A 43015-nucleotide genomic window follows, 5' to 3' on the forward strand; every position below is an offset into this window, starting at 1 on the left:
CCGAAGCATCGCGGCATTAGCCTATTGGTCGTTGAAGAAGGCATGCCAGGATTTACACGTGGCCGCAAACTGAACAAACTGGGGATGCACGCTCAAGATACGGCAGAATTGTACTTTGAAGATTGCAGAGTGCCGGTGAAAAATCTTCTTGGTGAAGAAGGAAAGGGTTTTACGTATTTGATGGAAAAACTTCAGCAAGAGCGATTAATGGTGGCAATTTCCGCTCAAACAGCTTCTGGAGATATGGTCGAAATGACACTGGATTATGTGAAATCCCGCAAAGCATTTGGCAAACCTATCGCATCGTTTCAAAACACTCAATTCAAACTAGTGGAAATGACCACCGAAGTCGAGCTTGGCCATTCGTTCTTGGAATCGTTAATTGAAGATCATTTAGCAGGAAAAGAAATTGTCTCTAAAGTATCAATGGCTAAATATTGGTTAACCGAGACAGCGAAGAAAATTTCCGGAGAATGCCTGCAGTTACACGGTGGCTACGGTTATATGGAAGAATATAAAATTGCCCGACGTTACCGCGATATTCCAGTCGCGTCAATCTACGCAGGAAGCAATGAAATCATGAAGGTGATCGTCGCGAAGAAAATGGGGTTATAAGTGCGAATTACTTATACCAGGGTTTAGGAAGAAGCGAGGAACATGATGAACTTATTGATTGAACAAGACATTGTGGAAGTTATTTCAAAAGATAAGTGGATGATGGATGTAATTCGACAAACGGCGAAACTTGATTTACCTGATTGGTGGATTTGTGCGGGTTTTATCAGAGCAAAAGTATGGGATGAGTTGCATGAATTTTCCAGAAAAACCATACTACCAGATGTGGATGTTATTTATTTTGACTCGAATCATCTAGACGAACAAAATGAAAAATTATTCGAAATTAAATTAAATCAGGTAGACGCTACAATCCCTTGGTCCGTTAAAAATCAAGCAAGGATGCACACTTTGAATCAGGTAGCACCCTATACGTCATCTATAGATGGAATGTCAAAATTTCCAGAGACCGCCACTGCAATTGGAATCACTTTGGATGAAAAAGGGAAACTTCGGTTATGTGCCCCTTATGGAGTTGAAGATTTAATCGCGATGAAAATTCGTCCAACTCCTTTTTTTGAAGAATCACAAATTTATCATGACAGGATCAAACAAAAAAAGTGGTCAACGACATGGGCAAAAGTAACAGTTGGGTAAGCGACAGAGGTTTTTCTGTCGCTTTTGATTTTTTCTGTTACAACAAAAGAAAGTTTCAAAGAGTCATAAATTGCTGACACTTTAAGACAACGTATTGCAAGGAGATTTACAGCATATCATGATATACTTTCCAAAAACAACGAGGAGGGGCCTTTTATGCCGATCAATATGCCTGCCAGCTTGACGAAAGACTTAGCGCTGACAGTATACAATGATGGGTTTGCTCTAGTTCAAGAAATCCGCTCAATTCCTCCACTTTCAGACGATCACGTCGTTTATTATTTAGACGTTCCACAACTGATTGAAACGAATTCAGTGCAGGTGAAAGGTTTAAAAGTCACGGAGCTTACCTATGAATACGACCTGGCGGATCGATTAAAGTTGCTAGAAAAGTATGTTGGACATGAAATCAGGCTCGTCAATAAGAAAACGGGCGAAGAAAAAGCCTATCTTTTGTTAAGTGCGCAAAATGGGCTGGTTCTCGCAGACATGCAGACACAGGAAATCGTTCTCGACGCAGAAGGTGAGATTCGATTGCCAGATGGCTCGGAAGAAGTAACGTTTAAACCCACACTAGTGTGGCGCGTCAAGGAGCAGACTGCTGAAGACACGCGTGTGACGTATTTAACGCGTGGACTTAGTTGGGATGCAGATTATGTGGCACAAGTCAGAGAAAATGATTTCGATTTGACTGGGTGGGTCTCGTTAACCAACAACTCAGGCATACCGTATCAAGAAGCGAAAGTGAAATTAATGGCGGGTACAGTAAATCGTGCATCAAGTCGCATGCAAAAAACGACGCTATACGAGCAAAATTCAATGGCACCCGAACGACAAGCTTTTGCCGATTATTATTTATATACGCTGCCTGAAAAACTGACACTGAAGAATCGTCAGCAAAAACAAGTTCAACTCTTTTCTGCCTATCAAATCAAATTCCATACGGTCTATGAAGTGGATGCCTATAGCGACCATCCAACGGTGTACTTTACTTTCCGAAACGATGTGGCAAACGGGTTGGGTTTCCCACTTCCTAAAGGAAGATTCAAATTGTACAAAGAAAATCCGAAAGATGGGTCTTCTGAATTTATCGGGGAAGATTTCATTCCACATACAGCAGTGGGTGAATTGGTCCGCATTAAATCAGGTGAAGCGTTTGATATCACGGTGGAAAGTGAAGTCATTACGGAATACAAGAAAGACGGCTATGAATTTGAGGAAGTCGAATACTTGATCCGCAATCAAAAAGATCAGCCGATTGAGCTGATTATCAACCACGGCACAAGTTACGGTATATTTGATGTGGTTGAATCAACGCACCCCTGGAAACGGAAAGATGACGATATACAAATCTTTGTCCCTGTACCAGCAAAATCTGAAGTGAAAGTGGCATTTACCATTCGGTATGACCGAAAGCATGATGTAAAGGTGAATTAAAAACATGAAAAGAATCAGCATAGGCACTTTAATCCTTACAATTTATACACTACTTGTTTATTATTTTGGCTTTAACACGTACCAGTGGCTTCAAACATGGAACTTACCTATTCACCCAGTATTGTTTGGCTTTTTGTGGTTCCTACTGGCATTTGGTTACATCATCGGAAAGTTCAGTCATGGATTGAAATATTTCAGTATGATTGGATCTTATTGGTTTATCGTGATGCAGTACGGTGTGATTTTGTTCCCAATAACTTCAATTATTTATTTGCTTTGGCCATCTCAGCAAACCATATTTATTGTAGGAAATGTGGTGGCCATTGCCTTCTTACTTATTTTTATAGCAGGAACATACATGGCGTTTTCTCCAGTTGTTCGCCATAAAACGATTCATATCAACAAGGATTCTGGTTCCCATCGCGACTTAAAGTTGGTACTAGCTTCTGATTTCCACTTAGGCCTTCTTTCAAACAAAAAGCATTTGCAACGGTTTGTGAATTTGGCCAATAAAGAGAAGCCTGATGTGGTGTTACTTGCAGGGGATTTGGTGGATGATGATCCGATTTGGTTTGTGAGTGATGGGATGTCTTCAGTCATGAGGCAATTGAAAACGACTCACGGCGTTTATGGGGTTGTTGGCAATCATGAGTATTATGGACGGAAAATCCCGCTATTGGTAGATGAAATGAGAGAAGCGGGCGTTCAGATGTTGTTAGATGAAACCATTTGCATTGAAAATGCGTTCTATGTAACGGGTAGGGAAGATGCCACGAATGGCAAGCGAAAGTCTTTGGCTAATTTGAAGCCAGAGAAGAGTGAACTACCTTGGTTCGTAATGGATCATACACCTTTTGATTTAAAGACACCAAGCGAGCTAGGTGTAGATGTGCATGTTTCAGGGCATACGCACCGCGGCCAAATGTGGCCAAATCACTTGTTTACACGTCGTTTATTCGAGCTTGATTACGGGTATAAACTTAAGAGTTTGATGCACGCTTTTGTGTCATCGGGTTTTGGATTTTGGGGGCCACCGCTTCGATTAGGCTCTCGTTCAGAGCTTTGGTCGATTACTGTCACGTTTTCGACGCAATAAACTGGGAAAAGTTGCGTAAGATTGTTACGATAGAACATAGAGAAAATTTTTTGGTTGGAGGCTGGACATGGAAAACTGGATTACCGATATAATGAGCCAGTACGGATACTTAGGTATATTCTTGCTTATTATGCTTGAAAATATTTTCCCACCTATTCCGTCAGAAGTGATTTTGACGTTTGGTGGAGCTATGACGGCAAAAACAGATATGACCGTAATGGGTGTTATTTTGATTTCGACTGCAGGTTCTGTCGCAGGGGCTGTGATTCTTTATGGAATCGGTCGAATGTTGGATGTAAAACGCTTGGAGAAAATCGTGGATCGTTATGGACGTGTTTTACGTTTAACGAGAAAAGACATTTACAAAGCAGATAGCTGGTTTGATAAATATGGCATTTGGACGGTATTATTTTGCCGCTTGATTCCATTGATTCGTAGCTTAATTTCGATTCCTGCCGGAATGGCGAATATGAAGTTTGGATTATTTTTGTTATTTACAACATTAGGAACACTTATTTGGAATACGATTTTAGTAACAGTTGGAGCGGCTGTAGGCGATAACTGGGAATCAATCGTAGGCGTTATGGACGTGTATTCTAATATTGTGTACTTATTGATTGTCATTGCTGGACTTGCCGTGATTTGGTGGTATTTACAATTCCGAAAAAAAAGAGCATAAGGAGATATTATGGAACTATTTGATTTACTGAAAGCGTTAATACTAGGGTTTGTGGAAGGGATGACGGAGTTCGCTCCTGTTTCTTCTACTGGGCATTTAATTATTGTTGATGATATGTGGTTAAAAACTTCTGAGTTTCTTGGGAAATCTTCAGCCAACTCGTTTAAAATTTTTATTCAGCTTGGATCGATTCTTGCAGTTATCGTGGTTTTTTGGAAGCGATTATTTAGTCTTGTTGGACTTTATAAAATTAAAGACGTAACGCCAGGATCCCAGTTGAAACTATCACATGTTATCGTGGGTTTAATTCCAGCGGGTGTGCTAGGTTTATTGTTTGAAGATTTTATCGATGAGAATTTATTCTCTGTTAAAACGGTATTAATTGGCTTAGTTATCGGAGCCTTCTTAATGCTTGCAGCCGATAAATTTGGACCGAAAGTACCGAAAACGCAAACGTTGGATCAAATTACATATAAGCAAGCTTTCACTGTAGGGCTTGTACAATGTTTCTCGTTATGGCCAGGTTTTTCTCGTTCAGGGGCGACCATTTCGGGTGGTGTATTGTTCGGCATGAGTCATCGTACGGCTGCAGATTTTACGTTTATTATGGCCGTGCCAATTATGTTCGGAGCTAGTTTCTTGTCATTATTAAAGAACTGGGGAGACATTAGGCCTGATGATCTATCGTTTTATGTAGTTGGTTTCATAAGTGCTTTTGTTTTCGCACTCATTTCTATTAAGTTCTTCTTGAAGTTAGTTGAACATTTGAAGTTAACGCCATTTGCGATTTATCGTTTGGTATTAGCTGCTGTGCTAGCGGTTATAATTTATTTCTAAGTGATTCGAAGGCGGTCTCAAATTGAGGCCGCTTTTTGTGTGGGAAAAATGTAGTTTTCTATGTTTCGCGAATAGAATAGGGCAAATCGCGGATAGTCGACAAAGAACCGCTCATAGTCGACAAGAAAGCGATCATAGACGACAAAAATCCGCGTGTAGTCGACACAAAACCGCTCATAGAAATGGCAAATCAAAGAAAACGCTCATAGACGACAAAGAACCGCTCATAGTCGACAAGAATCCGCGCGTAGTCGACACAAAACCACTCATAGAAGTGGCAAATCAAAGAAAACGCTCACAGACGACAAAGAACCGCTCATAGTCGACACGAAAGCGATCATAGACGACAAGAATCCTCGCGTAGTTGACACAAAAACGGTCATAGAAAAGGCAAATCAAAGAAACCGCGGATAGACGACAAAGAACCGCTCATAGTCGACACAAAACCGCTCATAGAAGTAAATGTGGTAGCAGGAAGGTAGCTTTTCACTGTCGAATAGGATGATAAAGAAGGTGAGTAAGTGGATATACAATCATATGTGAATGATATTACGACGGTCTTTGTGGATGAATTACATGATGATTTGGTTGGTGTTTATTTACATGGTTCCTTAGCAATGGGGTGTTTTAATCCAGTGACAAGTGATGTTGATATGTTGGTTATTTGTTCAACAGAAATGACTAACGATACGAAAAAAATCATCATTAAAAGGTTGTTGAGTTTAACACAAGGAAATCGGAATCAATTGGAAATGAGTATCGTGTTAGAGAGGAATGTAAAAGATTTTGTTTATCCTACACCCTTTGAGCTGCATTATTTTCATCCTAACTATTTAATAGATGAAAATTATGTTTGCGGTGGTGAAGGATTTTATGACCCGGATTTAGCTGGACATATGGTTGTAACGTATCATCGAGGTGTGACTTTAAGTGGTGGAGAGATAAAAAATGTTTTTACCCCGATAGCTCGGCGGTATTATATTGAATCGATTTTTAATGATATTGAGGACGCCCCAAAACTCATAATTAAAACCCCTGTCTATTTTACGCTTAACCTTTGTAGAGTTTTGTATTTCCTTAAAGAAGGAAAGGTTGCATCGAAAAAAGAAGGTGGAGAATGGGGAATAAGAAATCTACCTGAGGATTTTAAAACAATCGTGGAACAGTGTTTGGCTGTATATAACGGTTCAGCGAAAGATATTTACATAGGTAGTAATGAAATCGTCCACTATGCCACGTGGATGTTGAGCGAATGCAAACAATTGAGAAAAGAAGAAGTAAAAAATGCAAGAGACAATTAGTATTACTCACTCTATAGCCATGCAGTTGTTTAATGAAACATGGGATTTAATCGAGAAAAAAGATCGTACCGGAGATGAAGTTTCACAAATGCTTGAGAAGGCATACGCGTCACTTTATCATTGGCGCCAAGTTGGTACAAGACTCAATTTAGCTAGAGGATATTGGCAAGTCTCTCGTGTGCATGCCATTCTCGGTCAAGGGGATGCAGCTTACTTTTACGGCATTACAGGCGTTGAACTATGTGAAGCTGAAGGATTTGGAGATTTTGATTTAGTTTTCGCTTATGAATTAGTGGCTCGTGCAGAAAAATGCCGAGGAAACACGGAGTCTATGGACACTTGGATCGAACGAGGACAAACAGCAGCGGAAAAGATCTCAAAAGAACAAGACAAAAAATATTTTTCAAGTGAATTAGTGAGTGTTGATAAGGGTTAAGGGAATTCAAAGGCTATTCGTCTATTGAATGAGAAAACACAATATGTTAGATTTATATTTGAATAAAACACAATATATTAGATTTATATTTGAATAAAACACAATATATAGTATGTAAACGAGAAAATGGTACCAGCAATGGTTTAATAGGGAATTCGGTGAAATACCGAAGCTGTCCCCGCAACTGTAAGTGCGAACGACTGTACAAAGTCCACTGTGTAACGACACGGGAAGGCGTATGGAAGGCTGATGCACGAGCCAGGAGACCTGCCATTTTTTCTTAAGCATCACTTTCTTCGGGGGTTGAGGAGTGGAAGCGAGCTATCAGTAGCGGGCGGTATTTCATTTTTCTCGCTAACCACTTTAACTCCTTTCCATTCTAATATCATGAGCGATGGCTCAGCCGAAAAGGCTGATTCATCGTTTTTTTGTGTTTATAAAATTGGGCTTTAGGAAGGGGAAAATACCATATGCAAAAGGTATTATCAAAAAAAGAAAATAACATTGATCAGTTATATACATTGTTTACAAGAGAGCAGTTAGCACCATTATTGCGTGCACAGGACAAGTGGATGAAGAAAAATCCTGATGCCACGGGTGCGCAGTGGTCACAAGCAATGGTGTTAGAATCTCTCAGCCATTTGGACGAGGAGGAGCCATTTTGGACATTCGTAGCAGCACGTATTTATTTAGTACAAGTTTACAGCGAAATGGCCATTTTACGAAGCTGTTCAGTTGATGAAGTTTATGCAGATTTCTATAAACATCTCACTCGTTTAACAGACAAAGGGCTATATGATGCTCGACTTCTTCAAGCTTATACAAAAGAAGAAATCACAACATTAGGTGAAATACTTGAACCAGAGCGTGACTCGCTTTTTACATATATCGGCTTAAAAACGTTAATGGACCGCTACGTGGCAAGAGATTTTGATAAAATGTCAGCTGAGCTTCCTCAAGAACGCTGGCTCATCATCGCCATGACATTAATGCAAAATGAATCAATGAATCGCTTAGAAAAAGTGAAAGAAGCATATTGGGCGATGAGTCATTTATATATGACGGTGGCAACACCAACACTTTCTAATGCAGGCAAGCCGCATGGTCAGTTATCAAGCTGTTTTATTGATACGGTAGATGATAGTTTGCAAGGAATTTATGACTCCAACACGGATGTTGCGACATTATCAAAATATGGCGGTGGTATTGGTATTTACATGGGGAAAGTGCGTAGTCGTGGTTCCTCAATTCGTGGATTTAAAGGTGCTTCAAGTGGTGTCATGCCTTGGATTAAACAATTGAACAATACAGCTGTTAGCGTGGATCAACTCGGTCAGAGACAAGGAGCGATTGCCGTTTATTTAGATGTTTGGCACAAGGATATTTTACCGTTCTTGGATTTGAAATTAAATAACGGGGATGAGAGAATGCGTGCTCATGATATTTTTACAGGTGTAAGCTTGCCAGATATTTTTATGGAGAAAGTACAAGCTCGAGAGGAATGGACCCTATTTGATCCACATGAAGTCCGCACCGTGATGGGTTATTCTCTCGAAGATTCCTACGATGAAAAGCGGGGGAAGGGATCGTTCCGTGATAAATATCAAGCTTGTGTTGATGACAATCGTTTATCTAGAGAAGTTGTCCCGGCAATCGATATCATGAAACGAATCATGCGCAGTCAACTTGAAACGGGTGTACCGTTTATGTTTTACCGTGACGAAGTGAATCGAATGAATACAAATAAACATGAAGGCATGATTTATAGCAGTAACTTATGTACAGAAATTTTTCAAAACATGAGTGCTACGGAATTTGAATCGATTACGATTGAAGATGATGTCATTGTGACACGTCGTAAACCTGGTGATTTTGTCGTCTGTAATTTGTCTTCAATCAACTTAGGGAAAGCAGTGCCAGCTGGCGTCTTAAAGCGTCTGATCGCCGTGCAAGTTCGCATGCTCGACAATGTCATTGATTTGAATATGATTCCTGTCCCGCAAGCTGAACGGACAAACGCGAGATACCGGGGAATCGGTCTTGGCACATTTGGTTGGCATCACTTATTAGCATTAAAATCTATCCGCTGGGAATCAGATGAAGCCGTAGAGTTTGCGGATGAATTATACGAAGAAATAGCGTATTTAACCATCGAAGCATCGATGAATTTATCAAGGGAAAAAGGACCGTATCCATTATTTAAGGGTTCAGGTTTCCAAAATGGTGAGTACTTCGAATCTCGGGCTTACATATCAAAAAAATGGCGTGAACTTCGCTTTGAAGTAGCGATGAATGGGATGCGAAATGGCTACTTAATGGCCGTTGCACCGAATTCATCTACTTCGATTTTAGCAGGAAGCACCGCTAGTATTGACCCTATTTTCCAAAAGAGTTATTCAGAAGAAAAGAAAGACTATAAAATTCCAGTAACCGTGCCGGATTTAAATCAAGATACTACTTGGTTCTACAAATCAGCGTATTTCATCGATCAACACTGGACGTTAAAACAGAACGCTGCTCGTCAACGTCATATTGACCAAGGGGTATCGTTGAATTTATATGTCCAAAATACAATCAAAGCGAAAGAATTGCTTGATTTACATTTAGATGCGTGGGCAAGGGGATTGAAGACAACATACTACGTACGTTCAACATCGATTGAATTAATGGAATGTGAATCTTGCTCAAGCTAAGGGGGAACCATGTATGACGACAATCGAAAAACGAAAACTTATGGATAAAGATGCACCGAATCGATCAACAGGTATCGTCAATGGTACTTCTTCAAATATTTTAAACTGGGATGATGTCCGATTTAGTTGGGCATATCCAAAATACAAAAGAATGCTCGGCAACTTTTGGACACCATTTGAAATCAATATGGGTTCAGACGTAAAACAATTCAGTTCCTTAAATGAACCGGAACGACAAGCATTCTTAAAAATTATCGGCTTATTGGCATTGCTCGACAGTATTCAAACTGACTTTGCTGGAAAAGTGGCAGATTATCTCACTGATTCTAGTTTGAATGCACTGATGATTATTTTGGCACAACAAGAAGTTATTCATAATCATTCGTACTCATATGTACTATCGAGCTTAGTGTCAAAGGATGAACAAGACCGTGTGTTTGATTATTGGCGTACGGAAACCGTTCTTGAAAAGCGAAATGAATTTATCATGAAAGGGTATGAAGAATTTTCCGATAATCCGAATGTGGATTCGTTATTAAAAGCGATTGTCTATGATGTCATTTTGGAAGGGTTATTTTTCTATTCAGGTTTTGCATTCTTTTATCATCTGGCTCGTCATCAAAAGATGGTCGGCACAAGCACGATGATTAACTACATCAACCGAGATGAACAAATTCATGTGGATTTATTCGTGAAAATTTATCAAGAATTGTTACGGGAATATCCTGAGTACGATACGCCAGAAAGAGCACGTGATGTGGAAGCGATTTTCAAAGAAGCAGCGCTGCTCGAGACTGAATGGGCACGTGAAGTCATTGGAGATCGAATCGACGGTCTGGATGTTGAAGATGTGGAAGAATATATTTACTTTTACGCAAATGTTCGCTGTGCCCAACTCGGCTATGAACGTCCATTTCCTGAATATCGTAAGAATCCATTAAAATGGATCAAAGCCTATGAAGAAGTAGACTTAGGTAAAACCGATTTCTTCGAACAAAAGTCGCGGCAATACGTCAAAGTAAATGTCCAAGATAACGGGTTTGATGACTTATGATGATCGATAGGAGTATCTTCTAAAGCGAGATAATGAGAGTGTTAAATGAGTTTGAGCGATAAATTTCATTCTCCATAAAAGTAGGAATAAATAAAAGGTTTTAATAGATTAATGGCGAACCTTATAAACGATATCTATTTTTTATTAAGGGGATGTAAGCAAATGAAACCAGTTACTCCATATTTATCGTTTTACGGGAATGGCAAAGAAGCTGCGGCATTTTATGAAACCACTTTCGGGTTAAAAAACAATGGAATAATGAAGTATAGTGATAGCGATGGAGGTTTTCCTTATCCACCAGAAGCTGCAGACTACATTATGCATTGTTGCTTATCTGATGAAAACTTCAATATCATGCTTGCAGATTCACCTACTCCAGGCGAATCTGGTGCAACAAATGTCGCATTGATGATTGAATGTGAAAGCGAAGAAGAAGTGAATCGCCTATACAATGCTTTGTTAGAAGGCGGTAAGGCTGTTATGGAGCTTCAAGACACGTTCTGGGGAGCAAAATACGCAAAAGTTTGCGATAAGTTTGGCTATACATGGGATTTGAATTTTGAAAAAGGTAAAGTTGAATAAATTTGTGTGAATAAGATTAATGGGGCTGCCGATGGAACTGGCAGCCTTTTTTGTTGGGTGAAATTGGGTGAATGGGAATAACCCATCCGCGAACGGGAATAAATCTCTATCGAACGGGAATAAACCATTCGCGAACGGGAATAAATCTCCATCGAACGGGAATAAAAAAGCGGAGCGTATAAATACACTCTGCTTTTGTCAATCATTCACTTATTCTTCGTCATTTACAATAACATTACGTCCTTTAAGTTTCATAAGTAGTGGAACTACTAGCCAAGCAACCGCTGCGATGATAAAGGCTAGAGACAAAGGTTTGGTCACGAAAATCGAGAAATCTCCATTTGAAATCGTCAATGCACGACGCATATTATTTTCAATCATTGGCCCTAATACAAGTGCCAATACAAGAGGTGCAAGAGGGTAGTCGTTTTTCGCTAACAAATAACCAAGAACACCACATGCAAGTAACAAGTATAAATCGAAAGTTGTATATTGGACGGCATATACGCCGAAAAAGGAAATCGCAACAATAATCGGCAAAAGATATTTTTTCGGCGTTTGAATAATTTTCGCAAACACTTTGACGAGTGGCATGTTCAAAACAAGCAACATCAAGTTTCCGATAAACATACTTGCAATAAGTCCCCAAGCAACCTCTGGATGATCCTCAAATAACAAAGGACCTGGCTGGATGTTGTACATGATAAGGGCGCCCATCAAGATGGCAGTTGTTCCTGAGCCGGGAATACCGAGGGTCAACAATGGAATCATAGCACCACCAGATGCAGCGTTATTTGCTGATTCAGGTCCAGCTACTCCTGCAATTACACCAGTACCGAATTTCTCTGGATGTTTGCTAAACTTTTTCTCAGTCATGTAAGAGAAGAATGATGCTAGGGTTGCACCCGCACCCGGTAGAACTCCAATAAAGAACCCTAACAATGAACCGCGAACGATTGGTACCGCACTATCTTTTAAATCTTTTTTAGTTGGTAAAATACGATTGATTTTTGCAATGGCACCATCTTCTTTATCTCGTTCAAGAATCGTTTTAAAGACTTCACCAAGAGCGAATAACCCAACGGCAATTGTTAAAAATTCGAGACCTGAATAAAGAATAGGTAAGTCGTATGTAAAACGAGCAATTCCTGAAACTGCATCAATTCCGATGGTTGCTAAAAGTAAACCAAATATCGTCATGATTAATGCTTTAGTCATCGATTTTCCAGCTAATCCACTGACCGCACACAGACCGAGAAGCATCAATGAAAAGTACTCTGCTGGACCAAACTTAAGGGCAATTTTTGATAAGGGTTCTGCTAACAATACCAATCCAATTAAGGAAATGATACCTGCTGCAAATGAACCGATAGCAGCAATGGAAAGTGCAGCACCGGCACGGCCTTGTTTGGCCATTTGATACCCATCTAAAGTAGTAACAACGGAAGAAGATTCTCCAGGAGTATTTAACAGAATAGACGTTGTTGAACCTCCATACATGGCTCCGTAATAAACTCCTGCCAGCAAAATAATAGAACTAGCGGCTGCGGCTTCAGTTGGCATTCCAGAAGTTAAAGTAGCGGTAACAGGAATGAGAAGGGCAACCCCACTCATTGGTCCTATACCTGGTAAAACTCCCACGGCTGTTCCGATCAAAACACCAACAAATGCAAACATGATATTTTGCCACTGAAATGCTACAGCAAAACCATTAAATAGAAAATCTAAAGTACTCATACCAAAACTCCTTCCACTTTAAAACTCTGGGAATCCTGGCAATGATCCGCCAAGAAACTCTGCAAAAAAGTAATATACACCAAATGAAAAAGCACCAGCGATGAGAAGTGAACTAATCCATTTCCCACGCTCCATCGTTTGAAATGCAATAAGTAAAAATATAAAGGTCGAAATGACATATCCAAGCGGTTCTAAAACAGCTGCATATACAGCGGCACTTATGAAAATGATTAAGAATTTAACATATTGAACGGACTCTTTTTTTCCTTCAGCACGTTCATATTTCATTGTTTCAAAAAGTAAACGTAGGCTTAATAAAATAAGGATGATTCCTAGTACTGTTGGGAAGATATCCGGTCCTACTGAAGAACCGTACGCACTTTTTGATATCGAACGACTTTCAATGACAAATAAAAGACCAATCAGTAAAAAGGCGATACCTGTGAAACGATCGAACGTTTTACTCATTATCTTTCACACCTCCTTTAGAAAAAGGCGACCGCTACTGCCGTCGCCTTTATTCTTTATTTTTGCATTTCTAATGCAGTTAATAATTCAACAATTACTTTGTCTTGATCTTCTAAATAAGTAGTAAAGTCTGCGGCATTACGATATTCACTTTGCCAACCATTTCTTTCAAGTTCTGATTTCCATTCATCTGTTTTAACTAACTCGTCTAACTTCGAAGTCCAGTAATCATAAGCATCATCAGACATGTCTTTTGGTCCGAACAAACCGCGCCAAATTGTGAATTCTGTATCTATGCCTTCCTCTTTGAAAGTAGGCACATCACTTAGTTCACCTTCTAAGCGTTCTGCAGAACTAACTGCCAGTACTCTTACATCACCTGATTTTACGTACTCGGTAATTGTAGAGGCATCTGTTGCAATAACATCAGCATTTTTCCCGAGAAGTGCAGCAACTGCTTCACCGCCACCATCATAAGAAACGTATTTTACTGATTTAGGATCAATTCCATATTTATAAGCTGGAAGAATTCCAACTAAATGATCCATTGAACCTGGAGCCGATCCACCAGCTAAAGTGATTTTACTTGGATCTGCTTTTATTGCATCTAAAACATCTGTTAACGTTTTGAATTCTGAATCTGCTGGTACAACAATTGCGCCATAATCACGAGTTAATTGTGCTAGTGGTTTTGTATCTTTATATCCATATGCACTGTTACCTTCAGCTTTGTTGTTATTAATTAAAATAGGAGGTGATTTGACCATTAATACATAATCATTTTTCACTTCTTTAGTAGCAAATTCAGCCATGTAAACGACTCCTCCGCCACCAGGTTTATTTTCAACAGTAATCGGTTCTTCCACTAACTTTGTAGCATTCATAGTTTTGGCAATAGAACGAGCTGTTAAATCCCATCCGCCACCAGCCCCAGAAGGTGCCACAATTGTAATCGGTTTTTCAGGATACTTTGATGAAACGCTTGCATCTCCTTCGCTTGAGCACGCTGCTAAACTTAAAGCCAATGAACCTGCTAAAATTACCGTTGATAATTTTTTCCACATAAACGATATCCCCTTTGATTGAATTAGAAAAAGACAGCGCTTTCAATACGCTGTCTTCAATTTATCAGAACTTTTATTCAATTCAATGTTTTGGGTCATAAGGGAGATAAAGGTCATTGTTGTCATTTTGTTCATAAAGTTCACAGGTTTTTTGGAAAGTACCTGCGTTCTGGACGACCGATTGTTCCATATATAAGTTCAGCTCTCGCTTTACTCTCTGAAACAAGAAATTCCAGATATCTTCTTGCGGTAGATCTACTAAGTCCACTAGCAATTCCGAGTTTTTCAGCTGTTATTCCTTGTGTTTGTTGCTTTAATTGAACAACCACTTTATCTATTGTAATAGGATCAATTCCTTTTGGTGTCAGAGGAATGTCAGTTAAATTGGGCGACTTAAATGAGTGCCACAACAATTGGATGGACTCTTCTTGTAATTTTCCAGTGCTTGCAAGTGTTTTTCTTTTTTCTTGGTATTCGTGCAAACTGTCTTGAAAACGATCAAACGTTAACGGTTTTAATATATAGTCGATGACGCCACCTCGGAATGCTTGTTTCACGACACTCACTTCCGCTGCTGCTGTGATAAAGATGATGTCTGTATCTGTACTTTCGGCCTGAATAAAAGTCATCAACTCAGTGCCCATCATATCTGGTAAATAAACATCAAGTAAGATAAGGTCGGGTTTCATTGCTGCAACCCAGTCCTTTGCCTCAGCTCCCGTATGTGCAGATCCAACGACTATAAATCCATCTATTTTGTCAATAAAACGACGGTGAATATCAGCAATTCTTGGATCATCTTCAATGATTAAGACTTCAATTAATTTACTCATACAGAAAACCCTCCTTTTGGAATGGAGATGACGAAAAGTGCGCCTTCTAAATCCCCATTTTCGATCGATACGACTCCATTTAAGTCTCTAATATTCTCTGAAACTTTCACTAAACCGTAGCCACGATCTTGTCCTTCTTTCGTGGAAATGCGCGACTTGAATATGTGTTCTTGTAAATCAGCACTAAGCCCGTCTCCTGAATCTTCAACTTCAATCAAGATTTCTTGTCCATTATCAAGGATAAATAACCGTACAACTCGATTTGATTCTGCTAAGTGTTCAACTGCTTCAAATGCATTGGTTACTAGATTTCCTATAATGGATACAAACAAGCTTTTTTCTAGATGTTTAGGCAGGCTAGTTAAATAACTATCTTCATCTAAAATAAATCGAACTTTTAATTCACGGGCACGATTAAATAAACCAATGACGAGACCACCTAGGTAGGGGTCTTGCAACCTTTTCGTAACAAACTGGATAAGTGATTGATGCTCTTGCTTTTCGTCATGAATGAGATGAAGCGCTTCATCTAGCGAGTTAAGTTGGATGAGCCCACTAATTGTATATAGAAAGTTTTGATATTCGTGTGTTTGTGCTCGGAGCGCTTCCGTATATTGTTTCACTTGAGAAAGTTCTGTTGTTAACTGATCAAAATCCGATTGCAAACGAAAACTAGATACAGCTCCAACGATTTCTGTCCCTATTAAAATCGGGATTCGATTGACAACTGCTTTTTTTCCTCGTATTTCCATTTGTCGGTCAAGTTGTTTTTCTCCATTTAAAAGAACTTGAGGGAGCAATGTATTAGGTAACACCTCTTCAATATGACGCCCGATGAGTGTGACATCCTCTGGTAGAGAAAGAGTTTCATATGCTGCTTTATTCATCATCGAAATATGTGCATCTTGATCGACCATAATAATTCCTTCACGAACAGATTCAATCAGTGTATTTCGTTCAGTGAATAGATGCGCAATTTCAACAGGCTCTAAATTAAATAATAMTTTTTTTATACTTCTCGCCAAAATGGTTGAACCGATAACGCCTAAGATGATAGCCAAGAGTACGATTGTAATAATTGAATCCACATATTCAAAAAAGGTATGGGAGATGTCGGCTTTTAAAAACCCAACTGATATGATGCCCACAATTTCACCTTGTTCATTTTTAACAGGAGTTTTTCCTCGTAAGGCAGGTCCAAGTGTCCCGGTTGCTTCAGAAATATAAGATTCTCCATACATTAACGCGCGTTCATTGTCGTCACCAACCATTTTTTGACCAATACGTTCAGCAACTGGATGTGCATAGCGAATTCCTTCAACGTTGCCAATGACCACATATTGAGCTCCAGTTAGTTTACGGATCGTTTTAGCAATGGGCTGCAAAACAGCGGCTGGGTTTTCATTTTCAAATCCAGCAACCACATCTGGTCGATTTGCCGTAGTCATTGCAATATTTAAAGCGCGATTGCCAATCTGCTGTTCGATACTCTGGGACATCGTGTAATAGAATGAAGCCCCTATGAGAAGAGAAATAGCGGTGACAAATAAAGCGCCATAGACAAAAATTTTGAATTGTAAAGATCGATTCTTCAAGCTATCACTCTTTTCGCATAATTAGTGCTATTATGACGAGTCGTGGGTGAATTGGCAACATAAGGTTTTGAGAAGAAGCGAGGGATAGATGGATTAGGGCAGGTAAGGTACCATATATAGCTGAAAAAATTCTTTGTGAGTTAGTGACAATAGTCAGAATACTATTTATACTAAGTTAAGTTTTAGAAAAGGAGAGATTAATATGAAAAGAATAACACTGACGTCATCAATAAAATTGGGGGACATGTTGGCATAAAATGTGAACTCCGATTTGATTTCATCTAAAATCAATTAACGGAGGAAAATAAAAGTGGCAATACAAAAGTTTTATTATACCGTGACAAGTTCACGTGCGTTTTTCATTCAAATGGTGTTTACTTTGAACGCCATTTATTATGTTACACAAGCAGATTTAAATGCATTACAACTAGTACTAATCGGAACAATTATGGAAGTTTCGGTTCTCTTATTTGAAATGCCAACGGGTCTGTTTGCCGATCATTACGGTCGTAAGAAATCACTTGCTATAGGGACATTAGTGATTGGGTTGGCTCACATATTGGAAGGAAGTATGCCGGATTTTTGGGCGATTGCATTGGCTTCTGCGTTATGGGGAGTCGGCTGGACCTTTATTAGTGGGGCAGAGCAAGCATGGATTGCAGATGAATTAAATGGTGAAAACTTAGAGGAAACCTTTTTACGTGGTTCTCAATTTTCGTCATTCGCACGATTTGTCGCAATTTTAGCGAGTGTGTCAATTGCAGCCATTTGGTCGGTACAGTTTGCCATTTTAGTAGCAGGTATCATGCTCATTATCCTTTCATTATGGGCATTTATTCTGCCGGAAACGAAGTTTGTCAAAGTAACACGTGCAAAAGGGGTATCAGGTGTTACACATATGATGGAAATCATTAAAGTAGGCATGACGCAAATTCGTGGTAACACGATACTCGTCAGTATTGCGGTGGTGACATTATTATGGGGACTCGCGAGTGAGGGGTTTGACCGTTTATACGGTGCTCATTTCATTGCCGACTATGACTTGTCAGAAAGTGAATCCATTTATTGGTTCGGCACATTTTACGCTATAGCTTTTTTGCTTAATATTGTCGTACTAAGATTTGTGGAAAAATATGTGGAAGGTCGCTACGCGGATGTGCTGTTATTAACAAATGCCGTTTTAATAGGGACCATGATTGTCTTCGCATGGACTGGACATTTCTTCATAGCCATTGCAATGTACTGGGTGACAAGTGCACTCAGAAATGTAAACTATCCATTAATGAGTATTATTACAAACAAACGTCTGCAATCAAAAGGTCGGGCCACAACTCTTTCCATGTTCGGTCAACTTGATGCTTTTGGACAAATAGCAGGGGGGCCATTAGTCGGTTTACTTGCCTTGTACACATCTGTTGCAGGAGGCATCACAACTTCTGCGTTACTCATCTTGCCTGTCCTGTATTTCTTGTGGCGAATGAAAGGGAAAATGATCGTCTCATAATTTGACTAAGTGCCTGGTGCGAATGAGCATCGGGCACTTTTTTTGTAGTTACAGAGGTAGAGAAGAGTGGTTTTTGTGGAAGAATATGGGTGAAAGGGAATAAACCGCGTTTGAATGGGAATAACGGGTCCGTGAAAGGGAATAAATCGCGTTTGAACGGGAATAAAGGGTCCATGAAAAGGAATAAACACAAAATGAACGGGAATAAGCAAAAAAACAGTGCACCATACATGGCACACTGTCTTTCAATTTTATTTTCCACCTAATATATCAAATAATCCACCAGCTAAACTACCTTCACCTTTGGAGCCTCCACCTGGAATTTGCGGAGCTGCTGCGAAGACGCGGCTAGCAAGTCGGCTAAACGGCAACGATTGGATCCATACTGTTCCGGGTCCTCTTAGTGTAGCGAAGAACAATCCTTCTCCTCCGAATAATGCTGTTTTTACACCTTTAACCATTTCAATGCTGTAATCGACTTCTTGAGTCATCGCTACTAAACAACCTGTGTCTACGCGCAATACTTCACCTGGTTGTAGATGTTTTTTATGAATGGTACCTCCAGCATGAAGAAACGCAAGTCCATCACCTTCAAGTTTTTGCATGATAAATCCTTCGCCACCAAAGAATCCCGTTCCGAGTTTACGTTGGAATTCAATACCGACCGAAACACCTTTAGCGGCAGCAAGAAACGCATCTTTTTGACAGATGATTTTACCACCCATTTCGCTTAAATCCATCGGGATGATTTTGCCTGGATACGGTGAAGCGAAGTAGACATGTTTTTTTCCTGAACCGGTATTAGTGAAAGTGGTCATAAATAAACTTTCACCAGTAAGCATACGTTTACCTGCGCCCATTAATTTCCCCATTAAACCACTACTAGCAGAACCATTAGAGCCATCTCCGAATATGGTTTCCATCGCGATTCCGTCTTCCATCATCATTAAACTACCAGCTTCTGCAACAACTGTTTCTTTTGGATCAAGTTCCACTTCTACAAACTGCATGTCGTCTCCGTATAATTTGTAATCAATTTCGTGGTTATTCATATGTCTCATTCCTCCAAAAATTAAATTCTACTCATTCATACGCTTTCCACAGCAAAAAGTTTCATCCGAAACTTTAATAAAGAATATTCCGTTTTTTCTGAATTTGGAAAGGTTTAAAAGGTTTCATGTCGAATAAGTTATAGTGAAAACGTTTTCAAAACGAAAGGGGTAAGGTACATGCAATTGAATAATTACATCGGTGGAAAGTGGCAGGATGCGGAAGATGCTAAGTACGTTCCTGTAACGAACCCGGCAAATGGCGAAGAGTTAGCTCAAGTCCGATTATCAACAAAAGAAGACGTAAATCTAGCGGTAGCGGCTGCAAAGGAAGCGCAGAAGAAGTGGGCGCTTGTTCCTGCACCGAAGCGAGCAGATTATTTATATGAAATAGGCCGTATTATGAAAGAAAAGAAAGAGCATTTAGCGCAAGTACTGACGAAAGAAATGGGCAAAGTCATTGAAGAAGGACGCGGAGAAGTGCAAGAAGGAATAGATATGGCATTCTATATGGCTGGAGAAGGTCGCCGTTTATTTGGTGAAACAACGCCATCGGAACTTGCGGATAAGTTTGCGATGAGTGTTCGTGCCCCAATTGGCGTTGTCGGACTTATTACACCATGGAACTTCCCTGTAGCGATTGCAACATGGAAATCGTTCCCGGCAATAGTAGCAGGTAATACATTCTTATGGAAACCAGCAACAGAAACTCCGATGATGGCGTATGAAATGGCGAAAGTTTTTGAAGAAGCGGGAATTCCAGCAGGAGTGGCAAATATAGTTTTTGGATCAGGATCAGAAGTCGGTACAGCTATGATTGAACATCCAGATGTGAAAGTTATTTCATTTACAGGGTCAACAGAAACGGGTCGTTCAGTTGCAGAACGTGGCGGTCGTCATTTGAAAAAAGTGTCGCTTGAAATGGGCGGGAAAAATGCAGTAATTGTTATGGATGATGCAGATCTTGGATTAGCAGTAGAAGGGATTCTTTGGAGTGCCTTTGGAACTGCAGGTCAACGCTGTACTGCATGTAGTCGTGTCATCGTGCATAAAGATGTTAAAGAAGAACTTGAATCACTACTTCTAACTGCAATGGAACAATTAACTATCGGTGATGGTATGGATGAAACCGTGAAAATTGGACCAGTAATTAACAAAAAGGCCTTAGAAAAAATCCATAATTATGTACAAATCGGAAAAGAAGAAGGCGCTACATTACTTGTTGGCGGTGAAATTCTTGCTGAAGGTAATTTAGCTAACGGAAACTATTACGCTCCTACTTTGTTCACGAATGTAGAACGCGATAGCCGAATTGCACAGGAAGAAATTTTTGGTCCAGTTGTATCACTTATCGAAGTTTCGAGTTTAGACGAAGCGATTGAAGTGAATAACAGCGTAACTTTTGGATTATCAAGCAGTATTTTCTCTCGTGATGTCAACACCGTGTTTAAAGCGCAACGCGATTTAGATACAGGGATTGTGTATGTAAATGCAGGTACAACAGGAGCTGAAATTCATTTACCGTTTGGTGGAACAAAAGGGACGGGGAATGGCCACCGTGATTCAGGTGTTGCAGCTTTAGACGTGTATACAGAGTGGAAGAGTATTTATATTGATTTCAGTGGCAAGTTGCAACGAGCTCAAATTGATAACTAATAGCAGATAGACAAAGTTTTACAAAGGGGATGTAAATATGAAGGTTGTCGTATTAGGTGCGGGATTAATGGGCAAGGAAGCAGCACGAGATTTAGTCAAAAGCGAATACGTTGAAAAGGTATTTTTAGCTGACGTTCAAGTAGAACAAGTACAAGCTTTTAAAGATAAAATCCAATCCGAAAAAATTGAAGCAATCCGTTTAGATGCCAATAATGATGTGGAATTAAAAGCAGTAATGAGCAAAGGTGACGTCGTAATTAATGCCTTATTTTATTCGTTTAATGAAAAAGTTGCACGTGCTGCTGTTGAAGTAGGTGTTCATTCAATTGATTTAGGCGGTCACATTGGTGGAGCAACGGAGGCTGTTCTCGGTTTAGCTGATGAAGCAAAAGCGAAAGGAATTACACTCATCCCAGACCTAGGGGTAGCTCCAGGAATGATTAATATATTGTCAGGGTACGGTGCAAGTAAATTAGACGAAGTAAAATCGATAAAACTCTATGTCGGTGGAATTCCAGTAGTGCCAGAAGGTCCATTGAAATACAATATTGTCTTTTCTTTAGATGGTGTATTTGATCATTATACAGACACTTCACATGTAGTGCGAAATGGTGAATTACATGAAGTTCCTTCATTATCAGAAATTGAAGCGATTCATTTTGATGAATTTGGAGAGCTTGAAGCGTTCCATACTTCAGGTGGAACATCGACTTTAACAAAAACATTTCCAAACGTCGAAACACTCGAATACAAAACAATCCGTTATCCAGGACATGCAGAGAAATTTAAAGTATTAGTAGATCTTGGTCTAACAAATAAAGAAACAAAAGTAGTAGTTGATGGAAAATCGATTAGTACGCGTGAAGTGTTAAAAGCAGCTTTAACGCCTGGTTTATTGTTGGGTGACAAACAAGATGCCGTGTTGTTACGTGTCATTGTTTCTGGTGATAAAAATGGAGAAACGGTTACATATGAATACGAACTAGTCACCAAGAAAGATATGACTGATCAAGTAACGGCAATGGCTCGTGCAACAGCAAATACGATTTCAGTCGTTGCGCAAATGATTGGTAATGGAGAAATCACAAAACGCGGCGTTTACCCACCTGAACAAATTGTACCTGGTGATGCATATATTGCAGAAATGAAAAAACGAGGCGTCGAAATTCAAGAAACTATTAAACAATCAACTTCGGTTGGAAACGGATAACAGGGGGCACTCATCATGAACTTCGAATTTTCAGATGAACATCAACTACTTCGTAAGACAGTTCGACAATATGTGGATGACGAAATATTGCCCCATATAGCAGAATGGGACTCCACTGGTGGATTCGATCCCAAAGTGTGGAAACGATTAGCAGAGTTGGGGTTTATGGGAGTCTGCGTGCCTGAAGCATATGGCGGTAGCGGAATGGATTATAATTCCCTAGCTATTGTTTGCGAAGAGTTGGAACGCGGTGATACGGCGTTTCGAACAGCGGTATCTGTTCATATCGGCTTAAACTCCATGACGTTAATGCAATGGGGTACCGAAGAACAAAAGCAAAAATACTTGGTCCCTCAAGCGAAAGGTGAAAAAATCGGTGCTTTTGGATTAACAGAACCAGGCGCAGGTTCAGACGTTGCGGCAATGTCTACAACGGCAACTCGTGACGGTGACGATTACATTTTAAAAGGCCAAAAAACATGGATTTCTCTATGCGATAAAGCAGATAATTTTGTGGTCTTTGCATATACTGATAAATCAAAGAAACATCATGGCATTAGTGCGTTTATCGTTGAGCGGACGATGGAGGGCTTTAGTTCTAAAGCAATTAAAGGCAAATACGGTATTCGTGCAGGAAATACGGGAGAAATTTTCTTCGATGATGTCCGCATTCCTGTTGCAAACCGTATAGGAGAAGAAGGCGAAGGCTTTAAAATCGCAATGGCTGCATTAGATAACGGTCGATTTACAGTAGCTGCAGGTGCGGCAGGATTAATTATGGCTTGTATTGAATCCAGTGCAAAATATTGTAATGAACGCGAAACGTTTGGAAAACCAATCGGCAAGCATCAATTAGTTCAACAAATGGTAGCAAAAATGGAAGCGGGTCTTCAAATGAGTCGTCTTTTGGTCTACCGTGTTGGTGAGTTGAAAAACAAAGGCGTACGCAATACACGCGAAACGTCTTTAGCCAAGTGGCAGTCATGTGATTTTGCCAATCAAAGTGCAGATGACGCTGTACAGATCCACGGTGCCTATGGATATTCAGATGATTATCCAGTGGCAAGATACTTACGTAACTCAAAAGCACCAGTTATTTACGAAGGAACAAGAGAAATTCATACGATTATGCAAGCCGAGTATGTACTTGGCTACCGCGAGGATAAAAAATTATCGAAAATGTTGCCGAAATGGCCATTTGAAATTGATCGAGAAATGTGATAGAATATTCTAAAATCGATGAACGGAGGTGAGGAAAGAATGAAAAACGTTGTGACTGCACATGGATTTATATTGGAATTTTTATCTGTTTCATGTGCGATTACTCATGAAATTGCTGATAACGGGACGGGTCTGTCCATTTTTAGACAATTACATGAACATCACAGCTGATTAGACATTCTTTCCAAACCGTTATTAACGGGAAAAGACTGCTCTCTTCGAGTAGTCTTTTTTTGTGCTTCCAGCTGTGTTCAATTAGAAAGGAAGCGAAAAATCATGATATGTACAATACAAGAAATTAGCAAAATGCTCGGTGGTAATATCATATTTGAAGAACTATCGTTAGCCATAAAAACGGGTGACAAATTAGGTGTTGTTGGACGAAATGGCTCGGGAAAAACCACTTTGTTTACATTGCTTGCAGGAATTGAAACACCTGATTTAGGCAGTATTCATTTTAAAAAAGGCACAAAAATCGGCTACCTAGCTCAAATTCCTTCTTATTCAGAAGCAATAACAGGGCATGATGTGTTGTTGATGGCATTTGAAGAGTTAGTCAATCTTCAGCAAAAAATGACTCTGTTAGAAGAGAAAATGGCACTAGCAAACCCGGGTGAGTTGGAAAGACTTTTGAAACAATATGGGGATATTCAAGAAGAGTTCACGCTTCGGGATGGTTACTCGATGGACTCGGAACTTGATAAGGTAGTGCAAGGGTTGCAGTTAACATCGTTTGTTGGCCGATCATTTACCAGTTTAAGTGGAGGCGAACAAACGAAAATCATGCTCGGTAAATTATTGTTAACAAAACCAGATTTGTTGTTACTCGATGAACCAACAAATCATTTGGATTTATTTGCAGTTGAATGGCTTGAGCAATACTTGGCTGATTATGAAGGAACGGTCGTCATTATTTCGCATGACCGTTATTTTTTGGATCAAGTCGTTACGAAAGTAGCGGATCTTGAAGAAGGTGAATTGACGCTTTATCATGGCAATTATTCTTCTTTTGCCATACAAAAAGAAGAGCGCCTTATGCGTGAATTCCAAGAATTCGAAGAACAACAGAAAAAAATAAAGAAAATGAAAGAAGCGATTAAACGATTGCGACTTTGGGCAAATGAAGCGGTTCCACCAAATCCAGGCTTGCATAGACGTGCGCGTAATATGGAACGGGCATTAGAACGCATGGAAAAAGTGCGAAAACCTCTAGTAGACCCGAAAAAAATGACGTTAGCATTTGATGCTGCACCAAGGAGCGGGAAAGAAGTCGTCGTTATGGAAAATGTCTCAAAATCCTTCGGTGACAATTTGTTACTTCGTAATGCAAACTTTAATGTGTACTGGAAAGATCGAGTGGCAGTAGTCGGTCGTAATGGGACAGGGAAATCGACGATTTTGAAACTGTTGCGAGGCGAAGTGGCAGTGGACGAAGGTATAGCAAGATTAGGCAGCAATGTTCGGGTAGGATTTTTATCACAGCATTTTGAAATATCGAATCCGAAAGCACGATTAATCGACGCTTTTCGTGAAGAAGTATCCATGTTTGAAGGGGAAGCACGACATGTATTGGCACGTTTTATGTTTTATGGACCCGATGTATTTAAACGAGTGAGCGACTTAAGTGGTGGCGAGCGCATGCGTTTAAGGTTAGCTCAACTCATGTATCAAGACGTCAATTTGTTAATGCTTGATGAACCGACGAACCATTTAGACATTGATTCACGAGAAGTATTGGAAGAAGCGTTGGAAGACTTCCAAGGTACGATTTTAGCTGTATCTCATGATCGCTATTTTTTAAATAAATTATTCCCGCGAACGGCTTGGCTTGATCGAGGAGAATTGACCACATTCGAAGGTCCTTACGAATGGGCTCGAGGCAAATGGGATGAACTACAAGCTCGACATCAAGTGGAAGAAGTGAAGAGCGCTAAGCTTGTAGAAAAGGTTAAACCCCTACGTGTGAAGGAGATATTATCTCGACCAATCGAAGTAGAAATGGCAGATCTAGAAAATGCAATTTTAGAAATAACGAACCGCATAGAAAAAGAAGAGGATTGGGAAGTCTACGAACAGTTAGTTTGTGAAAAAGGGGAGCTAGACGAAAGACTTGAAGGATTGCTCGAACGATGGCTGGAGAGTTCATAATATTGGTAATGGTACGCAAGAGAAAACTCTTGCGTACTTTTTTTTTTGCAAAGTAAAGTTCACACGGAATTTATCTACATTAGGATGATTGTTAGCGATTCCAACTTGGACCACGATTTTTCCAACTTGGGGTTCAAATATTCCAACTTGACTCTGATTTTTTCCAACTTGGGCGTCAAGTATTCCAACTGAGCAACCGCTCACCAAGAAGTAACCCTTTTTTAAAAGGAAAAGCTATGCATTTTATAAAAATATTCGAAATGAATAAATAATTAGTGAATTGATGAAACAAAAATGTTTGTAGTCGGTCTAATGAAGTAACGAAGCAGTTGATGAAGGGGAGAGGGTAAGATGAGAAAGAGAAGTGTGTGGCTAATTATAGCAGCGGTGGTAGCTATGATTGTTTTATCTTTTGCATTTTTAATTGATAAAGTAACGGTAAGTGCCTCATCGATTGCACTGTCAGATCAGGGATGGAAGGCAAATTTCTCCGTTCCGGTAAAAGAATCTGCCATAGTAGACGGAACGATTTATTTGGTTGATCAGCAAGGAAACAAAATGAATGCTCGTTTAGAACTTACGAAAAACGGACGCTCTGTTGAAGTATCTGACCTTAAACCTGGTTCATATACTTTGCATATCGACCGGGATGCAATTCAAGGTGGATTTTTCAAATCGATGTCGACAAGTAAGTTATCTTTTACAGTTCACAAAGATTTGCAAACTGTAAAATCAAAAAAAGAACTAACAGATTACTTCAAAAAGTTACAGCAGCTAACGGCCACTAATTCTTTAGGTAGGGGAGATATTGCGACAGAAGAAAGTGTATCGTCTATGGATTCAAGTAGCAAATCTTCAGGATCTGGTAGTGGAGGAGAGGTAGCTTATTCGGAGACAAACAATCAAGTAGAAGGAGTAGACGAATCAGATATTGTGAAAATGGATGGCGAATTCATTTATGCAATAGTGAATGGTCGAGTCATCATAACAGATATCCGAAAACCTTCTGCAATGACAAAAATGGCAGAGCTTCCTTTTGAAGCAACATTTTATCCGTTACAGTTGTTTTTAACTGAAGACACATTAATAGTTTTGGGTGATAAACAAATTCCAAATGACTATTCTGACACAGCTGAAGAAGTTTCAAGTAAAATGATGATGCCTTATAACAGCTCGACAAATGTGCGATTTTACGATGTGAAAGATAAAAAGAATCCTAAACTAGTGCGAGAAATTGGTGCAGAAGGGTACTTAAATGGTGCTCGTAAAACGGACGACATATTGTATTTCGTAACTAATGTAATGCCAAACTATTGGGCGATGCAAGAGGATGGAGATGTAGAGCTTCGACCGTACACATTTGATAGTCAAAAAGATGATAAAGCTTCACCGATGTCTTACTCCGATTTAGCTATTCTTCCAGGCACATTAGAAGGAACATATAGTGTAATCACTGCCATGGATCTTAACAATCCAAAGGAGTCACAAGTTGTAACGAAAGGATTCCTTGGAGGAAGTAATGCCATGTACATGTCAAAAGAAGCATTGTATTTAACAGCACCGATTTATATACCTTCAAGTAAAAAAGACAAACAAACCTCTATCGACAGAATGTGGAGTCCACAAGAAACGAACACAGAAATCTTTAAATTCGGTTTGGATGGTACTGCGGTTAACTTTATTTCATCTGGCGAAGTGACAGGCATGCTACTTAATCAGTTCTCGATGGATGAACACAATGGTTACTTCAGAGTCGTGACCACCAAGGGAATTGCATGGGATAATGAAACGCCTTCTGAAAATAATTTATATATTATGGATGAAGGAATGAAACAAGTCGGCTCAATTGAAGGACTAGCGAAAGGTGAGCGAATTTACTCCGCCCGTTTTATGGGTGACAAAGCTTATATGGTCACGTTCAGAGAGACTGACCCGCTGTTCGTCATGGATGTGTCGAATCCCCAAAAGCCAAAAGTGTTAGGTGAATTGAAAATTCCAGGATTCAGTAATTACTTACATCCTCTTGATGAAAATCATTTAATTGGATTTGGATATGATACCAAATCAGTTCCAAATGAAAATGGAGGCGAACCAACAATTATGACTGGTGGCATGAAAATTTCCTTATTTGATGTCACTGACTTTGCTAATCCTATTGAAAAAGATGTGGAGATTATTGGAGGTCAAGGCACTTATAGTTCACTGCAACATGACCACAAAGCTTTATTCCAGTATCGTGAAAAAGGATTATTTGGTTTTCCAGTTACGATGTACGAAGGGACTAATAAAGAGGGCAATGGGAATTATGCTGGCGAAGGTGCCATGATGTATGAAATAACAGCTGGAAAAGGAATTCGACAAGTTGCAAACTTAATTAAGCAACCAAGCTCGGGCCAACTCTATGAGAATTGGGAACAATTAGTTCAGCGGATGGTATATGCAGACGATACCCTTTATACCATTTCAATGAAAGAAATGAAGAGTTATGATTTAACTACGTTTAAAGAGATTGGTGTTGTGGCATATTAAAAAGAAGGCAGAGCACTGTAGCGAATCGCTTAGTGGTCTGCTTTTTCGTGTGCTTCAATTGAAATGTGTTGGAAGGTTGTAACGTCAAACAACCCAGTATCGGTTAATTTAAGTGAAGGAATGACAGGTAAACTGAGAAAAGATAAGGTTAAAAATAAATGAAAATCGAGAGTTGGGTGAATACTATGCAACGCTTCATGCAACTCGAAAAGGGACTGAACAGCTTCATCTAAGGGCACTTGCGTCATCAAACCAGCAACGGGTAGAGGCAGTGACGCCAGTAAACGGCCTTCGTTTACAACGACTAATCCACCTTGGATATCTTGCAATGCTTGTATAGCTATCATCATATCCAAATCGTTTGTACCTAGAACAATTGCGTTATGTGAATCATGCGCAATAGTGGTGGCAACTGCACCTTGTTTTAGTCCAAAACCTTTCACAATGCCAAGGCCAATCGAGTGTATATGATGATGCCTTTCAATGACCGCTAATTTTAGTTGATCCAATTCTAAATTGGGAATGAATACACCATCCACTACATCAACGTCTTCTATCAATTTATTTGTAACTAGTTGATTTGGAATGATTTCAATAATTGTTGCTTTCGAACCTTTCGAAAATGGTATAGCTAAGTCATTTTTAGTTATCGTGGGCAAATGAACGGACTGGCTTATGCGAATTGAACATTTTTCTTGAGTAGGTGTAGTGTTCAACATAACACCTTGTTCAGCCACTTTGACACCTTTTTTCCATACAGCCGCTACATTAAAAGTTTCAAGGTCATCCAAAATAATAAAGTCTGCTTGAAAACCAGCTGCTAATGCACCTTTTCCTGATAGTCCGTAACATTCAGCGGCATTTAAGGTAGCTAATTGAATCGCTTGAAGTGGTTCCATACCTGCAGCGATAGCAAGGCGAATTGCGTGGTCAATGCTGCCTTCATCTACTAATTCATCTAAATGCTTATCATCTGTACAAAATAAGAATCTTCGCGCATTGTGTGAAGTAACTGCAGGAAGTAAGTCGATCAAATTTTTTGCTGCGGAGCCTTCTCGTATGAGTACATACATGCCTTGAGAGATACGGTCTCTAGCTTCATTAGCCGTTACACACTCATGGTCGGTTTGTATTCCTGCTGCACGATATCCACGAATCTGTTCCTTTTGTAAACCTGCACCATGACCATCAATTCGCAAGCCAGATTCTTGAGTCATTGCAATTTTTGTAAGCATCTTTTCATCTCCGCTTAGGACGGAGGGATAATCCATTACTTCAGCAAGTCCGAGGACACTTGGGTGTGATAAAAGTGGTTTCAAATCCATTGCTTCAAGCTTTGCTCCTGAATGTTCAAATGAAGTCGAAGGCACACTGGAAGGAAGCATGACATAAATATCCATAGGGCTTTTTTCTGCATCTTTTAACATGAACCTAATACCTTCAACACCTGCTACATTTGCGATTTCATGCGGATCTGTCACAACTGTTGTTACCCCGTGAGGCAGTAAAACATCGCCAAAAGCTGAGGGAGTCAACATTGATGATTCAATATGAATGTGACCATCAATTAAACCTGGTACGACGCAGCGTTCCATGGCGTCTTGTTCCTCAATACTTTCAAATGAGCCTGTGGTATCAATCGCAACAATCATACCGTCTGCCACAACTAAATCAGCAATCTTCCAAGTTAACAAAAAAACATCAGCCACACGTGCGTTTCGTAAAATAAAATCTGCTGGTTGATGTTGTTGAGATACCGCAATGCGTTTCTGTAGTTTTGATATTGCACTTTGCATGTTTTCTACTCCTTTTATTAAAATTGCTGGATCTGAGATGAAGCGCGAGAAATTAATCACATGTGAATTTGACTAGGTTAATTGTACATTTCAACTGCAAGGTTGAATAGTAGTAAATGTACGTATGTTCAGTCTTATTTCTCTAAGTGGTAATCAATGAATACCTTACATACCATAGGTTTTGATTAGAATAATAATTTCAAACAATATTTGTTATTTGTGCTGAATTTAGTTAAGATTGTGCAAAGGTGATATGTGAGAGGAGTGGACAAATACGTGCTAAATGAGAAGAATGATTTGGCAATTGATTGTTGTCTGCTTGCAGGTCGACTGATGATTGAAAGTGGTGCTGAGACCTACCGTGTTGAGGATACGATGACACGTATGGCAATCTCTCAAGGCCTAATTGGTACACAAAGCTTTGTAACGCCCACAGGCATCATGTTTTCACTTGGAAAAGACGGATCGACACGGATGATGTCTATCAAAGAACGTTGGACAGATTTAGAGAAAATCGCATTAGTTAATCAAGTATCAAGAAGACTAACTACAAACGAACTTACTATAGAAGAAGCGTATGAAGAATTGCAGAGAGTTGCTAGTGCTAACTTGATGTTTCCTTTTATCTGGCAGTTAATTGCTGCTGCTGTCGCAAGTGGTTCCTTCCTCATATTATTCAAAGGTACGTGGTGGGATGTACCTGCGGCAACAATTGCTGGCGGTACGGGATTTGTTGTGGTTACATTAATTCACGAATTAACACGCGTTAAATTTTTTGCGGAGTTTATTGCAGCCTCGGTAGTTGGAAGCATTGCTTTTCTTGCTATTTTAGGGAATTTGGGAACAGATTTAAACACCATTATTATAAGTGGTGTTATGCCCTTGGTACCAGGGTTACTGATTACCAATGCAGTTCGGGATCTTATGGCCGGACACTTTGTATCAGGCGTATCGAAAGGTGCAGAAGCGTTATTAACAGCTTTTGCAATTGGTGCAGGTGTTGCACTCGTACTATCATTTTAGGAGGAGTGACAACATGACTTGGATTGTTCAAGGGATTTTAAGTTTCATCATCGCCATCTCATTTGCCATTATTTTTAATGCACCGAGGAAAAAACTCGTGGCTTGTGGAGTGGTTGGGATGAGTGGATGGCTCATTTTTAGTGGCTYTACATTAGTGTCAGGCGATTCCGTTCAAGCATCATTCGCAGGTGCATTCATGGTGGCACTAGCTGCACATATTTTATCTAAGCGGTTTAGAATGCCGATGATTATTTTCAGTGTACCAGGAATCATTTTGTTAGTGCCAGGTGGTCTCGCTTATAATGCGATGCGCAACATTGTTGAAAATGACTATTTAACAGCTATTGGATTTGCGTCAAAGGCATTCATGACGTCGGGTGCCATTGCCATGGGATTGGTATTTGCAGAAGTTTTGATGCAATTGATTTTTAGATATTTACGCAAAAGAAAGACGGCTACTCATATAACTTGAGGAGTCGTCTTTTTTATGTTCATATGTCTAATGCGTACTTCCTAGAGTTTTTCAATTTCACTAGCAGGTACTGGATGGCTAACAAAGAATCCTTGAATTGCGTCGCAACCAAGCTTATTTAACAAATCGTATTGTTCTTTAGTTTCTACGCCTTCAGCTAATACGCGTATTTTCATCGATTTACCAAATTGAATCATTCCATAAACAAGTTTTTGCAGTTTTTCTTGTTTCAAAATACCGGAGATAAATGATTGATCAATTTTAAGTTCAGTAATCGGTAATAATTGCATGTAACGGAACGAAGCATATCCTGTCCCGAAATCATCGAGAACAAATACAATTCCATCTGCTTGGAGTTGTAACATCTGCCGAATAATCGATTGTTCAGACTCTGCTTCTAGTGCGAATTTTTCTGTAATTTCAATTTGCAGAAGGTGAGCAGGGCAGTCGAATTTCTCTAATGTTTGACGAATTTTTTTCACCATATTCTTATCACGAAACTCGCGAATAGAGGAGTTCACACTGACTTTCATAGGATTTCCGCTTTTCGCCCATTTAGCAGCTTGTTCACAGGCTTTTTCTAACATAAAGCTTCCGATATCATGAATCATTCCTGTTTCTTCTGCAATAGGAATTAGTTCATTTGGTGAAACAGTGCCAAGTACAGCGTCTTCCCAGCGGACTAAAGCTTCTACAGCATCTATTTTACCAGTAGATAAATCAACTTGAGGTTGATACATAACTGATAAATCCTTTTGATGTAATGCTTCAATTAGTCGTTTTTCAATCATGGCTTTTTTACTTAAAGCGACATGATTTGCTTTTGACAGGCTGACAATATTCCCGCCGCCTTCTTGTTTTACTTTATAAATAGTTGCCTTCGAAGCTTTCATCAGATGTGAAAAAGTCGATTGATCCTCAGGAACTCGTGTAATACCACCACTAATCGAAATTGGAATGGCTTTATTGCGAATGTATATCGGATGTTGTTTCAAATAGCTTAGAAATCCTTGGATAAACCAATCGCTAAGTGGAGTCAATACTACAAATTCATCTTCACCAACTCGCGCGATGTCACTATCCTGAAAATACATTTTAAGACGCTTTGCAAATTCAAGTAATAACGTCGTTTCTGACTCTTCATCATGCATGTCTTTTAAAGTGTAAAACTTATCAATATCTAAAAATATAAAAGAAAAATGTCGTTGTTCAGCAATTAAACTTGAGACGATATTTTCTAGACGATGCCTATTCATTAACCCTGTTTCAGGATCTACATAGGCAATCTGCTCCAGATGCATTTGCAGACGTTTCTTTTCAGTAATGTCTTTTTCTAAAATGGTGAAGTATATAGGGTCATCACTTGTTGTTAGCACTGGAATGGCCGTCATATCAACCCAATAAGTTTCACCATCTTTGGTTAGTTTTTCAACAGATCCTTGCCATACGCGATTACTTTGTAACTCATACCAAATTTGGTTAACCAATGTTTCAGCAGACTCTTCAGGGAAAAGCTGCCAAAATGTCTTGCCAATTACACGTTTAGGCGTCCATTTACTTGATTTTAAAAATAACGGATTTGCATATGTAATTAAGCCATCCTTATCTAAATAGGTGACCATAAATGTTTCTTCTAGTCCCACCTTAAAACTCGCTAACTCTTGCTCTATTTTTGTTTGATCTTTCCTTTGTATGTTGTCAACTTCAAACGCAAACATTACATACTGTTCCTTGCCGATAGCCATCGAATGTAAAACAGCCGATGTGTGGAAAGATTCTCCCTGTTTGGATGGAAGAATGAAATTTGCAAATCGAATAGATTCATTACTATTAAGTACTTGATTCCAAGTTGATGGATCGATAGCTGAACGTTCTTCGTCTTTGAAAGGATAAAATTTACCAATGATTTCATCAGCAGAATAGCCAAATGTTCTCTCAGCCACTTCATTCCACCAAAGTACCGTTGCGTCCTTAGCAGTCAGCATCATTGGAAGAGAAACGTGATCTAATACACTGCTGCCGCTCTCCAATAGTTGTTGCATACCTTTCATTTCGCAGGACTCCTTGTATTTAATCTATCTTCCATTATAGAGAAATCTTAACATCAAGTCACCAAAATAAAAAATGTTTATTCTGAAAAATAAAGAAGATTACCAACTTTTGATTTTACTGGTAATGAAATGTTCGTAAATTGTACATTGAATTCATTCAGAAGAATAGTAAGATGAAATGAGTTTAGTAGAAAAGTGGGTGCGTAAATGATTCGAGCAAAAGGAATTGTGTTAATCATTTCAGGGGCAATGTTGTGGGGGGCCACGGGTCCATTAATAGAATGGATATTATCGAACTCCGAGTTATCTGTTCCATTTATGTTAACGATTAGACTCCTTGTTGCAGGATTTGGTTTACTTGCATTTTTGAAAATAAAAGGTACACCTTTAAAGCCTATATGGCATCATTCGTATTGGTTCAGAAAACTAATCATCTTCGCATTATTTGGTATGCTAGGAGTTCAATATGCATTCGTAGCTGCAATTGAAGCAAGCGATGCAGTAGTAGCCACATTGCTTCAGTTTCTAGCACCAATTTTCGTTGTGATTTTCGTGTCATGGGGCTTAAAGAAATGGCCACCTATGTATCAGTTGTTTGGAATTATTGGCACATTGTTCGGCCTGTTTTTGTTATTAACAAACGGATCTTTCACTAATCTATTGTTGAGTCCAGTAGCGCTTGTGTGGGGAATTGCTGTCGGTTTAAGTTTCGCATTTTACACATTGTACCCAGGGTCTCTTATGAAAGAGTGGGGAGTATTGTTAGTAGTCGGCTGGTCCATGCTTATAGGTGGAGCGGTATTAGGGATTATAACTCGAGTGTGGCAATCAGACGAATGGTCCCTTTTATTAAACTGGAAATTATCGATTCTATTATTAACAGTCATTGTTATTGGGACAGTGGCATTTGTTTTATTCTTGAGCAGTATGAGATACATAAGTGCGATTGAAACAAGCATTTTATCGAGCATGGAGCCACTAACCGCGATGGTGATATCAGTAATTTGGCTGCAACAAGTGCTAGGTAAATGGCAACTAGTTGGCGCACTCGTAATGTTAGTATGCGTTACTTGGTTATCCATTGCTGGAGAGAAGAAACAAAAGGTTAGTTAAACATGTGACGCCTATTCTTTCAGGAATAGGTGTTTTTTTGTGATGGTTATTTCCCAAATCAGATAAAGTGCTATTTTAATTACAACTAAATTCACGACCCCAAGAATTTTCCTTATCAAGAACATTTCAGCAAAACGAATGATACCTTTAACGCTCTCGTTGTGGCATAATAGTGAACAATCAGATTATTAATTCGTTTAACGAAGAAGTTTCAGGAGGGCATCACGTGAAAACCGTATTTTCCTATGTTAAACCATATAAATGGCCAATTGCTATCGCTCTTTTCCTAATGCTAATTGAGCTTTCCGTCGAGCTTATTCAACCACTCATCATCGCAAAAATTATTGATGATGGCATCATGAAAGGAGATGTGTCTGTTATTTGGACGTGGGGAGGGGTCATGATGCTTATGGCCATTATAGCCTTCTTATCCGGAGCTACGAACTCTTTCTTTGCTTCACATGCGTCACAAAGTTTTGGTTTTGATGTAAGAACTGCTTTGTTTAAACAAGTGCAACAGTTTACTGTAGCTACGTTCACGAAATTTCCAACAGCTGGTTTAATCACTAGATTAACGAGCGATGTAACAATGGTTCAAAACGTGCTCTTTATGAGTTTACGCATCATGTTACGCGCCCCATTACTCGTTATTGGCAGTGTGATTATGGCGTTTATCGTCAATGCGTACCTCGCTATTTTCTTGGTTATTGGAGCTCCGTTCCTCATCTTTTTCTTATATTTCATGGTTAAGAAAGGTGTTAGCTACTTTGCGTTAGTTCAAGTTCGACTTGATCGTGTGAACCGAGTGCTTCAAGAAAATTTACAAGCGGTCCGGTTAGTCAAAGCTTATCTACGCGGTCAGTTTGAGTCGTCGCGTTTCGAAAAAGTATCCAACTTGTTGAAAATGGATACAGTGAAAGCCCTACGAGTCATGGAAATCATTTTGCCATTATTATTGTTAGTCATGAACATCAGTTTACTTGCCGTATTATGGTTTGGTGCATCTGAAATCAAATCAAACAATGCTCAAATTGGTGAGTTAGTAGCAATCGTCAACTATGCTCTGCGTATGACAGGCGCTTTCTCTATGTTCTCCTTTATCATTATGGCCATTGCACGTGCAAAAGCTTCTGCTGAACGTATGGAAGAAGTATTACTGGTCAATAAAGGACTTGAACGGGATGAAGAGACAGGGAAAATGCTCGGTGCTGCTGAAGGTGAAATCAGCTTTCATAATGTTACGTTCTCCTACCCTAATTCGCCAGAACCAGTGTTGAAAAATATCTCATTTGACGTTAAATCGGGCGAAAAACTAGCTATCATGGGCGCTACCGGAGCCGGGAAATCCACTTTGTTGCAACTCATACCTCGGTTCTTTGAAGCTTCTGCTGGTTCAGTAAAAGTAGATGGGAAAGACGTAAAAAAGTGGTCGTTGGATCAGTTAAGGCAAGCCATTGGACTTGTTCCTCAACAGTCACTGTTATTTACAGGGAGCATTTATCAAAACTTAGCATGGGGTAAAATCGAGGCATCAACTGAGGAATTGCAACATGCTGCTAAACAAGCTCAAATCCATACATCAATCGAACAGTTCGCAAAAGGATATGACACACGAGTAGGACAAAAAGGTGTGAATTTATCTGGTGGGCAAAAACAACGACTATCAATCGCTCGGGCATTGGTGCGAAAACCGGAAATCTTATTGCTCGATGACAGTACAAGTGCTTTAGATGTGAAGACCGAAGCGGCGCTATGGGAAGCATTGGATAAAGAAGAAGCTACAATGCTTGTTGTGACTCAAAAGATTCGGACAGCAAAAGGTGCCGACCGAGTGTTGTTACTAGACAATGGTGAAATCGCTGCTTATGGCTCGCATGAAGAATTACTCCACACTTCCGATTTATATCGTCAAATTGCAGAGTCTCAACAAGAACAGGAGGTGTCTGCGCATGAGACAGATTCCATTTAAACCATTCGGCTACGAGCCTGTTTTGACAAAAGAAGATATTACTCCTGTGAAAAAGAAAAAAGGGGAACGCGCTGGGGATTGGCAGGGGGTGTTAAAACGCATTTGGCACCTTGTGGATGAGCAACGTGCTCTATTAGTCACCGTCCTTTTACTTGTATTTGTCAGTTCAGCACTAGCACTGATTGGACCATTCTTACTCGGTAAAATTATTGACGAATACATTGTGCCAGGTAAATTTGTCGGCTTACAAACGATGATTTATTGGCTAATCGGGATCTATTTCTTCCTATCCCTGACGATGTTTTTGCAAAACTATTGGATGATTGGTATCGCCCAACAAACCATTTACAGAATGAGAACTAATTTATTCTCTCATTTCCAAAAATTATCCGTGTCATTTTTTGATAAACGACAACATGGAGAACTGATGAGCCGAGTAACAAACGATATTGAAAATGTCAGTGCCACGTTAAATAGTTCATTTATCCAAGTGTTCTCAAGTATATTAACGTTAACCGGAACCGTGATTGTCATGCTTATGCTTAGCCCGCTGCTAACGCTTTTGACGATGACCATCATTCCTATCATGTTTTACTCCATGCGTTGGATTACGAGAAGAACGGGGAAACTTTTTAAAGAACAACAACAAGCAGTTGGTGACTTAAACGGAATGATTGAAGAAACCATTTCAGGACAACGAATTGTCAAAGCCTTTTCACAAGAAGATAGGGTAACGGATGAATTTATTGTGAAAAGTGAACGTCTACGAAGAACAGGATTTTGGGCGTTAACTTATTCAGGTTTCATCCCGAAAGTTATGAACATGTTAAATAACGCTAGTTTTGCGATTGTGGCAGGAGTCGGGGGCTTGCTTGCGTTATATGGTCATGTGACAATCGGAACCATTGTCATATTCTCTGAGTATGCGCGTCAATTTACACGCCCTTTGAACGATTTAGCCAACCAATTTAACACGGTGTTATCAGCAATTGCTGGAGCGGAGCGAGTATTCTCTATTATGGATGAAGAGATTGAAAAAGATGAAGCTACTTCGGAACAGAACACTGTATTAAAAGGCAAAGTTGAATTTGATAAGGTGTCCTTTAAATACGAACAATCAGATGATGACCATACCATTCGCAATGTCAGCTTCACCTTGAAACCTGGCGAAACTGCAGCACTTGTTGGCGCAACAGGCGCAGGAAAAACAACCATTATGCAATTGCTCGCTCGTTTTTACGAAACCAATGAAGGCCAAATTCGGATTGATGATATCCCTATACATGAATTGCCTCGACAGACCTTACGTAGTCAAATTGCTTTTGTTCTACAAGATCCATTTTTATTTGAAGCTACTGTAAAAGATAACATTCGCTACGGTAGATTAAATGCAACAGATGAAGAAATAATGGACGCCGCAAAACAAGCGAATGCCCATGACTTTATTGAAAAATTGCCTGAAGGGTATGACACCGTTTTAACCGCAGACGGTGGAGAAATCAGTCAAGGACAAAAACAGTTGCTATCAATCGCACGAGCTCTCGTTGCAGACCCGGTTATTTTATTATTAGATGAGGCAACGAGTAGCATCGATACGGTAACAGAAATGAAGATACAAGAAGCATTGGAACGATTAATGGAAGGACGTACAAGTTTTGTTATCGCCCATCGTTTAAATACGGTCAGACAAGCAGACGTCGTCTATGTTATGGACCAAGGGCAACTAATGGAATCAGGCAGTCAACAAGAACTCATTACCCAAAAAGGTTTGTATTACCAGATGTTGAACGAAGCAAAAGTATAAAAAGAAGCTGAGCCTCAAAAACGAGGTTCAGCTACTTTTAGTTAATGAGTGGTTTAGTTGTAGTAGGTTTAGGAGCTTTGCGTTTTTTCGGTGAAAATCCTCCAAGAAATAATTTGCCGTGCGGAACCAGCTTTTGGATGATGATTGAAGCAACGATTGGAACAACTAATCCAAAGGCAGTAAATCCAATGATGCCATAATTGAAGTAATCGTTTAACACAATATCAGTAAAGATGTGTAGATACATGATAGAAATGGAATGCTTTTCGATTTTCTGTAACCATTTTAACGACATACGTGATGCAATGAACTGAAATACCCCGACAAAAACTAGAGTCATGGACAGCGGAATAACTAAATCTAATATGAGGTGATCATAGCGTAAGAATTTCATACTTAAGTGATAATCAATCACTTTAAACCAATCAAGTGAAATAGCTGTACCACTGACAATCAAGCCAGTAATTAACCAAGGTTTTGTGACATTCTGCCAAATGTTTTTCATATAATATCCGAGTGAGAAGTAAACAACTGCCATAAGTGCCACGTCTATATTCCAAATCATCGGGATTGTTTGAGAAGCTTCATCAGGCGCACCGCCGACAACTCGCATCACAAACAAACTCTCTAAATGAGCAATCAGATAAAAGACAACCAATATCGCAATTTGTTTTGCACGATTAAAGTATTTTGTCATCCAAATAAAGAATAAGTAAGTAAAGAACAAAGTAGTTACGAACCAGAATACACCATAAGCACCTCGTGCAAAGCGACCTCCGATTACTAGTGTCCATAAATCATTCAAATACCAAGAAACATCCAAATTTCCTGATCCAATTTCCATACCGAAACGAATCACTGTAATTGTTACAAGAAAAAATAAATATGGTACGATTAACTGCATAAAGCGTTTGTGTATGGCTTGTCTTGTAAGCCCTTTTTCTAAAATAGGTTTAAAAAACATCCCACTCAAAATGAAGAAAGCAGGCATGTGGAACCAATAAATATATTTCGCAAGAGGGAAATCAAGTTGCCCAGGGTAGTGACCGATAACGACAAGAATCATAAGAAATCCTTTAGTAACGTCCACCCAAGATAAACGTTTTTTCTCCATGACTAGCTCCTCCAATTATTCAAACTGATGTAAGTATATATCCGTTTAATAGTGGAAATAAACACTTGTTACTGAAATGAAATACAATAGACACAGCAATGAAAGAAAGGTGGAAATACTTGTGGACATTACCATATTGACAGTTTCGTTCCCTTTGGATGTTGAAACATCTAGTGAAATTCAGGCATTAGTTAGAAAAAGTGAAGCATTAGAAAGCATTAATTATGATCAAGTATTAAATCTTCCTGTCATTACAGACCCACTGTCAAAGGGCTTCGCGGTTCTTGCGTACGCGGGTGACGAGGTATTAGGGGTCATTACAGCAGTAGATATGATCGGTATTCATTCGTATGAATGGAGTGCTCTAGTACATCATGATTTCCGAAGACAAGGACTCGGACATGCGTTAATACTAGAATTACAACGAAACTTTGAAGTTCGCGGATGTGAAAGTGAACTCGCTCTTACTATTAAAGAATCACATACAGGCGCTGCTTTTTTACTGAAAGAAGGCTACGAATGGAACTTTTCTGAAGCTACATTAAAATCGGAAAATAGAACAGTCGCATTAAATCCAGAAGTGGATATTGTCCCATTCACATCGGAAAGACAAGACCTAACACGAATCCTAATGAGTGCTTTTGGTGACACCGAAGATGAGGTCCACACAATGATAGAGTTTAATGTGTCAAATCCATCTAGACATGTCTTTGTTGCCAAAAAGCAAGGGGAAGTCGTTGGTACAGTTACCGCTGTTGAAGAACGAGACACACTATGGATAACAGCATTAGCTACGAATCCATCACATCAAGGACAAGGTATAGGGTCCGCGCTACTAGCTTTTGTCCAAGAAGAAGGATTCCGAAAAGGCAGTGAAGAAGTGATGCTAGATGTCGAAATAGACAATGACAAAGCATTATCTGTATATGAAAAAGCTGGATTTAAACCAGTTTTACAAGTTGATTATTACGTAAAAACTCCCACAACCATTTGATAGGTTGCGGGAGTTTTTCCTGTAGTGAGCATGTAAATCGATGTGTGTCTTTTCCGAGAGGATTGGTGTTCATCTCCAGGCGAATGGATGGAAACCTCCAGTGAGTGGTTGGAAACACATGTTGAGTGGTCAGAAACCTCCAGTGAGTGTTCGAAATCACAAACTGAGTGAGAAGAAACCAACTCTGAGTGGTTGGAAATTAAAATGAAGGATGAAATACTGAAATTGAGTAGGAGAAACATCATTAAGGAAAGTTAGATTGAAGTTAGTCTGTCTTCCTCGAGAGGATTGGTGTCCATCTCCAGGCGAATGGATGGAAACCTCCAATGAGTGGTTGGAAATACATGTTGAGTGGGCGGAAACCTCCAGTGAGTGCTCGAAAACACAAACTGAGTGAGAGGAATCTCATTCTGAATGGTCGAAAACAAAAAACGTTTCTTCACAATGGAAGAAACGTTAACTGAAACAATCTTAGGGCAATAAAAAGTAATCGCGTGTCGGTGCAATTAAGTGCAGTTCATGCATCGGTCTTGTCATGGCGACGTACAGCAACTTACAGTCGATTGAATGTTGTCGGAAAGGTGTATTAAGCGCTACGATTAATACCGCATCAAACTCTAAGCCTTTTGCTAAATGACTAGGAACTATGAGTAACTTTTTCTGGTCAATATCTGAATGATCACTAAGCAATTGAATAGAAAGGAAATCTTCGAGTTGTCTGGCGATTGACTTTGCTTCAGTGGTCGTCTTGCAAATAAGTGCAATAGAATGGTGGCCACGACTACGTATTTCCTGTAGTAGTGTAACGATTCGTTGACCATCCAGTGTCGTCATTTCATAAAATTGTGGGTCTTTGCCATGACGAACAACAGGTTCAACTAAAGGTAAATCCTCATCCATTTGCTGCAAGATACCGTTGGCCATATCCATAATTTCAATGGTCGTCCGATAACTTTTTTGAAGCGTTTTATATGTAGCTCTTGGGAATAATTCAACGACTGGATCCCAGGAAGTAAGTGCTCGGTAACTGTGTATACCTTGCGCTAAGTCGCCTACCATCGTGAACATGTCCGTTTCTAAGCCTTCTTTCAAAGCAACGAGTTGAAAAATACTGTAATCTTGCACTTCGTCTATAAAAACTACACGCATTTTCCATTCATCAGGTATACCTTTTAGTCGAGCATGCATGTAATAAAGAGGTGCTAAATCTTCAACTTCCCACGATTCAACTGAATTCGATTGAAGGAAAGCGAGTCTTTGTTCGGCAGACCAGTGCTGTGTATGATTGTTAATTAAGTTTTCATTCGTTACAAATGAACGATACATCTTTTTAATGTTCGCCTTCTTAAATCGTCTTAGATAAGAAGAAGCAGTCGTTTTTGATTCTCTTTCAATCAAGGGAATCCGCCGATCACGTTCATCAATAAACTTCGTTACTTCCGATTTGCGTTTTGCTGCATCACGAATCCCATTTAATGCTCGATCTAGTGCATCATCGTATTTTTTATTTAACATTAAGAGAATCTCTTTTTTCTTTTGACGGACGTGAGATTGTAAAATCACTTTGATGCGTTCTAATCGTTTTTCTATCGGCATATATGCAAAGTCATGAAGAAATAGTTTTTTTAATCTTGAACCGTGCATAATTCTATACCTTTCAATGAAAATATCTTCAAATTGATTTGCAACCGATTTCTCGTATTGTTTGAGGAAGGCATCTATTAATTCTTTGTAAAAAAGTGAACCTTTCATTTGAGATTGCCACAGCATCATTTCGTCTGGCTGATCTTGTTCAGTCAAAGAGGCTAACTTCAAATTAGAATCTTTTAGTTTCACTTTAATACTAGTTGCTTGTAAGACATATTCTTCGTAGGTGGTTTGGCAAATTTTGCTTACCCCGAGTTCTGGTAAAACATCCGCTATATAGTCCATAAACAATTTGGATGGAGCTAAAATCATTAATTTCTCAGCAGGAAAATGTTCGCCCATCGTATAGAGGAAATACGAAATACGATGGAGAGCAATCGTCGTTTTTCCACTACCAGCTGCACCTTGTACAAGAATAGGTTGTTTTAAATGGGCACGAATGATTTCATTTTGCTCTGCTTGAATGGTCGATACAATTTCAGTTAAGCGGACATCTGCTTTTCCAGATAGGGCTTCTTGCAGTAGCTCATCATTGGTCGTTAAATCAATGTCACGAACGGATTGTAACTCGCCTTGTTCAATCGTATATTGACGCTTTGAAAATAGATGTCCTGAAAAAGTGTCTTCTCGAACATCATATTCAATATCACCGAGGCGTCCATCGTAATACACATTCGCGACGGGTGAGCGC

34 protein-coding genes and 1 riboswitch (1 of these 35 only partly in view) are annotated in these 43015 nt (G+C 39.5%); of the genes, 24 read left to right on the forward strand and 10 right to left on the reverse strand.

Annotation, left to right across the window (positions count from 1 at the left end):
* The 11 genes from AC1DOS_RS01505 to AC1DOS_RS01555 all read left to right on the forward strand — a co-directional run.
* Positions 1-615: the 3' portion of an acyl-CoA dehydrogenase family protein gene (locus AC1DOS_RS01505; protein WP_477536135.1), read on the forward strand. The gene continues 534 nt to the left of window position 1, outside the view; the window shows 615 of its 1149 coding nt (coding positions 535-1149); the start codon falls outside the window, past its left edge; the stop codon is at positions 613-615.
* Between the two features lie 45 nt (positions 616-660).
* A complete protein-coding gene (locus AC1DOS_RS01510) occupies positions 661-1212 on the forward strand; it encodes a nucleotidyltransferase family protein (protein WP_477536170.1) in 552 nt (183 codons plus the stop codon).
* 156 nt (positions 1213-1368) lie between these two features.
* Positions 1369-2649: a DUF4139 domain-containing protein gene (locus tag AC1DOS_RS01515; RefSeq protein WP_477536136.1), complete on the forward strand. Its 1281-nt coding sequence runs from the start codon at positions 1369-1371 to the stop codon at positions 2647-2649.
* 4 nt (positions 2650-2653) lie between these two features.
* Positions 2654-3745 (forward strand): metallophosphoesterase, encoded by a 1092-nt coding sequence (locus AC1DOS_RS01520; protein ID WP_477536137.1) that lies wholly within the window; start codon positions 2654-2656, stop codon positions 3743-3745.
* Positions 3746-3812: 67 nt separating this feature from the next.
* Positions 3813-4424: a DedA family protein gene (locus tag AC1DOS_RS01525; RefSeq protein ID WP_477536138.1), complete on the forward strand. Its 612-nt coding sequence runs from the start codon at positions 3813-3815 to the stop codon at positions 4422-4424.
* Between the two features lie 9 nt (positions 4425-4433).
* Complete coding sequence (locus AC1DOS_RS01530) at positions 4434-5261, forward strand: undecaprenyl-diphosphate phosphatase (protein ID WP_477536139.1); 828 nt, start codon at positions 4434-4436, stop codon at positions 5259-5261.
* A 521-nt stretch (positions 5262-5782) separates the two neighbouring features.
* On the forward strand, positions 5783-6562 hold the full coding sequence (locus tag AC1DOS_RS01535) for an aminoglycoside adenylyltransferase domain-containing protein (RefSeq protein ID WP_477536140.1): 780 nt from the start codon (positions 5783-5785) through the stop codon (positions 6560-6562).
* Complete coding sequence (locus AC1DOS_RS01540; RefSeq protein ID WP_477536141.1) at positions 6546-6998, forward strand: hypothetical protein; 453 nt, start codon at positions 6546-6548, stop codon at positions 6996-6998. The genes AC1DOS_RS01535 and AC1DOS_RS01540 overlap by 17 nt, the downstream gene beginning before the upstream one ends.
* 110 nt (positions 6999-7108) lie before the next feature.
* Positions 7109-7287, forward strand: a riboswitch (cobalamin riboswitch).
* A gap of 181 nt (positions 7288-7468) precedes the next feature.
* Positions 7469-9691, forward strand: a complete 2223-nt coding sequence (locus AC1DOS_RS01545) for a ribonucleoside-diphosphate reductase subunit alpha (RefSeq protein ID WP_477536142.1) — start codon at positions 7469-7471, stop codon at positions 9689-9691.
* A 13-nt stretch (positions 9692-9704) separates the two neighbouring features.
* Positions 9705-10745, forward strand: coding sequence for a ribonucleotide-diphosphate reductase subunit beta (locus tag AC1DOS_RS01550; protein WP_108585006.1), 1041 nt, complete (start codon positions 9705-9707; stop codon positions 10743-10745).
* Between the two features lie 162 nt (positions 10746-10907).
* Positions 10908-11327 carry a VOC family protein gene (locus tag AC1DOS_RS01555; protein WP_477536143.1) on the forward strand — a complete coding sequence of 140 codons (420 nt, stop codon included), beginning with the start codon at positions 10908-10910 and terminating at the stop codon, positions 11325-11327.
* Between the two features lie 210 nt (positions 11328-11537).
* Here the strand turns inward: AC1DOS_RS01555 and AC1DOS_RS01560 are convergent, their stop codons facing one another.
* The 5 genes from AC1DOS_RS01560 to AC1DOS_RS01580 form a co-directional block, all read right to left on the reverse strand.
* Positions 11538-13064, reverse strand: a complete 1527-nt coding sequence (locus AC1DOS_RS01560; protein ID WP_477536144.1) for a tripartite tricarboxylate transporter permease — start codon at positions 13062-13064, stop codon at positions 11538-11540.
* A gap of 18 nt (positions 13065-13082) precedes the next feature.
* Positions 13083-13532: a tripartite tricarboxylate transporter TctB family protein gene (locus AC1DOS_RS01565; protein WP_477536145.1), complete on the reverse strand. Its 450-nt coding sequence runs from the start codon at positions 13530-13532 to the stop codon at positions 13083-13085.
* 56 nt (positions 13533-13588) lie between these two features.
* Positions 13589-14596: a Bug family tripartite tricarboxylate transporter substrate binding protein gene (locus tag AC1DOS_RS01570; RefSeq protein WP_477536146.1), complete on the reverse strand. Its 1008-nt coding sequence runs from the start codon at positions 14594-14596 to the stop codon at positions 13589-13591.
* A 140-nt stretch (positions 14597-14736) separates the two neighbouring features.
* On the reverse strand, positions 14737-15429 hold the full coding sequence (locus AC1DOS_RS01575; protein ID WP_477536147.1) for a response regulator: 693 nt from the start codon (positions 15427-15429) through the stop codon (positions 14737-14739).
* Positions 15426-17024, reverse strand: a complete 1599-nt coding sequence (locus AC1DOS_RS01580; protein ID WP_477536148.1) for an ATP-binding protein — start codon at positions 17022-17024, stop codon at positions 15426-15428. Before AC1DOS_RS01580 ends, AC1DOS_RS01575 begins: the two co-directional genes overlap by 4 nt.
* A gap of 310 nt (positions 17025-17334) precedes the next feature.
* Here AC1DOS_RS01580 and AC1DOS_RS01585 point away from each other — a divergent pair, with 310 nt between their 5' ends.
* A complete protein-coding gene (locus AC1DOS_RS01585) occupies positions 17335-18528 on the forward strand; it encodes an MFS transporter (protein ID WP_477536149.1) in 1194 nt (397 codons plus the stop codon).
* 251 nt (positions 18529-18779) lie between these two features.
* On the opposite strand, the gene AC1DOS_RS01590 is transcribed toward AC1DOS_RS01585, so the two are convergent.
* On the reverse strand, positions 18780-19580 hold the full coding sequence (locus tag AC1DOS_RS01590; RefSeq protein WP_108585014.1) for a TIGR00266 family protein: 801 nt from the start codon (positions 19578-19580) through the stop codon (positions 18780-18782).
* 177 nt (positions 19581-19757) lie between these two features.
* On the opposite strand from AC1DOS_RS01590, the gene AC1DOS_RS01595 reads away from it, so the two are divergent.
* From AC1DOS_RS01595 to AC1DOS_RS01620, 6 genes are all read left to right on the forward strand, one after another.
* Positions 19758-21233, forward strand: a complete 1476-nt coding sequence (locus tag AC1DOS_RS01595) for an aldehyde dehydrogenase family protein (protein ID WP_477536150.1) — start codon at positions 19758-19760, stop codon at positions 21231-21233.
* Between the two features lie 37 nt (positions 21234-21270).
* Entirely contained in the window at positions 21271-22443 is a 1173-nt protein-coding gene (locus AC1DOS_RS01600) for a saccharopine dehydrogenase family protein (RefSeq protein ID WP_477536151.1), read from the forward strand.
* Between the two features lie 15 nt (positions 22444-22458).
* Complete coding sequence (locus AC1DOS_RS01605; protein WP_477536152.1) at positions 22459-23664, forward strand: acyl-CoA dehydrogenase family protein; 1206 nt, start codon at positions 22459-22461, stop codon at positions 23662-23664.
* A gap of 39 nt (positions 23665-23703) precedes the next feature.
* Entirely contained in the window at positions 23704-23835 is a 132-nt protein-coding gene (locus tag AC1DOS_RS01610; RefSeq protein WP_255421021.1) for an RAxF-45 family protein, read from the forward strand.
* Positions 23836-23940: 105 nt separating this feature from the next.
* Positions 23941-25812 (forward strand): ribosomal protection-like ABC-F family protein, encoded by a 1872-nt coding sequence (abc-f, locus tag AC1DOS_RS01615; protein ID WP_477536153.1) that lies wholly within the window; start codon positions 23941-23943, stop codon positions 25810-25812.
* A 351-nt stretch (positions 25813-26163) separates the two neighbouring features.
* Positions 26164-28341 (forward strand): beta-propeller domain-containing protein, encoded by a 2178-nt coding sequence (locus AC1DOS_RS01620; RefSeq protein ID WP_477536154.1) that lies wholly within the window; start codon positions 26164-26166, stop codon positions 28339-28341.
* A 29-nt stretch (positions 28342-28370) separates the two neighbouring features.
* Here AC1DOS_RS01620 and ade read toward each other — a convergent pair whose 3' ends face one another.
* Positions 28371-30137: an adenine deaminase gene (gene ade, locus AC1DOS_RS01625; protein ID WP_477536155.1), complete on the reverse strand. Its 1767-nt coding sequence runs from the start codon at positions 30135-30137 to the stop codon at positions 28371-28373.
* 276 nt (positions 30138-30413) lie between these two features.
* On the opposite strand from ade, the gene AC1DOS_RS01630 reads away from it, so the two are divergent.
* Together AC1DOS_RS01630 and AC1DOS_RS01635 are read left to right on the forward strand one after the other, a co-directional pair.
* Entirely contained in the window at positions 30414-31160 is a 747-nt protein-coding gene (locus AC1DOS_RS01630) for a threonine/serine exporter family protein (protein WP_477536156.1), read from the forward strand.
* A 13-nt stretch (positions 31161-31173) separates the two neighbouring features.
* Positions 31174-31632, forward strand: a complete 459-nt coding sequence (locus AC1DOS_RS01635; protein ID WP_477536157.1) for a threonine/serine exporter family protein — start codon at positions 31174-31176, stop codon at positions 31630-31632.
* Positions 31633-31673: 41 nt separating this feature from the next.
* Here AC1DOS_RS01635 and AC1DOS_RS01640 read toward each other — a convergent pair whose 3' ends face one another.
* Positions 31674-33683, reverse strand: coding sequence for a sensor domain-containing protein (locus AC1DOS_RS01640; protein WP_477536158.1), 2010 nt, complete (start codon positions 33681-33683; stop codon positions 31674-31676).
* Positions 33684-33890: 207 nt separating this feature from the next.
* Between AC1DOS_RS01640 and AC1DOS_RS01645 the strand changes: the two genes are divergently transcribed.
* The 3 genes from AC1DOS_RS01645 (at position 33891) to AC1DOS_RS01655 (ending at position 38569) form a co-directional block, all read left to right on the forward strand.
* Positions 33891-34796, forward strand: a complete 906-nt coding sequence (locus tag AC1DOS_RS01645; protein ID WP_477536159.1) for a DMT family transporter — start codon at positions 33891-33893, stop codon at positions 34794-34796.
* A gap of 226 nt (positions 34797-35022) precedes the next feature.
* Positions 35023-36765: an ABC transporter ATP-binding protein gene (locus AC1DOS_RS01650; RefSeq protein ID WP_477536160.1), complete on the forward strand. Its 1743-nt coding sequence runs from the start codon at positions 35023-35025 to the stop codon at positions 36763-36765.
* On the forward strand, positions 36746-38569 hold the full coding sequence (locus AC1DOS_RS01655) for an ABC transporter ATP-binding protein (RefSeq protein WP_477536161.1): 1824 nt from the start codon (positions 36746-36748) through the stop codon (positions 38567-38569). Before AC1DOS_RS01650 ends, AC1DOS_RS01655 begins: the two co-directional genes overlap by 20 nt.
* Before the next feature lie 37 nt (positions 38570-38606).
* On the opposite strand, the gene AC1DOS_RS01660 is transcribed toward AC1DOS_RS01655, so the two are convergent.
* Positions 38607-39683, reverse strand: a complete 1077-nt coding sequence (locus tag AC1DOS_RS01660) for an acyltransferase family protein (protein ID WP_477536162.1) — start codon at positions 39681-39683, stop codon at positions 38607-38609.
* Positions 39684-39804: 121 nt separating this feature from the next.
* Here AC1DOS_RS01660 and AC1DOS_RS01665 point away from each other — a divergent pair, with 121 nt between their 5' ends.
* A complete protein-coding gene (locus AC1DOS_RS01665; RefSeq protein WP_477536163.1) occupies positions 39805-40677 on the forward strand; it encodes a GNAT family N-acetyltransferase in 873 nt (290 codons plus the stop codon).
* Between the two features lie 471 nt (positions 40678-41148).
* On the opposite strand, the gene AC1DOS_RS01670 is transcribed toward AC1DOS_RS01665, so the two are convergent.
* Positions 41149-43015: HelD family protein (locus AC1DOS_RS01670; RefSeq protein WP_477536164.1), on the reverse strand; the 1867-nt coding region annotated here is incomplete at its 5' end.

It is taken from the genome of Paenisporosarcina sp. P5_A11 (assembly GCF_056400705.1).

Coding starts and splice junctions, on each gene's coding strand:
- AC1DOS_RS01640 (WP_477536158.1), bottom strand. CDS start 33,683: ATGAAAGGTATGCAACAACTATTGGAGAGCGGCAGCAGTGTATTAGAT.
- AC1DOS_RS01655 (WP_477536161.1), top strand. CDS start 36,746: ATGAGACAGATTCCATTTAAACCATTCGGCTACGAGCCTGTTTTGACA.
- AC1DOS_RS01570 (WP_477536146.1), bottom strand. CDS start 14,596: ATGTGGAAAAAATTATCAACGGTAATTTTAGCAGGTTCATTGGCTTTA.
- AC1DOS_RS01515 (WP_477536136.1), top strand. CDS start 1,369: ATGCCGATCAATATGCCTGCCAGCTTGACGAAAGACTTAGCGCTGACA.
- AC1DOS_RS01550 (WP_108585006.1), top strand. CDS start 9,705: ATGACGACAATCGAAAAACGAAAACTTATGGATAAAGATGCACCGAAT.
- AC1DOS_RS01525 (WP_477536138.1), top strand. CDS start 3,813: ATGGAAAACTGGATTACCGATATAATGAGCCAGTACGGATACTTAGGT.
- AC1DOS_RS01560 (WP_477536144.1), bottom strand. CDS start 13,064: ATGAGTACTTTAGATTTTCTATTTAATGGTTTTGCTGTAGCATTTCAG.
- AC1DOS_RS01530 (WP_477536139.1), top strand. CDS start 4,434: ATGGAACTATTTGATTTACTGAAAGCGTTAATACTAGGGTTTGTGGAA.
- AC1DOS_RS01545 (WP_477536142.1), top strand. CDS start 7,469: ATGCAAAAGGTATTATCAAAAAAAGAAAATAACATTGATCAGTTATAT.
- AC1DOS_RS01645 (WP_477536159.1), top strand. CDS start 33,891: ATGATTCGAGCAAAAGGAATTGTGTTAATCATTTCAGGGGCAATGTTG.
- AC1DOS_RS01620 (WP_477536154.1), top strand. CDS start 26,164: ATGAGAAAGAGAAGTGTGTGGCTAATTATAGCAGCGGTGGTAGCTATG.
- AC1DOS_RS01660 (WP_477536162.1), bottom strand. CDS start 39,683: ATGGAGAAAAAACGTTTATCTTGGGTGGACGTTACTAAAGGATTTCTT.
- AC1DOS_RS01595 (WP_477536150.1), top strand. CDS start 19,758: ATGCAATTGAATAATTACATCGGTGGAAAGTGGCAGGATGCGGAAGAT.
- AC1DOS_RS01520 (WP_477536137.1), top strand. CDS start 2,654: ATGAAAAGAATCAGCATAGGCACTTTAATCCTTACAATTTATACACTA.
- AC1DOS_RS01610 (WP_255421021.1), top strand. CDS start 23,704: ATGAAAAACGTTGTGACTGCACATGGATTTATATTGGAATTTTTATCT.
- ade (WP_477536155.1), bottom strand. CDS start 30,137: ATGCAAAGTGCAATATCAAAACTACAGAAACGCATTGCGGTATCTCAA.
- AC1DOS_RS01555 (WP_477536143.1), top strand. CDS start 10,908: ATGAAACCAGTTACTCCATATTTATCGTTTTACGGGAATGGCAAAGAA.
- AC1DOS_RS01590 (WP_108585014.1), bottom strand. CDS start 19,580: ATGAATAACCACGAAATTGATTACAAATTATACGGAGACGACATGCAG.
- abc-f (WP_477536153.1), top strand. CDS start 23,941: ATGATATGTACAATACAAGAAATTAGCAAAATGCTCGGTGGTAATATC.
- AC1DOS_RS01510 (WP_477536170.1), top strand. CDS start 661: ATGAACTTATTGATTGAACAAGACATTGTGGAAGTTATTTCAAAAGAT.
- AC1DOS_RS01605 (WP_477536152.1), top strand. CDS start 22,459: ATGAACTTCGAATTTTCAGATGAACATCAACTACTTCGTAAGACAGTT.
- AC1DOS_RS01565 (WP_477536145.1), bottom strand. CDS start 13,532: ATGAGTAAAACGTTCGATCGTTTCACAGGTATCGCCTTTTTACTGATT.
- AC1DOS_RS01600 (WP_477536151.1), top strand. CDS start 21,271: ATGAAGGTTGTCGTATTAGGTGCGGGATTAATGGGCAAGGAAGCAGCA.
- AC1DOS_RS01540 (WP_477536141.1), top strand. CDS start 6,546: ATGCAAGAGACAATTAGTATTACTCACTCTATAGCCATGCAGTTGTTT.
- AC1DOS_RS01575 (WP_477536147.1), bottom strand. CDS start 15,429: ATGAGTAAATTAATTGAAGTCTTAATCATTGAAGATGATCCAAGAATT.